Genomic DNA, 55,905 nt, shown 5'->3' with positions numbered 1-55,905 from the left:
GGGCGGCTTCGACTCCTACACCCTGCTCGAGCAGCGCCTCCCGCCGATGCCGGCTGACGTCTCCGTCGAGCGGGTCTCGCTGGTCTACGCCTTCATCCTCCGCGCGATCGCCGACCGGGCCCGAGCGCGCGAGCGGCCTACGGGCCGGGCGCAGCTCGACCTCGAGCCGTTCACCACCAACCTCGTCGCGATGGTGGTCGGCATGCTGAGCGCTCCCGTGCCCTGATCGGGCACCACATCGTGGGCGAGGTTAGGTAAGCCTCACCAATGCTCTAGGCTGCAGAGGCTCTCCCCGCCTGCTCACAGAAACGCCTGCGATGACCCGCCTCCGCACCACCGCGACCGCTGTCGCGACCGTCGTGTCCGTCCTGCTCATCGCCGCCTGCGGCCCCGTCGTCGACCCTGCCGCAGGGGGCACGGACGACGGCGCCGACTCCGTCGTCCCGACCCTCGCCGACGTCGAGCCGCTCGCCGACCCCCGCTCCTGGGACGGCGAGGTCTCGATCCGGCTGCCCGAGCCCGAGATCGTCCCGGTCGACGACGACCCACAGCCGCGACTGCCGGTCACCGTGACCGACGCTCAAGGCACGGAGGTCGAGGTCACCGACGTCAACCGCATCCTCGCGCTCGACATCTACGGCACGCTCGTCCACACCGTCTTCGAGCTCGGCCTGGGTGACAACGTCGTCGGGCGCGACGTCTCGGCGCAGTTCCCCGAGGCGGCCGACCTGCCGTTGGTCACCCAGAACGGTCACGAGCTCAACGCCGAGGCGATCCTGCAGCTCGACCCGACCGTCGTGCTCACCGACTCCTCGCTGGGGCCCTACGACGTGCTGCTCCAGCTGCGCGATGCCGGCATCCCGGTCGTGTTCACCGACTCCAGGCGCGGCCTCGACAACCTCGCCTCGCTCACCCAGGAGGTCGCCGACGCGCTCGGGGTCCCCGACGCCGGCACGACGCTCGGCCAGCGCCTCGAGCAGGAGGCCGCCGAGACCACGGCCCGGATCACCGACGTCGCCCCGCAGGACGTTCAGTCGCAGCTGCGCACGGTCTTCCTCTACGTGCGCGGCCAGGCCGGCATCTACTACATGTTCGGCGAGGGCTCCGGCGCCGACTCGCTCATCGAGGCCGCCGGCGGCTACGACGTCGCCGAGGAGATCGGCTGGGACGGCATGAAGCCGGTCACCGACGAGGCCCTCGTCGAGGCCGCCCCCGACGTCCTGCTGATGATGGACAAGGGGCTCGAGTCCGTCGGCGGCGTCGACGGCCTGCTCGAGCGGTTCCCGGCGCTGGCCAACACCCCCGCCGGCGAGCACCGCCGCGTCGTGGCCATGGACGACGACGTCGTGCTGAGCTTCGGCCCGCGCACCTCCGACGTGCTCAACGCACTCGCGGTCGCGTTCTACGCCCCCGACGCGCTGAGCACCCCGTGACGGCCGGACCGCTCGCGAAGGCCGGGCCGCCGCCGACCACCGCGACCTCCCCCGCCGATGACACCACCGACGACACCGCCGGACGGCGCCGCCGGCGACCCGCGCGCAACGCCGTCCTCCTCGCCGTGCTCGGCGTCGGGCTCGTGCTGGCGGCCCTGGCCGCGGCCGGGTCGGGACAGTCCCCCATCCCGTTCACCGAGGTGCTCGGCTCGGTGCTCCACCGGGCCGGCATCGACCTCCTCCCGCTGCCTGCCGGCGCCCGCGACGACACCACGCTGTGGACGGTGCGGTTCCCGCGCGTCGCGATGGCCCTCGTCGTCGGTGCCGCGCTCGGCGCCGCCGGGGCGCTGATGCAGGGCGTCTTCGGCAACCCGCTCGCCGAGCCGAGCGTCGTCGGCGTCTCGGCCGGCGCCGCCGTCGCGGCGGCTGCCTCCATCACCTTCTCGTGGACCTTCGCCGGCGAGTGGACCATCGCCGTGTGCGCCTTCGCCGGCGGCCTGGCCACCACCCTCGCCGTCTACGCGATGGCGCGGGCCGACGGGCGCACCGAGGTGGTCACGCTCGTGCTCACCGGCATCGCCGTCAACGCCGTGGCCGGCGCGGGCCTGGCGTTCCTGCTCTTCGTGGCCGACCAGCAGGCGCGCGAGCAGATCGTGTTCTGGCAGCTCGGCAGCCTCAACGGCAGCCGCTGGCAGTACGTCGCGGTCGTGCTGCCGTTCGCCGTCGTCGGCTGTCTCGTGGCCATGGTCTGCGCCCGACGGCTCGACCTGCTGGCCCTCGGTGAGCGGCAGGCCCGCCACCTCGGCGTCGACGTCGAGCGCCTGCGCATCGTGCTCATCGTCGTCACCGCCCTGCTCACCGCCGCCGCCGTCAGCTTCTGCGGCATCGTCGCGTTCGTCGGGCTCGTGGTCCCGCACGTGGTGCGGATGGTCACCGGCCCCGGCCACCGCGTCGTGCTGCCGGCCTCGATGATGGCGGGGGCACTGGTGCTGGTGGTCGCCGACACGACGGCCCGCTCGTTCGTGCGCGGGGCCGACCTGCCGATCGGGATGCTCACCTCGCTCGTCGGCGGGCCGTTCTTCTTCTGGCTGATCCGCCGCACGCGGCGCTCCTCCGGGGGTTGGGCATGACGGCGACCGCGGCGCTCCGGGCGCGCGGGGTGGTCGTCCGGTTCGGCGCTGCCACCGTCCTCGACGGCGTCGACGTCGACGTCCGCCACGGCGAGGTGCTCGCGCTGGTCGGGCCCAACGGCGCCGGCAAGTCGACGCTGCTCGCCGTCCTGTCCGGCGACCTCGAGCCCGTCGAGGGCACGGTCGAGGTGCTGGGCACGCCCCTGGCCGACTGGCGGCTGCGCGACCTCGCGCGCGAGCGCGCCGTGCTCACCCAGGAGCACCACGTCTCCTTCCCGTTCCCGGTCGCGGACGTCGTCCGCATGGGCCGCTCGCCCTGGCGCGGACGCGCCGAGGAGGGCCTCGACGACGAGGTGGTCGCCGCGGCGATGGCCACCACCGACGTCACCCACCTCGCGCCGCGCTCGTTCGGCGCCCTGTCCGGCGGGGAGAAGGGCCGGACGTCGTTCGCGCGCGTGCTCGCCCAGGCCACCGGCGTCCTGATGCTCGACGAGCCCACCGCGGCGCTCGACCTCGGCCACCAGGAGGCCGTGCTCGCCCGGGCCCGCCAGGCCGCGGACGACGGGGCCGCCGTCGTCGTCGTCCTGCACGACCTCAGCCTCGCGGCGGCCTGGTCCGACCGCGCCGTCCTGCTGCAGCGGGGGCGGGTGGCGGCCGAGGGCACGCCGGCGGAGGTGTTTCGCGGACCGCTGCTCAGCGAGGTCTACGACCACCCGGTCGAGGTGCTGCCGCATCCGGCCACCGGCGACCTGTTGGTGCTGGCCGACCGCCATGCCGGCCGGTCGACGACCCAGAAGGTGAACCCGTGAACAGCAGACTCGTCCTGGCCGCCGTCGCCGGCCTCCTGGCCCTCGGCACCGCCCCCGCGCACGCCGAGTCGCGCGTCGACGTCACCAACGACCGGGGCGGCTCCGAGGCCGACCTGCGGTACCAGACCAGGCTCACCGTCGAGGGCTCCGGCTTCCAGACCGTGCGCGGCGGCTTCGGAGGGGTGTACCTGATGTTCGGCTGGGTGCGCGACCCCGACGGCGGCTCGTGGCGGCCGTCGCGGGGCGGGCTCACCGGTGCCGACTACCAGTACATCCCCGACTCCGAGAGTGCCGCCGACAACCGGGGCTACCTCACCTACGTCGCGTTCCCGGGCAGCTCGACCGCGGGCGAGGCCGACGCCGTGCTCTCCGACGCGGGTGGCTTCAGGGTCGACCTCGCCGTGCCCGGCCCGGTCTTCCAGGCCGTCGACCGCGACGGCGACGTCGCCGAGGTCGACTGCCGCGAGGTGACCTGCGGCGTCATCACCATCGGCGCCCACGGCGTCAAGAACGCCCGCAACGAGACCTTCACGCCGGTCGCGTTCGGCGACGTCTACGACGTCGCGCCGGCGACGTCTGAGCCGACCGGGACGCCGTCCGCGGCGCCGACCGGGTCGTCGGGTCCTGCCACGCGGGCCCCGGCCGCCCAGGCCCCGGCCGCCCAGGCGCCGGCCGCCGAGGCACCGAAGGCCGCCGGCCCGGCCGCGGTGACCGTCGACCGCGCGACGGCGACCGCCGGACACGCCATGGTGTTCAACGCCCAGGGCTTCACACCCGGCGAGCAGGTCGTCGCCGTGCTCGACGACGGCATCGCCGCCCTGGGCCCGATGGCCGCCGGTGCGTCCGGCGAGATCGCCGGCGTGCTCCAGCTCCCGGTCGACCTCGGCGTCGGCACCCACGAGCTGCGCCTGACCGGCGCCGCGTCGGGCACCGAGGTCTCGCAGCGGTTCCCGGTCTCGGCCGCTGCCGTGCCGGTCGCCGTCGCCGACGACGGGGAGGCCGCTGATGGCGGTCGCGGCGCGACGGTGTTCCTGGTCGTCGCGGTCGTCGTCCTCCTGCTCGCGCTCGCCGGGTCCGTGCTCGCCCGGCTGCGCGGGCGTCGTCCGGTGGCCCCGACGACGGCGGTCGCGCCGTGAGCCCCCGCCGACACGGCCTCGCCGCCGCGCTCGCCGCGGGTGCGCTCGTGCTGCTCGCCGTCCCGACGACGCTGCTCGGCACCGCCTCGGCCCAGGACCTGCCCGACGACGAGGCGCCCAGCTCGTCGGACACGCCGTCCGACGAACCGTCGACCGAGCCACCGAGCCCGACCGTCACGGTCACCGAGACCGTGACCGCGGCGCCCACGCCCGAGGGCGCCTTCGAGGTCGACGACGCCCAGCTGCGCTGGGGCCTCAACGACGAGACCAACAACCGCGCCTTCGCGCCGGGCACGTTCAACTTCCTGTCGGCCGGCAAGGTCCCCAACCCGGGCCGGGGCGGCCAGACGGTGCGCAACGGCGTGTGGAGCGGGACGACCACCCGGGCCTGGTTCCCACAGAGCGGCGACGTGCGCATCGAGAAGCAGCACCCCGACGGCAGCCACGCCACCGCGACCTTCGCCGGCCTGTCGACCACCGTGGCCGGCACGCCGATGAGCGGCACCCACGGCCCGTTCTCCGGTCACCAGGTGGTCATCGACGGCGGCACCGGCGAGGTCGACAGCGAGCGGGGCACCGCCTCGATCTCATGGACGGGCTCGTTCTCGGTCCTCTACTACTCCGGCATGACCCTGTTCACGGTCACCGACCCGGTGCTCTCCGTGACGCCGTCCGGCGCCCGACTCACCGCCACCCTCGGTGGCTACGCGTCGTCGATGGCGGACCCGGCGGTCTGGACGGCGGTGCCCGCCCGCCGGGGCGTGCTGCTGGCCGACCTGCCCGAGGTCGACCTCGGCGCTGCGCTCGGGTTCTCGGCCCAGCCGCGCTACCGCGGCGTGCGCTACGCGGCCCCGGCGTCCGCCGTGCCGCAGGTGACGTCGTCCGCCGACTGGGGCGCCTGGCCGAGGCCGTTCCTCGACTTCATGGGCACCGTCGGCTCCAGCGCCTACTGGTACTCCAGCGGCGGCTCCGCCGACGCCAACAAGGTGCCGCACCCGGTCACCGTCAGCTACGCCGCCGGCCGGCCGATCACTCCCCCGGTCGACACCGACGGCGGTTCCAGCGGCGGCGGCTCGGGCGGCACGGACGACGGCGGGCCGAGCGCGTCGCCGAGCACCCCGGTCAACCCGACGCCCCCACCCGTCGTCACGCAGCCACCCGGCCCCGCGCTGCCGAGCCCGCCACCCGGCGCCCTGCCGCCGGTCGTCGCGCCGACCGCGCCCGCCGCCGAGGCTGCAGCCGTGGCAGCGCCCGCGCCCGGTCAGCCCGGCATCCCACCCACGACCTACGCCCTCACGCCGGCGCCCGCCGCGACGCGGGGCCCGGACGCCGAGCCCCACTGGCCGTGGTGGCTCGGGAGCGCGCTGCTGCTCGCGGCCGCCGCCCTCACCCTGCACGCCACCCGAACGAGAGGCCGACCATGACCACCCCCGCCCGACGGGCCACGACCGCGCTGACGTCACTCCTCGTGGCCGCTGCCGGTGTCGTCGCCACCGGCGCTGCCACCGCTCCCGCCCACGCCGCACCGGTCGAGATCACGGGGGCCTCGTTCACCTGGGGGCTCAGCGGGTACGCCCAGGTCGGCGCGCTCACCCCGTGGCGCTTCTTCGGCCCCACGGGCAACGCGACGATCCTGCGCGGCTCGGTCTCCGGCGGCGACCAGAACGAGTACGTCGTCGCTCCCGTGCCGTCCACCTCGATGCCGGCGACGTCGCCACGCAGGACCCCGAACGCCGTCAAGCTCACGGGCGGCACGGGCACCGCGGACCCCGACACCGGAGCTCTCTCGCTGTCGTGGAGCGGCTCGTACACGGTCAACGCCTACGCAGAATTCCTCGACGCTCCCGACGAGACCTACTCCGACCCGCGCCTCACCGTCGCCGCCGACGGCAGCGGGTCGCTCACGGCCGGATTCGTCATCGGGGCCGGGATCGACCGCGACGGAGACCCGACACCGGCCACCGACCTCGGCCGCATCACCGTGCTCGAGTTCGCCGCCGGCGCACGCTCGACGGCGGGCGACGACCGGTACACCCTGGTTCCCGCCTACCTCGGTGTGACCCTGCCCGGCGCCGACCAGGCGACCTGCACGACGGCCGGCGGCCGGACCGGATGGTGGGGCTCGTGGCCCACGGCCTTCGTCTCCGCCCTCCCCGACTCGATCCGGCCCCACTACTACTCCACCGGGTGCGGGGGCCGGCAGGACAACAAGCCGCCACTCCCCGTGGCTGTCGACCTGAGCCCGCCGGCGTCGTCCTCGACGACGGTCTCGGCGCCCGGCAGGAGGTTCGGCCAGCCCGCGACCGCCTCGGTCGTCGTGGCCTCCTCCTCCGCGACGTCCGGCACGGTGACCCTCGTCGGCCTCGGTGCCGCCCGGACGGCGTCCGTGGTCGGCGGGCGGGCCACCTTCGCCCTCGGCGAGCCCGCTGCCAAGGCCTACGACCTGACCGCGGCGTACAGCGGCAACGCGACCACGGCGTCGAGCCGGAGCACGGTCCGCCTCACCATCAGCAAGGCCGCCACCGCCGTCGCCACGAAGGTCACCCGGAAGCCGACGACGAAGAGGGTCGGCAAGCTCAAGACCACCGTCACCTCCGGCACCACCTCGCCCACGGGCAAGGTCACGATCGTGCTGTACCGGGGCACGAAGGCGTTCAAGACCATCAACGCCAGGCTGAAGAAACGCACCGCCACCGTCACGCTGCCGACGAAGGCGAAGGGCGGCTACCGGGCCGTCGTCACCTACGCCGGCAACGCCGACGTCGCCGGCTCGACGCGCACGGCGTCGTACCGGATCACCCGGTAGCGCCTGTGGCCCGTGACCCCCGGCAGCCGGCGGCTAGCATCGCCGGGTGCCGAGGATCAGCGCCGGCTCCGTCGAGGAGCACCGCGAGCAGGTGCACCAGCGCGTCTTCGACGCCCTGGCCGTGCTGCTCGCCCAGCGCAGCCTCGACGCGATCACCATGGCGCAGATCGCCGCCACAGCCGGTCTCGGGCGCACCGCGATCTACCACCACTTCCCCGACAAGGAGGCGGTCGTCGTGGCCTTCGCCTCCCACGAGACCAGCCGCTACCTCGACGGCCTCCGGGCCGGGCTGGCCGACGTCGTCGGCCCGGTCGAGCGCATGCGCGTCTACGTGCGCCACCAGCTCGGGGCCAGCAGCCAGTTCCACATGGGGCTCGGCGCCCAGCTCTACGGAGCCCTGTCGCGCGACTCGATGCTCGCCATCCGCGACCACGTCGTCGAGGTCGAGCAGGTGCTCCGCGACCTCCTCGCCGACGGCGTCGCCTCGGGTGACTTCGTCGTCGACGACGAGGCCTCGACCATGTCGCTCCTGCACGCCTGCCTCTCCCCCCGCACCCTCCCCACCGCCGACGTCGAGCGCTTCGTCCTGCGCGGCCTCGGGGTGCCGCAGCCCTGAACCGCGGCGAAAGTAAGGCGACCCTAACCAATACGTGATACGGTTTCTTGACACACCGTCAGCATCTTGTCGACACTCTGTCAGCAACCTCGGGACCCGCCGTCCACGACCTGGAGACGCCCTCATGACCATCACCGACACCGCCCTCGTCGAGAGCACGCTGAGCCTGTCGACCGCGATGCGCGAGGGCTCGCGGGCCGAGCACGAGGCGGCCGAGGGCTCGTCGTTCATGGCCGAGCTGCTCGAGGGCGCGCTGAACGAGCAGGCCTACGTCGACTACCTGCTGCGCTACCGCGCCGTCTACGCCGCGCTCGAGACCGCCGTCCGCCGGCACGCCGCCGACCCGATGGTCGCCGCCGTCCACGACCCCGTGCTCGAGCGCCTCGCAGCCATCGACGCCGACCTCGCCCATTGGGCGCCCGACGCCGACCCGACGCTCGTCGAGTCCGCCACGACCGCCGCCTACGTCGCCCGCATCGAGCACGCCGCCACCAAGGCCGCCCTCGGCTGGGGCGGCGCGCTCGTCGCGCACCACTACACGCGCTACCTCGGCGACCTGTCGGGCGGTCAGGCCATCGGTCGCGTCCTCGACCGCACCTTCGAGCTCGGCGGCAGCGGCATCGCCTTCTACGACTTCACCGCGATCGCCAAGCCCAAGCTCTACAAGGACGCCTACCGCGCCCGCCTCGACGCCCTCGTCCTCGACGCCGCCGACGTCGCCCGCGTCGTCGACGAGGTCAAGGTGGTCTTCGGCCTCAACCAGGCCGTCTTCGTCGAGCTCGGCGCCAACCTCCCGTCGTACCGGCGCTGACGCTCGGTTGAACCTGGAGCCTGCTCCAGGTTCAATGCACCCCATGACCGACGGGCTCACCATCGCCCAGGCCGCCGAACGCTTCGGCCTGACCACCGACACGCTGCGCTACTACGAGAAGGACGGGCTCATGCTCCGCCCGGTCGGGCGCGCGGCGAGCGGGCACCGGCGCTACTCCCCCGACGACCTGCGCTGGATCGAGCTGGTCACGCGCCTCCGGGCGACGGGCATGGCGATCCGCGACGTCCGGCGCTACACCGAGCTGGTGCGCGAAGGGATCGGCACCGAGGCCGCGCGGCTCGAGCTGATGCGCGAGCACCGGCGCAAGGTGCTGGCCCAGCTGGCCGAGGTGCAGGAGCACCTGGGGGCGATCGACCACAAGATCGGCATCTACACCGAGATCCTCGAGGGGCGGTCCGAGGGAGCGGCTTGACTTCGAGCGCGCTCCAAGGAGCACGCTGGTCGTCATGACACTTCAGACCCGCACCCTCGGCACGACGTCCCCGCTCGAGGTCTCCGCCCTCGGCCTCGGCTGCATGGGCATGTCGGAGTTCTACGGCACCCCGGTCGAGCAGGACGGCATCGACACCATCCACCGCGCCCTCGACCTCGGCGTCACCTTCCTCGACACCGCCGACATGTACGGCCCGTTCACCAACGAGCGCCTCGTCGGTCGGGCCATCGCCTCCAGCAGCCAGGGCCGCGACGGCGTCGTCCTGGCCACCAAGTTCGGCAACGTGCGCAGCGAGGACGGCGGGTTCCTCGGCATCAGCGGCGAGCCCGACTACGTGCGCTCGGCCTGCGACGCCTCGCTGCAGCGCCTCGGCGTCGACCACATCGACCTCTACTACCAGCACCGGGTCGACAAGACCGTGCCGATCGAGGAGACGGTGGGAGCGATGAAGGAGCTCGTCGACGCCGGCAAGGTGCGCCACCTCGGGCTCTCCGAGGCCGGGCCCGAGACGATCCGCCGGGCGCACGCCGTGCACCCGATCACCGCGCTGCAGACCGAGTACTCGCTGTTCACCCGCGACCTCGAGGCCGAGATCCTGCCGGTGCTGCGCGAGCTCGGCATCGGCCTGGTGCCCTACTCCCCGCTCGGTCGCGGCATCCTGACCGGCGCCATCACGGCCGGGTCGCTGGATGCCGCCGACTCCCGGGCCGCGGGGCGCTTCCCGCGCATGCAGGGCGAGGCCCTCGACGCCAACCTGCGCCTGGTCGAGAAGGTCACGGAGATCGCGGTCGAGAAGGGTGTGACGCCGGGCCAGCTCGCCCTGGCCTGGGTCCTCGCCCAGGGTGACGACGTGGCGCCCATCCCCGGCACCAAGCGGATCGCCTACCTCGAGGAGAACGTCGCCGCGAGCGGCGTCGGGCTCTCCGACGACGACCTGGCCCGCATCGCCGACGCCGTCCCGGCCGACGCGGTCGTCGGCGACCGCTACGGCGACATGAGCTCCATCGAAGCGTGACCTGCACCACCCTCCCGCCCGCCGGGGTGAGCCCCTCACCCCGGCGGGCGAGATGTCGTGGGCGGATGAGTGACGACCAGCCGCAGGACGCCTCGTCCGGGTCCGACCCGCGCAAGCGGTTCCGCGAGATGGAGATCAGCGAGGAGGAGCAGCGCGAGATCGCCGAGGAACGCGAGCGCCGCCTCGACCCGGCCAACCGGCCACCCAACTCCGAGGTCGACAACACCGACCGCCTGGCGCAGGACGACGGGGCGCAGGAGGAGCGGGTCGGGTCCTCCGACCCCCGCAAGCGGTTCCGGGAGATGGAGATCAGCGAGGAGGAGCAGCGCGAGATCGCCGAGGAACGCGAGCGCCGCCTCGACCCGGCCAACCGGCCTCCCAACTCCGAGGTCGACAACACCCACCGCACCTTCGACGGCGAGCGGTTCGTCGACTGAGGTCGAGCCGCGCAGGCCACGCCACACGGCGAGGTCGCTACGGTGCCTCCCATGAGCCCCGACGTCGACGTCCTCATCGAGCGTGCCCGCGCCTGGCTGGACGAGGACCCCGACACGACCACGCAGGTCGAGCTGCAGCGCGTCGTCACCGCCGTCGAGAACGGTGACACCGCCGCGGCCGCCGACCTGGCCGACCGGTTCCGCGGAACCCTCGAGTTCGGCACCGCCGGTCTGCGCGGTGCCCTCGGCGCCGGACCGCACCGGATGAACCGGATCGTGGTCACCCGGGCCGCGGCGGGGCTGGCCGCCTTCCTGCGCGAGCAGCACGGACCCGGTCACCAGTCCGTGGTCATCGGCTACGACGCCCGCCACAACTCCGACGTCTTCGCCCGCGACACCGCCGAGGTCATGACCGGCGCCGGCTTCACCGCCTGGCTGATGCCGCGTCCGCTGCCCACGCCCCTCCTGGCGTTCGCGATCCGCGAGCTCGGCAGCGCGGCCGGCGTCATGGTCACCGCGAGCCACAACCCGCCGCAGGACAACGGCTACAAGGTCTACCTCGGCGACGGCAGCCAGATCGTCCCGCCGGCCGATGCGGCCATCGCCGCGCACATCGACGCCGTCGGCCACCTCGCCGGCGTGCCGCGCGGCGGGCCGGGCACCGTGCTCGGCGAGGACATCGTCGACCACTACCTCGACACCGTCGCCGGGCTCGCCGGCGACGGGCCGCGCGACCTCGACATCGTCTACACGCCGCTGCACGGTGTCGGTGGCCCGTCGGTGCTGCAGGTGCTCGAGACGGCCGGCTTCGCGACGCCCCGCGTGGTGGAGCAGCAGGAGCAGCCCGACCCCGACTTCCCCACCGTCGCGTTCCCGAACCCCGAGGAGCCGGGCGCGATGGACCTCGCCCTCGAGCTCGCGGAGCAGACCGGCGCCGACCTCGTCGTGGCCAACGACCCCGACGCCGACCGATGCGCGGCCGCCGTGCCCGGACCCGACGGCCGGGGGTGGCGGATGCTGCGCGGCGACGAGGTCGGCGCGCTGCTCGCCCACCACCTGCTCGCCCGCGGAGCCCAGGGCGTCTACGCCGCCTCGATCGTGTCGTCGTCGCTGCTGGGTCGGATGGCCGAGGCCGCCGGGCAGCCGCACCAGGAGACCCTGACCGGGTTCAAGTGGATCGGCCGGGTCCCCGGCCTCGCGTTCGGCTACGAGGAGGCGCTCGGCTACTGCGTCGACCCCGAGCACGTGAAGGACAAGGACGGCGTCTCGGCGCTGCTGCTGCTGTGCGAGCTCGCCGCCGCGCTCAAGGCCGAGGGTCGCGGGCTCGTCGACGTCCTCGACGACCTCGCGCGCGAGCACGGGCTCCACGCCACCGACCAGGTCTCGGTGCGCGTCGACGACCTCGCCGTCATCGGTCGAGCGATGGCCACGCTGCGCGAGCAGCCACCGGCCTCGCTCGGCGGGCTCGCGGTGCTGGCGGTCGACGACCTCGGCGCCGGCTCCGACGCGCTGCCGCCCACCGACGGTCTGCGCTACCGCCTGGCCGACGGCGCCCGGGTCATCGTGCGCCCCAGCGGCACCGAGCCGAAGATCAAGTGCTACCTCGAGGTCGTCGTCCCGGTCGAGGACGGCGTCGACGACGGCGTCGAGGCCGCCCGCATCCAGGCCGCCACCCGCCTCGACGCCCTCGGCTCCGACATCCGCGCGGCCGCCGGCCTCTGACGACGGCGCCGGGTCAGAGCACGACGGCGACGACGACCAGCACCCCGGCGACGACGAGGGCCGCGATCTCGGGCCACGCACGCTCCCGGACGACGGGGCCGGGCTCGGCGCCGGTCTTCTGCGCGGTCTCGACCCGGTGCCGGATGCGCTCCTCGACGAACAGCCCGACGTCGGGCAGCTGCGGCGCGTCGGCCATCGCGCCCGGCAGCCGACGACCGTGCAGCTGGCGCCGGGATCGCCCGATGGACGGCGCGACGTAGCGGTCGTCGTCGACGAAGACCGCCAGCACCTGCCCGACCGCGACGGTGTCGATCGCGGCGAGGGGGACGTGCACGGTGTCGAGCATGTTGCGCAGCACCAGGTCGTCACCCTCGATGAGCACGACCGGGCGCAGCAGGCCCGCCCACATCAGGACGGCGACCAGCAGCCCGACCGCGCTCCAGACCCAGGCCCCCTCGATGTCCGCCGCGGGTGCGCCCACGGCGATGCCGAGGCCGAGCAGCAGCCCGAGGACGCCGAGCACCCGGCCGTTGGTCGGCGGGAAGCGCTCGTCCGAGTTGTCTCCGGCCACGAGCCGAACTCTATGCTGGGGTGATGCCCACGACCGTTCCGGACCTCTCCGACGTGACGCGGTCCGAGGCCTCGCTGCGTCGGTTCCTGCACGGCCTGCCCGGCGTCGACCAGGTCGGCGCCGACGCGCGGGCCGCGAGCCTCGGCACCCGCTCGATCAAGACGACCGCGAAGGCCCACGCCCTCGACCTCGCCATCCGCATGGTCGACCTGACGACGCTCGAGGGCGCCGACACGGCCGGCAAGGTGCGGGCGCTGGCCTCGAAGGCCAAGACCCCCGACCCCGCCGACCCGACCTGCCCGCAGGTCGCCGCCGTCTGCGTCTACCCCGACATGGTCGCCACGGCGAAGCAGACGCTCGGCACCTCGGGCATCAACGTCGCCGCCGTCGCCACCGCGTTCCCGAGCGGGCGCGCCTCACTCGACATCAAGCTCGCCGACACCCGCGACGCCGTCGAGGCCGGCGCCGACGAGATCGACATGGTCATCGACCGCGGCGCGTTCCTGTCGGGGCACTACCTGCAGGTCTTCGAGGAGATCATCGCCGTCCGCGAGGCCTGTGGCGAGGCACACCTGAAGGTGATCTTCGAGACCGGCGAGCTGCAGACCTACGACAACGTGCGCCGCGCCAGCTGGCTGGCGATGATGGCCGGCGGTCACTTCATCAAGACCTCCACCGGCAAGGTGCAGCCCGCGGCCACGCTGCCGGTCACGATGATCATGCTCGAGGCGGTGCGCGACTACCGCGAGGCCACCGGGCAGATGGTCGGCGTCAAGCCGGCCGGCGGCATCCGCACGGCCAAGGACGCCATCAAGTACCTCGTGATGGTCAACGAGGTCGCCGGTCCCGACTGGCTCGACCCCGACTGGTTCCGCTTCGGCGCCTCCACGCTGCTCAACGAGCTGCTCATGCAGCGCACCAAGATGACCACCGGCCGCTACTCCGGCCCCGACTACTTCACCCTCGACTGAGGACGCCGCTGATGAGCAACGTGTTCGAGTACGCCCCCGCCCCCGAGTCGCGCAGCATCGTCGACCTCAAGCCGTCCTACGGCCTGTTCGTCAACGGCGAGTTCGTCGACGGTCACGGGTCGTCGTTCAAGACGATCAGCCCGGCCACCGAGGAGGTGTTGGCCGAGGTCGCCGAGGCCAGCGACGTCGACGTCGACGCCGCCGTCAAGGCCGCCCGGCGCGCCTACAACCGCGTCTGGTCGCGCATGCCCGGCAGCGAGCGGGCCAAGTACCTCTACCGCATCGCCCGCATCATCCAGGAGCGCGGCCGCGAGCTCGCCGTCCTCGAGTCGCTCGACAACGGCAAGCCGATCAAGGAGTCGCGCGACGTCGACGTCCCCGTGGTCGCCGCGCACTTCTTCTACTACGCCGGCTGGGCCGACAAGCTCGAGCACGCCGGCTACGGGACGACGCCCCTCGGCGTGGCCGGTCAGGTCATCCCGTGGAACTTCCCGCTGCTCATGCTGGCCTGGAAGATCGCGCCGGCGCTGGCCTGCGGCAACACCGTCGTCCTGAAGCCGGCCGAGACCACGCCGCTCACGGCGCTGCTCTTCGCCGAGATCTGCCAGCAGGCCGACCTGCCGCCCGGCGTCGTCAACATCGTCACCGGTGCCGGCCCCACCGGCCAGGCGATCGTCAGCCACGCCGACGTCGACAAGGTCGCCTTCACCGGCTCGACCGCGGTCGGCAAGGCGATCGCCCGCGCCGTGGCGGGCACGCAGAAGCGGGTCACGCTCGAGCTCGGCGGCAAGGCGGCCAACATCGTCTTCGACGACGCCCCGATCGACCAGGCCGTCGAGGGCATCGTCAACGGCATCTTCTTCAACCAGGGCCACGTGTGCTGCGCCGGCTCGCGCCTGCTCGTGCAGGAGTCGATCGCCGACGAGCTGCTCGCCCGGCTCAAGCGCCGCATGGCCACGCTCCGCGTCGGCGACCCGCTCGACAAGAACACCGACGTCGGCGCCATCAACTCTCACCGACAGCTGGAACGGATCCGGGAGCTGGTCGACGTCGGCGACGCCGAGGGCGCCGAGCGGTGGTCGCCGCCGTGCGAGCTGCCCGAGCGCGGCTTCTGGTTCCCGCCCACGGTGTTCACCGGCGTCTCGCAGGCCCACCGCATCGCTCGTGAGGAGATCTTCGGCCCCGTCCTGTCGGTGCTGACCTTCCGCACGCCGTCCGAGGCGGTCGAGAAGGCCAACAACACCCCGTTCGGCCTCTCCGCCGGCGTCTGGACCGAGAAGGGCTCGCGCATCCTCGACGTCGCCGGCAAGCTGCGCGCCGGCGTCGTGTGGGCCAACACGTTCAACAAGTTCGACCCGACCAGCCCGTTCGGCGGCTACCAGGAGTCCGGCTACGGGCGCGAGGGCGGCCGACAGGGCCTCGCCGCGTACCTGCAGGGAGGCGAGGCGTGATGGCCAGGATCGACGTCCGCAAGACCTACAAGCTCTACATCGGCGGCGCGTTCCCGCGCTCGGAGTCCGGGTACTCCTACGTCGTCAACGACGCCAAGGGGAAGTTCGTGGCCAACGCTGCTCTCGCCTCGCGCAAGGACGCCCGCGACGCCGTCGTGGCCGCCCGCAAGGCCTTCGGCTCGTGGTCGGGCCGCACCGCCTACAACCGGGCGCAGATCCTCTACCGCATCGCCGAGGTGATGGAGGACCGCCGGCCGCAGTTCGTGGCCGCCGTCCAGCAGTCGGAGGGCCTGTCGTCGTCCCGGGCCGGTGAGGTCGTCGACGCCTCCATCGACCGCCTCGTCTGGTACGCCGGGTGGGCCGACAAGCTCACCCAGGTCGTCGGCAACGCCAACCCGGTCGCGGGCCCGTTCTTCAACCTGACCACGCCCGAGCCCACCGGCGTCGTCGCCGTGCTCGCGCCGCAGGACTCCTCGCTGCTCGGCCTCGTCTCGGTCGTCGCCCCGGTCGTCGTCACGGGCAACACGGTGGTCGTCGTCAGCTCCTACGAGCGGCCCTTGCCCGCCGTCACGCTCGCCGAGGTGCTCGCCACCTCCGACGTGCCCGGTGGAGTCGTCAACGTGCTCACCGGCGACGGCGCCACGATCGCCCCGTGGCTCGCCGCCCACATGGACGTCAACGCCATCGACCTCGTCGGTGTCGCCGGCGCCACCGACCTCGCGACCGACCTCGAGGTCGCAGCCGCCGACAACCTCAAGCGCGTGCGCCGCGCCCCCGCCGCCGAGCCCGACTGGGCCGACGAGCCCGGCATCGACACGATGACCGCCTTCGTCGAGCTCAAGACGGTCTGGCACCCCATGGGGTCCTGAGCGGGTGACCACGGCGCAGGTCATCGTGCTCGCCGGGCCCAGCGGGTCCGGCAAGTCCCGCCTCGCCGAACGGCTGGGCCTGCCGGTGCTCCGGCTCGACGACTTCTACAAGGACGTCGGCGACCCGACGCTCCCGCTCATCACCGACGGCGCCAACGCAGGCCTCGTCGACTGGGACCACCCAGACTCGTGGCTGTGCGACGACGCTCTCGCGGCGATCGAGCACCTGTGCCTGCACGGCCAGGGCGACGTGCCGGTCTACGACATCCCCACGAGCACCCGCACCGGCCGGCAGAACCTCGACCTCCACGGTGAGGCCTACTTCGTGGCCGAGGGCATCTTCGCCCAGGAGGTCGTGCCCCGGGCCCGCGAGGCCGGGCTGCTCGCCGACGCGCTGTGCGTCACGCAGCGCCCCGCGGTCACCTTCTGGCGTCGACTCACGCGCGACCTGCGCGAGCACCGCAAGCCGCCTCTGGTGCTCGTGCGCCGCGGGTTCGCGCTCATGCGGGCCCAGCGCGGCGTCGTCGCCCACGCCGTGTCGCTCGGCTGCCGGCCGATGACGCCGGTGAAGGCCGCCGCCGAGATCGCCCAGATGACCGGACACAGCATCCGGTGAACCCGCTCGCCGCCCGGCTGAAGCAGCCCGACCAGCGCTCGTGCGGCGCGGCGAGCGTCACCATGGCGGCAGCGCTGGCCGATCCCGCCTACGCCGACCGCGTCGCCGTCCAGGAGTCGTTCGGACGCGAGGTGCTCCGCCGCCATCGCGAGCTGACCTCGTTCCGTCCCGAGGCCGGGTGGCAGGTGCCGTGGCCGCGCTTCATCGGCACGCCGCCCTGGGCGGTCGCGCGGGCGCTGACCGCGATCACCGGACGCCGCCACCGCACCCGCCTCGTCCGTTTCCGGACGACGGTGCGTCCGGTCGAACGGCTCAGTGCCGTCTACGTGGGCAGCGCACTGCTCCCCCGCCACGTCGTGCTGGTCGTCGACCCGGGCGCCCCGGGCTCCGACGACGCGGTCCGGGTCTACGACCCGGCCCGCGGACGGGTCGTCGACCTCACCGACTTCCGACGGTGGACCACCCGGTGGTTCGCCGTCACGCCGTCCCGGCCATCAACGCCGCGTAGCCCGGCTTGATCACCCCGTCGATGATCGCGAGCCGCTCGCGGAACGGCAGGAAGGCGGACTTCATCGCGTTGATGGTGAACCACTGCAGGTCGGAGAACCCGTAGCCGAACGCCTCGACGAGCGCGGTCATCTCGTCGGTCATCGAGGTGCCGCTCATCAGCCGGTTGTCGGTGTTGACCGTGACCCGGAACCGCAGCCGCGTGAGCAGCCCGATGGGGTGCTCGGCGATGCTCGTGGCCGCGCCGGTCTGCACGTTGGACGCCGGGCACATCTCCAGCGGGATGCGCTTGTCGCGCACGTAGGAGGCGAGCCGGCCCAGCTCGACGTTGCCGTCGTCGGCGATCGTGATGTCGTCGATGATCCGGACGCCGTGACCGAGCCGATCGGCCCCGCACCACTGGATCGCCTGCCAGATCGACGGCAGCCCGAAGGCCTCGCCGGCGTGGATGGTGAAGTGCGAGTTCTCGCGCTGGAGGTACTCGAAGGCGTCGAGGTGACGGGTGGGCGGGAAGCCCGCCTCGGCACCGGCGATGTCGAAGCCGGCCACGCCGCGGTCGCGCCAGGCGATGGCGAGCTCGGCGATCTCCATCGACCGGGCCGCGTGGCGCATCGCCGTCAACAGCTGCCGGACGACGATCGTGCGGCCGGCCGCGGCGGCCGCGGCGACGCCGGCCTCGAACCCCTCCTGGACGGCGGCGACGACCTCGTCGAGGGTGAGCCCCTGCTCGACGTGCTGCTCGGGGGCGTAGCGGATCTCGGCGTAGACGACGCCGTCGGCGGCGAGGTCCTCGACGCACTCGCGTGCCACGCGAGCGATGGCCGGCCCGTTCTGCATGACGGCGACGGTGTGGTCGAAGGTCTCGAGGTAGCGCTCGAGCGAGCCGGAGTCGGCGGCCTCGGCGAACCAGGCGCCCAGCGCCTCGGCGCTCTCGCTGGTCGGCAGCTCGTGCCCGATCTCGGCCGCGAGCTCGAGGATCGTGGCCGGACGGAGCCCGCCGTCGAGGTGGTCGTGCAACAGGACCTTGGGCGCCGTGCGCACCTGCTCGCGTGTAGGTTCCATGCGGTTCATCCAACCACCCGTCCGGCAGGTTCCCGCACTCCACGGAGGTCCCCAGGCATGCGCACGTTCAGCACCCTCGACGAGGTCGCCGACGCCGTCGGTGACGAGCTCGGTGCCGGTGAGTGGCTCGAGGTCACCCAGGACCGGGTCGACCTGTTCGCCGACGCCACCGACGACCACCAGTGGATCCACGTCGACGTCGAACGCGCGAACGACGGCCCCTTCGGCGGCCCGATCGCCCACGGCTACCTGACGCTCTCGCTCATCCCCCACCTCGGCACGTCGGTCTTCACCTTCGAGACCCCGGGCGCCAAGCTCAACTACGGCCTCAACAAGGTCCGCTTCCCCACCCCGGTGAAGGTCGGCCAGCGCATCCGCGACCGCGTCACGCTGGTCGCCGTCGACGACCTCCCGGCCGGCAAGCAGGTCACCATGAAGCACGTCATCGAGATCGACGGCGTCGACAAGCCGGCCTGCGTGGCCGAGATGGTCGTCGTCCTGCTCCCCTGACCTCCGTCGACCGACGGTCGACGCTGGTCGAGGTGCGACGAGCCCGGCGAGGAGCCCCGAGACCCCTCCACCCAGGCTCGGGTGCCCGAGGCCAGAGATCTCGAGGCGAGGTCGCAGGCGACCTCGCACCTCGATCAGCGCGGGTCAGCTCGAGCCCGCGAGGTCCGACTCGGGCAGCAGGTCGTGCACGAGCGCCTCGGTCTCGGCGTCGAGGGGGACGCCGTGCCGGTCGAGCTCGGTGACCATCTCCTCCACCGCGGCGGCGGCACCCGCGCCCTCCTCGCGGCGGAACTCGGCGACCAGCAGGTCGCGCCACAGCACCTGCGACTCCGGCGCGAGCCGGAGGCCGGCTCGGCTGGCGGCTGCGGCACCCTCGGGGTCGTCGTCGAACGACAGGACGGCGAGCCGGTGAGCGGCGTCGACGACCATCATCGCGCTGAGGTCGTCGATCGAGGTGCGCGGCAGCCACGAGTAGCGATGGCCGGGGTGGCCCTCGAGCAGACGGCCGCGCACGAGACGGAGCGCGCGGGCGACGAGCTCGCGCTCGTCGGCGACCCCCGCCCCCCGGGACTCCTGCAGCAGCGTGCAGAATGCGTACCAGTCGACCCGCACGGCCTCGGCGAGGAAGAGCCGCCCCTCCTCGTCCTGCCCGAGCGCGTGGGCGCCGTCGACGGTGCCGAGCCAGGTGCGCACCCGCTCGATCGTCGCGTCGCGCACCTCGGGGGTGACGCCGCGCGGCCAGATCGAGGCCCCCAGCACGCTGGGGTGCACGGGCGCGTCCTGGAGGGCGAGGAAGGTGACGATCTCGGTGGCGATCTCGACACGGGCCGGGTCGATCGGGCCGGGCGCCCGGACGACGGCGGGGCCGAGCACGCCCACGGCGATCTCGGCGAGGCGCCACTCGGTGTCGGAGCCCGACCGCAGCGGGTCGGGCACCGCGGCGCGCGGGCCGTCGACCGTGACCGCCTCGGACCGGGCGCGCCCGAACAGGTCGGCCAGCGACTCGACGGTGGGATCGGTCAGGCGCACGGCGCGGACGTCGATGTCGAGCAGCGGGATGGTGAGCCGGCCCGTGTCGTCGACGTGCACGCGCCAGCGCGCTCCGGGCACGGGCATCGCCGAGACGATGCCGACCCCGCGGGTGCCACCGGCTCCCAGCGCCCCGACGGCGTCGCGGGCGGTGTCGTCGGGCAGCGAGCCGAGCAGCAGGTACTGCGGCTGCACACCCGGACGACGTCCGAGCCGGCCGCCGAGCACCTCCTGAGCCGGTCGACCCGGCGGCGATGCCGCCCACCCCGAGACCATGGCGCCGAGGTCGGCGACCGGGCGGAGGACGTCGCCCGCCACCGGGCCGAGGGCGGCGGGCAGGTCGTAGCCGTGCACGACCTGGGCGTCGGCCCAGGGCACGGTGGCCAGCTGCGCGGCGATCGCGGAGACGACCTGCCGGGCCACGTGGGCCGACCCGCTGAGCGCGAGGACGCCGCCGACGGCCTCGAGGTCGACGAGCACGTCGGCGCCGTCGTCGCCGCGGCCGAAGCAGACGAGGCCGGGATAGGGCGCGTGCCCCCGGTCGTCGGGCAGCTCGGCCTCGGCCGGCAGGCGCCACGTGCTGCCGCCGTCGAGCACGACCCACGGCGCCGGTGCCGTGTCGAGGGGCGGGGCGATGCGCAGGTCGAGGCGGGTGTCGTCGACGGTGGCGGCGTAGATCTGCGGCAGCGGCACCCGGTGAACGCGGCAGTGCGCGCTCAGCGAACGCAGGGCCCGGTCGATGCGGTCGACGCGGCCGGGGTCGGCCCCGGCCCGTAGCACGACCTCGGTCTCGCGGTGGGCGTGCTCGAGCCGGGTGCGCCGGCGTCGGCGCTCGGCGGCGACGGCGGCGGCGAGCATGGCGGCGAGCAGCCCGCCGCCCACGAACTCCTCGACGGCCCAGCCGTCGTCGGACGACGCCCGGTCGGCGGCCTGCTCGGTCGCATCGGACTCGTCGGCAGCGGGTGCCGGCTCGTCCCACGACGAGTCGGCGACCGAGGCCACCCCCGCCTCGGCGGCCACGCCGGTGGCGGTGACGGGGGTGTTGCGGCCCTGCTGGGGACCGGCCTTGTCGAGGTCGGCGCTCTGCTGGGTCGTGGCGATCGCGGCGACGGCACCCACCCGCGGGGCGTCGACGGCGTCGTCGGGCATGACCAACACCCAGCCGGGCTGGATGAGCCGGCCGATGACCAGCTCGCCGCCGTCGGGCTGGTCGCGTCCCTTGTTGAGGTCGTAGACCTCCTGCCAGCGGCGGCCGTCGCCGAGGTGGCGCTCGGCGATGTCCCAGAGGTTGTCGTGGTAGTGCCCGTCGGGCGGCTGGACGACGACGACCTTCTTGCCGACGACGTCGGTCATCGAGGGCGGCACGCCGGGCACGTGGTCGCCGGCCTGGTGGCGCGGGGCCTGCTCCACGTCGGCGGTGGCCTGCACGGACTCGGCGATGCTCTCGCGCACCTGCTGCGCGACGACGGCCGAGGTGGGGGCGGCCTCGGGCCGCGAGTCGCCCGGCTCGGGCGAGGTGGCCGAGGCCGCGGAGCCGGTGCCGACGGCACCGAGCAGGGTCGAGCCGATGAGCAGGGTGCCGACGAGCGCACGGGCCAGGCCCTGTGAAGGACCGGACAACGGGAGCGGGCGGGCCAGCTGGCCGCCCCGGAGCGCGGCCATCACCTCGACCACCGTGCAGATCGCGAACTGCAGCCACGCCAGCCACACCACCGCACGCAGGACGGCGAGGAGCGTGTCGGTGTCGATGGGCGAGGTCAGCTCGTCGCGACCGGGGAAGCCGTCGGGGAACGGCGGCGGGCCGGTGAAGACCCACATCAGCACCGGGACGCCGACGACCAGCACGAGCAGCGCGACGGCGGCGCCGAGCACCTTGGTCCAGGGCGTCGTCGGCGCCGCCGCGACGGGCGCCGCGAACCGCTCGGGACCGCGCGTCGCCGGCGGGGGCGGCGGCGAGGCAGGAGGGGGTGGGGGCGGAGCCTGGGTCACCTGGACACCTCACAGGTCGGGTCGGGGGACGTGGTCACTGGGACTGGGCCTCGGCCGTGGCGGTGGCGTTGACGGTGAAGTCGCCGACCCCGACGAGCGTGAGCAGCTGGGCGGCCACGGTGTCGCGCGCGCTGACGGTGACCGAGGTCCCGTCGATGGCGAACCCGGTGACGGTGTAGCCACGTTGGACGAGGAACGAGGTGGCCCGGGCCCGGGCCTGGCTCTCGTTGATGACGACCCGCCCACCGTTGCGCAGGGCGCCCTGGTCGATCGCCTGGGCGCCGGCCCGGGCGGCCTGCTCGACCTCGTCGGCAAGCTGCATGCGGGCGTTGAGGGCGTTGCCGCCGTCGACCACGAGTCCGGCCACGGCGAGCAGCGTGACGGTGATGCCGACGACGAAGGCCGAGATCGCGCCGCGCTCACCGCACCGGCGGCGCTCGCGCAGGCGGCGGACGATCGCGTTCACGAGTAGCTCCGGTAGGGGTCGAGGGGGATCGAGCTGGAGCCACCGACGCCGACGGTGCCCGGCACCCCGATCAGGCCGAGCCCCTCGAACGACACCGTGCAGTTGAGCTCCACGGTCACCTGACCCTCGGGGCGCCAGTCGAGCTGGACGTCGATGCCGCCCGGCCCGCAGGTGGTCTCGCTGTCGAGCGAGGCGTTGACGATGCTGCGTGCCGCTGCGTCTGCGGCCTGGCGCGAGGGTTCCAGCGAGGCCGCGCGGGCGGCGTCGCGCGCGGTGGCGTCGACGTCGCCACGCACCGCCACGTAGCGCCCGAGCATGACGATCAGCAGGACGAACAGGAACAGCACCGGGATGAGCAGCACGACCTCGACGGCCATCGAGCCGCGCTCGCCGCGTCGCCGCACACGGGCCACGGTCGCCCGGGACGGCGTGCTCACGGGGCTCCTTGGACGAAGCGCTCAATCGGGCCCTCGATGGTCTCGCTCACCCGCGGTACCCCGACGGGCGAGATCTCCTGGGCGCGCCCGCTCACCGTGACCCGCACGCGGGTGCCGCCGTCGAGCAGCTGGATCTGGATGTCGACGTCCTCGAGCACGCCGCCGCCGATGTTGCCGGCGTACTGCATGCCGACGGATCGGCCGCGGCCCTGGTCGCCCTCGCTGACCCGCACGGCGCGGGCGGTCTCGCGGGCGACCGCGCTTGCTGCCTGGTTGCCCAGGTAGACCAGCGAGAACTGCACCGCCAGGAAGATCACGAACATGAGGAGCGGCGTGTACATCACCAGCTCCACCGATGAGGCGCCCCGGTCGTCGCGGCGACGGGCCAGGGACGCGAGCATCAGTCGATCTTGATCGAGTCGGCCTTGCCCTTGACGACGGCCGTGATGGCGACGCCGATGCCGGTGGCCAGCGCGATCAGGACGGCGGTGATGATCACCCACTCGACGGCGGTGGCGCCGCGCTGCTCGTGGCGCAAGCGGGCCTGGAAACCGGTCAGCATCAGGTACACGTGGTGCAGCTCGGGCGGCATGTCGTTCTCCCCGGGGTCGTAGGTCTAGCGTGATCTTGGCCGTCGTGGCCGCGGTCTAAACCCAGTCGTCACGAACTGGTTCAGCCTAGGCCATGGCGGGCCGGCCTCAGATTCCCAGGACTCGTGCGATCGCCGGGAAGATGAGGAAGAGCAGGAAGCCGACGCACAGCAGGAGCTGGGCGACCAGCATCGACTGCGAGCGCGCGGCGGCCCGGCCCTCGGCGTCGGCGAGCTCCTTGCGGCGCAGCGAGTCGGCCCGCGCGGTCAGCGAGTCACGGACCTTGGCGCCGTCCTCGGCCACCAGCGCGAGCGCCGCGGCGAGGTCGCGCAGCTCGTCGATGTCGAGCTCGTCGCCGAGGGCGCCCAGCGCCTCCCACGGCGTGCTGCCCTGCAGCCGGGCGGCCTGCAGGGAGTCGCGGATGCGCACCATCGCCCAGCCGTCGGAGATCGAGCTGGCCGTCTGCAGGGCCTCAGGGACGCCGCGCCCGCCCGCGAGGTTCATCGCGACCAGGTCGAGGAACGAGCTGAGCACGTGCCGGAAGCCGCGGCGACGGTCGTCGGCCTTGCCGGCGACCTGGACGGCGGGCAGCAGCAGACCGAGGAGGCCACCGAGCACCATCAGCCACAGCGGGATCGTCGGCGTCAGGATGCCGAGCGCGGTGATCGGCCCGAGCGCGATGACCGGGGCGACGAAGCACACCAGCCCGCTGACGACGCACTGGGCCAGGAACGCCTCGCGCGACGTGCCCACGAGCGCGAGCTGGGCCTGCAGCTTGGGCGGCAACAGCACCCCGCGGTCGTCGAGGGTGTCGCCGACGCGGGCGCCGAGCCGGCGCATGCGGGTGGACTCGTCCTGGTGGCGACGGTCGGCCGTGAGCCCGGCCTCGCGTCGTCCGCGGGCGAGGCGGGAGTCGAACCGCGCCAGGGCCACGGGGCCGGACAGAGGCGCCTGCATGAGCAGCCGGACGGCGAGCAGGACGCCGGCCCCGCACACGCCGCCGGCCAGCAGCACGATGGTCAAGGTCATCGCAGCTCGCCCACGGTCTCGGTGCGGGCGCGCGTGCGCAGGAACCGCTCCGGCGCCTCGAACTTGGCCAGGCGCCGCAGCCAGAAGATGCCGGCGGCGAAGCAGGCCATGACGACGAGCAGCATGACCTGGCCCAGCGGGGTGCCGTAGGGCTCGACATAGCTGGGGTTGAAGATGCGCAGCCCGACCACGAAGGCGACGGTGACGCCCACGACGATCTGGACCGAGCGCTGGGTGCTGCGACGTCCGGCGTTGATGCGCTGGCGCATCTCGAGCTCGGCCCGGGCGGCCGCGGCCAGCGAGGTGAGCACGCCGCGGAGTCCAGGGCCGCGCAGCCGGGCGTTGAGGATCAGCGCGGCGACGATGAGGTCGGCGCTGCTGTCGTCGAGCTCGTCGGCGAAGCGCTGCAGCGCCTCGGGCAGCGGCACCCGCACCCGCAGGCGGTCGCTCAGCGTCTGCAGCTCGGTGGTGATGACGGCGCCGGCGGCGTGCACGGTCGACGGGATGGCCTGCTCGAGCCCGACCGCGCCGGCGACGGTGTCACGCAGGGACTCGGTCCAGGCCGCGAGCGCCTCGATGCGTGCCACGCCGAGTCGCGCCTCGCGCCCCCCGCCGAACAACCGGTCCCACAGCAGCACGAGCGCCAGGACGGCCGCCGCGGCGACCACCCACCGGGTGAGGACCAGGGTCGCGAGCGCGGCCACGACCGCCACCGGGGTGCGCTGACCCGCACCCTTGAGGTCGTCGAGCATCCGCGAGGGGGCCTCGGCCACCTCGCCTGGGGCGCGCGGGGTCAGCGCAGCGACCAGCAGCACGATGCCGCCGGCCGCCACTCCCCCGGCCAGGACGATCAGCACGATGTCGAAGGTGAGGGTCACGACACCGGCTCCAGCCAGGTGGCCGCGGCCCCCGGCACGTAGCCGACGGCCTCGAGCTCGGGCAGGCACGAGATCGCGGCGGCCGGAACGGCGACGCCGTCTGCCCCGCGGGCGTAGACCTCGCTGGAGAGCACCTGGCCGTCGACGCCGTTGACCTCGCGCACCGAGGTGACCATGCGGCGCAGCCGCCCGCCGTCGGCGAAGTCGTTGACCCGCTCGACGAACAGCACGAAGTCGATGGCACCGCCGATCAGCATCATCGTGGCCTCGGCCGGCAGTCGCTCGACGGACTGGATGGCGTAGGTGCAGATGCGGTTGAAGACCTCGGCCGAGGAGTTGGCGTGGATCGTCGACAGCGAGCCGTCGTTGCCCTGGCTCATGGCGTTGAGCATCGTGACGATCTCGTCGCCGAGCACCTCGCCGACGATGACGCGCGAGGGGTTCATGCGCAGCGAGCGCCGCACGAGGTCGGCCATGCCGATGGCACCGAGACCCTCGGCGTTGGGCAGGCGCTCCTCGAACGCGACGACGTTGGGGTGCAGATCGGCGAACTCGCCGAGGCCGAGCTCGAGCGCCCGTTCGACCGTGACCAGGCGCTCGTTGGGCTCGATCTCGTTGGCCAGGGCGCGCAGCATGGTCGTCTTGCCGGCGTTGGTGGCCCCGGCGATCATGATGTTCTTGCGGGCCCGCACCGCGGCCGAGAGCATCGCGGCGAGATCGGGCGACAGCGTGCCGTAGCCGACGAGGGTGTCGAGGCTGACCCGTGACAGGCGCGCGCGGCGGATCGACAGCGACGGCCGCTGGCACACGCCCATGACCGCCGACATGCGCGAGCCGTCGGGCAGGCGGATGTCGAGCTGGGGGTTGGCGGTGTCGAAGGAGCGCGAGGTCAGGCCGCTGTAGGCGCCCAGGATCTGCACCAGCTCGACCAGCTCGTCGTCGGACTCGGCGATCGGTGCGGCCATCTCCTCGCGGCCGTCGGCGTAGCCCACGAACACCCGGTCGAAGCCGTTGACGTCGATGTTCTCGACCTCGGGGTCGTCGAGCAGCGGCTGCAGCCGGCCGACGCCGAACAGCGCCGAGTGCACGCCCTCGGCGAGCTGGGCCTCCTCGTCCTGGCTCGGCGGGGTGCGTCCGGCCCGCACCTCGGCCCGGGCGTAGGAGTCGAGGACGCGGCTGACGACGGCACGGGCGAACTGGCGCTCGTCCTCGGCCGACATCGGCCGGAGCCCGTTGTCGGCGTCCTCGCGGCGCTGGCGGGCCAGCACCTCGGCGACCTCCTCGCGCAGCTGGCGCACGAGCTTCTGGTCCACGGTCAGCTCCTTCCGGCCAGGCCGGTCGGGCCGGGCTGTCGGGTCGGGGTGGCGGCGAGCCGCTCGACGGGCTCGATGGCCGAGCGGGCGAGCACGCTGCGCGCCACGGAACCGACACGCGCAGACGAGAGCAGCCGCGCACCCTTGTCGTCGCGGGCCAGCGCCCCGACGACGCGGGCCGGCAGCCCCTCGTGGTCGAGCAGCCGCTGCAGGTCGGGCACGGCGGCGGTGTCCTTGTAGGCGGTGACGGCGAGCACGCACAGCTGCGGGGCGCCGGCCTGGCCGACGCGCAGCGGCGCCTGCAACGAGCGCAGCAGGGTGCGCAGGTGGGCGCTGCCCTCGAGGTCCGGCCGGACGACGGCACACACGACGTCGGCCTGCGAGACCAGGCCCATCACCGGCGAGCTCGTGGTGATGCGTCCGGCGTCGACCAGGACGTCGCCCGGGTGGTCCGTGAGCACCTGCGGCAGGTGGACCCACGCTCCGCCGATGCCGGCCAGCTGCTCGGGCGACGGGACGCCGCACAGCACCGGGAAGCCGAAGGCGGTCTCCTGCAGGTGGTCGGCCAGGGTGGTCTCGCCGGCGCCGCGGCGCAGCGCGGCACCGATCGAGAGGAGGCCGCGGTCGGGGTCGAGGGGCCCACCGGCCTCGTCGCGCACGCGGTAGAGCACGTCGCCGCCGGCCGGGTCGACGTCGACGACCGCGACCGGGCGCGGCCACTGGACGGCGAGGGCCAGGGCCGCCATGGTCGTGCCGGGCGAGCCCTTGGCCGAGACGAGTGCGAGGGTCGTCACGGCGTCTCGTCGTCGGAGCCGGTGCTCACACCGGGCACGGGCTCGGTGTTGCCGACGACCAGCTCGTAGTCCTCGGGCACGCCGCGGCGCAGGAGCGCCACGCCGGCGCGGTCGTTCGTGGCGGCGTCGATGACGACCAGGGACGCCTCCTGCGGCACCTCCAGGACCAGGGACCCGGTCGCGGTGGGGTCGTTGAGGTTGGAGCTGCTCTCGATGGCCAGCACCACCGCCTGGGTCAGCTCGGCCGGCACCTGCTCGCCGCCGCTGGTGCGCACCACCTGCACGAGGTCGCCGATCTGCAGCTGCGACTCCCCCGGTGTGAGGTCGGCGGTCAGGGGCACCGAGACGACCGCCCGGTCCTCGTCGACCGGCTGGTCGCGGGTCAGCATGTCGACGTCGAGGAGCGTGCCACCGCGGATGGGCACGCGGGCGTAGACGCCGCCCGGGCGGATCTGTCCGTCGGCGACGTCGTCGGTGACCAGGCGCAGGTCGTCGGCGGAGACCTGGACCTCCTTGAGGTCGGCCATGGTGAGCGGCTGGCCGGCGGCGATGTTGACGTCGTCGCGCACGGCGTAGGCGGTCTCGCGCGAGTCGAGCCGGACGGCGAGCAGCCCGGCGACCAGGGCGCCGCCGACGATCAGGGCCACGGCCAGGGCGGCCAGGGCGGGACGCCGCTGGCGAGGTGGCCCGACCTTGTCGGGCTGCTTGGCCGTCTTCTGGCGTCGCGCGACCCGCTCGCGCTGCCGGTCGGCCGGGGTGGGCTGTACGTCGGTCAAGAGGTTCGTCCCGCCTGCTCAGGTGCTCGGTTCCGTAGCCCACGGTGTCCACCCGGGCCGACGGGCAAACATGATAGGAGCCCGCTCGGTCGTCAGCCCACGCGGTCGATGACCAGCTCGGACGACGCCCCGCCGGGCCCGTCGATGTCGAAGCCGTCCTGGAGCGAGACGAGCGCCCGTTCGAAGCGCTCGGGGGTGTCGGTGAGCAGCGTGAGCAGCGGCTCGCCCTCGCGGACGACGTCGCCCGGCCGCGCGTGCCAGCGGACGCCGGCGCCGGCCTGCACGGGGTCCTCCTTGCGGGCGCGGCCCGCGCCGAGACGCCAGGCGGCGAGGCCGACGGCCATCGCGTCGAGCCGGGTGAGCACCCCCGACGAGGGCGCCGTGACGACGTGCGACTCCTTCGCCACCGGCAGCTCGGCGTCGGGGTCGCCGTCCTGGGCGCGGATCATCGCCTTCCAGGTGTCCATGGCCGAGCCGTCGGCGAGCTTGTCGGCGGGGTCGACGTCGTCGCGGCCGGCTCCGGCGAGCATCTCGCGGGCCAGCGCGAGGGTGAGCTCGACGACGTCGGCGGGTCCGCCACCGGCGAGCACCTCGACCGACTCGGCGACCTCGATCGCGTTGCCGGCGGTGAGGCCGAGCGGGGTCGACATGTCGGTGAGCAGCGCGGTGGTGCGGACGCCGGCGTCGGTGCCGAGCGCGACCATCACCTCGGCGAGCTCGCGGGCGCGCTCGGCGTCCTTCATGAAGGCGCCGGTGCCGACCTTGACGTCGAGCACGAGCGTGCCGGTGCCCTCGGCGATCTTCTTGCTCATGATCGAGGAGGCGATGAGCGGGATGGCCTCGACGGTGCCTGTGACGTCGCGCAGCGCGTAGAGCTTCTTGTCGGCCGGCGCGAGGCCGTCGCCGGCGGCGCAGATGACCGCGCCGACCGACTCGAGCTGGGAGAGCATCTCGGCGTTGCTCAGCGCCGCACGCCACCCGGGGATCGACTCGAGCTTGTCGAGCGTGCCGCCCGTGTGGCCGAGACCTCGGCCCGACAGCTGCGGGACGGCGACACCGCACGCGGCGACGAGCGGGGCGAGCGGCAGGGTGATCTTGTCGCCCACGCCACCGGTGGAGTGCTTGTCGGCCGTGGGCCGCGACAGGGAGGAGAAGTTCATGCGCTCGCCCGAGGCGATCATCGCCGCCGTCCAGCGGGCGATCTCGCGGCGCTCCATGCCGTTGAGCAGGATCGCCATCGCCAGGGCCGACATCTGCTCGTCGGCGACCTCGCCGCGGGTGTAGGCGCCGACCACCCAGTCGATCTGGGAGTCGGTCAGCTCGCCCCTATCGCGCTTGGCCAGGATCACCTCGACGGCGTCGTGCTGAGTCATGGCCGCGACCCTACCCAGCCCGACGGCCCGGTCGACGACTAGCCGAGGTCGTCGGGGCCGAACGCCTGCGGCAGCACGGCGTCCATGCGCAGGACGCCGGTCGGGGTCTGCACGAGCAGCCCGGGGCCGCCGTTCTCCCACAGCAGCTGCCGGCACCGACCGCACGGCATGATGACGTCGCCGTCGCCGTTGACGCACACGAAGTGGGTCAGGCGTCCGCCGCCGGTGGCGTGCAGCGACGACACCAGCCCGCACTCGGCGCACAGCGTGACGCCGTAGGCCGCGTTCTCGACGTTGCAGCCGACGACGACGCGGCCGTCGTCGACCAGCGCGGCGGCGCCGACGTGGAAGCGGCTGTAGGGCGCGTAGGCCCGGGTCGCGATGTCGTCGGCCGCCGCCTTCAGCGTCGACCAGGTCTCGTCGGTCATCACTTCTCGTAGGGGACGCCGTCGGCGGCGGGCGCCCGCACGCGGCCGACCACGCCGGCCACCAGCACGATGGTGACGACGTAGGGCAGCATCTCGAGGAAGTCGCCCGGGATGGTGACGGGCGAGCCGATGATCGAGAGCAGCGTCTTGATCGAGGTCGCGAACGAGAACAGGATGGCGGCCATCGTGGCCCCGAACGGCGTCCAGCGGCCGAAGATCACCGCGGCGAGCGCGATGTAGCCCTTGCCGGCCGTCATCTGGGCGCCGAACTCGCCGAGCGAGCCGATGGTGAGGAAGGCACCCGCCAGGCCGCCGACGGCACCGGCGATCAGGCAGTTGCGGAATCGCAGCCGGTTGACCTCGACCCCGACGGTGTCGGCGGCGCGCGGGTGCTCGCCCACGGCTCGGGTGCGCAGGCCCCAGCGCGAGTGGTAGAGCATCACGTGGGTGACGACCACGACCACGATCGCGAGGTAGAACATCAGGTTCTGGGCGAAGAACAGCGGACCGAGCACCGGGATCTTCGAGAGCACCGGCAGCTCGATGGCCTGGAAGACCGGCGGGTTGTTGAACTTCTCGGCGTCGCGCTGCATGACCGAGGAGTAGAGGTAGGTCGTGAGGCCGATGACGAACAGGTTGAGCACGACGCCCAGCACGACCTGGTCGACCTGGTAACGGATCGAGAAGACCGCCAGGAGGGCGCCGACCAGGGCGCCGGCGATCAGGCCGCCGAGCAGGCCCATGACGAGGCTGCCCGCCACGGTGGCGATCATGGCCGAGAAGAAGGCCGCTCCCAGCATCTGGCCCTCGATGGCCAGGTTGATGACGCCGGAGCGCTCGGAGATCACGCCGGCCATCGCACCGAGCACCAGCGGCACGGCGAGGAACAGGGTGTTCGACAGCAGGCCGGTGATGTCGACCGTCGTGCCGTCCTTCACGCTGCCGGCCCACACGATGAAGCCGAGGATGCCGCCGACGACGGCCGCGGCGATCGCCAACCGCTCGAGCCACACGGGCGCGGGGCGCGCGGCGAGCACGCCGCCGAGGACGGCCGGCAGCAGCCCGAACAGGACGGCGGCCAGCAGCACCGGCATCTGGATGACCGGCACGCTGACGGCGTCGTCGGGGTCGCTCAGCTTGAGCCCGACGGAGTCGGCGTCGCCGGCACCGAGCACGAGCAGGGCGAGGACCGCGACGCCCACGACGGCGCACGTGATGCCGGTGCCGCGCTTGGGTCGGGCGACGACCTCGGGGACGACCTCGAGATCGACCAGCTCTTCTGCGTCGCGGCTCATGCCAGGCCCTTCCCGCCGGTGGTCTGCCCGAGGCCGGACGACGTCCGGACCCGGTAGAGGCCCTGGATCAGGGCCGGTGCCGCGATGAACAGCACGGTGAGGGCCTGCACCACGACGACGATGTCGACCGGGGTGCCGGTCATCGCCGACATGCGCTGACCGCCGGAGCGCAACGCGCCGAAGAGGAGCCCCGCGGCGATGACGCCCAGGGGTTTGCCCCGGCCGAGGAGCGCGGCGGTGATGCCGTCGAAGCCGGCGCCGTTGTCGATCGTGCTGGTGATGTAGGAGCTGGTGCCGAGCACCTGGGCGGCCCCGGCCAGGCCGGCGAGCATGCCGGCGCCGGTCATGGCGGCGATGTACGCCCAGCCGGCGGAGATGCCGGCGGTGCGGGCGGCGTCGGGGTTCTCGCCGACGGCGCGCAGGCGGAACCCGAGGGTGCTGCGCTCGAGCACCCACCAGACGACGAGCGCGGCGGCGAGGGCGATGAGCACGCCCCAGCTGGCGCGCAGACCCTCGGTGAGGAAGCCGAACAGGTGGGGCAGGCGGGCGTCGTCGGCGACCGTGAGCGACTTGCGCTCGGTGTAGGGCGGCGCCTGGAAGCCCTCGGTGCTGAGCAGGAAGCCGAGGAACCTCAGCGCGATGAAGTTGAGCATGATCGTGACGATCACCTCGTGGGCGCCGGTGGTCGCCTTGAGGATGCCGGCGACCGCGCCGTAGAGGGCGCCACCGAGCGCACCGCCGACGACGGCCAGCGCCACGTGGATGCCCGGGGGCAGGTTGTAGTGGAAGCCGATGAAGCCGGCGAGCGCGGCGCCCATGATCATCTGGCCCTGGGCGCCGATGTTGAACATGCCGGTGCGGAAGGCCAGCGCCACGGCCAGGCCGGTCAGGATGACCGGGGTCGCGTAGACGAGGGTCTCGGAGATCGGGGTGAGGGCACCGCGGGTGGTCTCGGCCTGCGTGGGGTCGTAGAACGCGCCGCGGAAGAGCCAGAGGTAGGCCTCGCTGACCGCCCGCCACGCCTCGCCGAGCATGTCCTGCGGTCGCGCGAACACGTAGGACGACGCGTCGCGGACGTCTTGGTCGGTGGCCGCGATGAGCACGCCGCCGATGAGGATCGCGGTGAAGACCGACAGCACGGCGGTGAGGATCGAGCGCCCCATCTCGACCCAGCGCGACGGGCCGCTCGTCGTCACCGTCTGCGGGTCGGGCTCGGGAGCCTTCGGCTCGGGCGTCTTCTCCGACGACGTCGTCACGACGCCTCCTCCTTGGTCTCCGGGACGGCGACGGCCGACGGCAGCGCCTCGGGCGCGGCCCCGAGCATCGCGAGGCCCAGCTCGTCGGCGCTCACGCCCGAGGCGAACTCGCCGGCGATGCGGCCGCGGTACATGACGAGGATGCGGTCGCACAGGCCGAGCACCTCGTCGAGCTCGGACGAGACCAGGACGACGCCGGTGCCGCCGTCGCGGGCCTCGACGACCCGGCGGTGCACGAACTCGATCGAGCCGACGTCGAGGCCGCGGGTGGGCTGGGCGAGCACCAGGACGTCGAGCGGGCGCGACATCTCGCGCGCCAGCACCACCTTCTGCTGGTTGCCACCGCTGAGGGCCCCGGCCGGGGTGTGGATCGAGCGGGTGCGGATGTCGAACTCGGCGACCCGCTCGGTGGCGTTGGCGCCGATGGCGCCGAAGTCGAGCGACGGGCCGCGGCGGTAGGGCTTCTTGTCGAACACGTCGAGCACGAGGTTCTCGGCGACGGAGAACCCGGCGATGATGCCGTCGTGCTGGCGATCCTCGGGGGCGTAGCCGAGGCCGCGGTCGAGCACGCCGGCGACACCGAGCTTGGTGACGTCCTCGCCGGTCATCGTGATGGTGCCACTGGTGGGGGTGCGCAGGCCGACGAGCAGCTCGGTGAGCTCGGTCTGACCGTTGCCCTGGACGCCGGCGATGCCGACGACCTCACCGCGGCGGACGTCGAGGCTCACGCCGTCGACCAGCACCGTGCCGTCGGTGTCGAGCAGCGTGACGTCGTCGGTGGACATGACGACCTCGCCGGGCTCGGCCACGGCGCGGTCGACCTCGAGCTTGACCGGCCGGCCGACCATGAGCGCGGCGAGCTCCTCCTCGGAGGCGTCGGGCGTCGTCTCGCCGACCACCTTGCCGCGCCGGATGACGGTGACCCGGTCGGCGATCGCCCGGACCTCCTTGAGCTTGTGGGTGATGATCACGATCGCGGTGCCAGCCTCCTTGAGGCCGCGCATCACCTCGATCAGCGACTCGATCTCCTGGGGCGTGAGCACCGCGGTGGGCTCGTCGAGCACCAGCACCTTGGCGTCGCGCGCGAGGGCCTTGAGGATCTCGACCCGCTGCCGGACGCCGACCGGGAGGGTCTCGACCAGGGCGTCGGGCTTGACCTCGAGCCCGAACCGCTGGGAGACCTCCTCGACGGTGCGTCGAGCGGCCTTGCGGTCGAGCAGCCGGCGCCGGGTCTGCTCGTGACCGAGCATCAGGTTCTCGGCGACGGTGAAGACCGGCACCAGCATGAAGTGCTGGTGCACCATGCCGATGCCCGCGGCCATCGCGTCGTTGGGGCCGCTGAAGCTCACCGGCTCGCCGTCGACGAGGATCTGGCCGCCGTCGGGCTGGTAGAGGCCGTAGAGCACGTTCATCAGCGTGCTCTTGCCGGCGCCGTTCTCGCCCAGGAGGGCGTGCACCTCACCGGGCTCGATGGTCAGGTGGATGTCGTCGTTGGCGACGAAGTCACCGAACTTCTTGGTGATGCCGCGCAGCTCGAGATGCAAAGGGAACTCCCCGCTAGGACGTGCCAGACACCGGGCAGGCGCCGGACGGAGAACCGTTCCGGCGCCTGCCAGGTTAGGTGAGAGCCAGGGTGAGCGTCAGCCGCCGTTGACGGTGATCGCGATGTCACCCGAGATGATCTGCTCCCGGATGTCGTCGAGCTCGGACTTGGTCTCGTCGGTGATGACGGAGTCGAAGTCGTTGAAGTCGTCGATGCCGACGCCGTCGTTCTCGAGGGTGCCCTCGTAGGTGCCGGTCGGGACGTCGCCGTCGGCCGACTTGAGCAGGTAGTCCTTGACGTTGGCCGGGATGGCCTTCAGCGCGGACGTGGGGATGTACTGGCAGTCGTCGGGGTAGTAGTCGCAGCCCGGGAAGTCGACCCAGATGACCTTGACCGCGCCGCCCTCGTCCTGGGCGACGTCGAACGCGCCGCCACCGGCGCCACCGGCGACCGGGAAGATGACGTCGGCGCCCTGCTGGACCAGCGCCTGCGTGGTGCTGGCACCCGCGGCGGTGTCGGTGAAGGAGTTGGCGAAGGCGCCGTCCTTGCCGTTCCAACCGAGGACCTCGATCGGCGAGCCCTTCTGCTCGCCGTAGTACTCGGCACCCTGCTGGAAGCCGTCCATGTAAGCGGTCACGGGGGTGCCGACGTTGATGCCGCCCCAGGTGCCGACCTTGCCGGTCTCGGACAGCGACGCGGCCACGTAGCCCGCGAGGAAGCCGCCCTGCTCGGACTTGAAGGTGATGCCGTAGACGTTGTCGGCACCGGACGGCGCGTCGACGATGGCGAACTGGGCGTCGGGGTTCTCCGAGGCCGCGGTGGCGGTGGCGTCGGAGAGCAGGCCGCCGACCGAGATGATGGCGTCGCAGCCCTTGCTCACGCTGTTGGCGAGGTTGGGCGCGTAGTCGGCGTCACCCTGCGAGGCGAGGTAGGAGATCTCGATGTCGGGGTTCTCCTCGGCCGCCTCCTCCATGCCCTGGTAGGCGGACTGGTTGAAGGACTTGTCGTCGACACCGCCGACGTCGAGCACCATGCACGCCTCGAACTTCTCGCCGCCGCTCGACTCCTCGTTCTCGTCGGGGGCGTCGCCACAGGCGCTCACCGCCAGCCCGAGCACGCTCACGACGACCGCTGAGCGGACGAACTTCTTCATGTGTGACCCTCCTGCACCTTGCTCGCCGGGCGCGAGCGAATTCGTGCGGGACTCTAGCCGTCAGGGTCGGGGGACGTCACCGAACCCGGCCCCGGGACGCAAACCGTTACCCAGCGGTTACTCCCGAGGGCCCGGGGTCATCGGACCGACTCAGTCGACCTCGGTCACGATCGTGTTGTTCTCGATCACCGGCACCACGGTCTGCGACGTCGAGGAGATGGTGTCGAGCGCGATCGGGCCGGCCGGCTCGGGCACGCCGGACCAGCTCGTCTGCCAGGTCGAGATGAGGTCGACCGGCATGCCGGCCGAGCGGCGGGTGAACGTGAGCGCGCACGGGTTGGCCGTCGAGGCCGACAGCGCGGTGGTCATCTGCTGCTGGGTGCACGCCACCGTGCCGGCCGGCGAGCTCAGCGTCCAGCGCGGCTGGGCGGCGACGACGGTCGCCGAGACCGGGCCGACGGCGGCGGTGATGTCGAAGGTGTCGGCGTAGCCGGTGCCGGCGGAGAAGTAGGTGGGCAGGTTGACGAAGGTGGCGCCCCCGGTGCCCTGGATCTGCGGGTTGTGGTCGACGGTGGGGTCGGGGATGGTCATCGCCTCGCGAGCGGCGTCGCGCAGGGTCTCGACGTCGACCGGCGGCGGGGGCGGGTTCTGGCCCGGCGGGAGCAGCAGCGAGAGCAGGTTCATGGTGAAGCCGCCACCACCGGTCTGGCCGCGGCCGTAGTCGCTGGCGATGGGGTCGTCGAGCGGGTTGATCCCGTCGCGGCAGTTCATCATGTACCACGACCAGTCGGCCTTGGCCGGGTCGGCGGCCGCTTCCTCGATCTCCTTGAGCGTGCCCCACGAGGCCATGGCCTGGATGCCGCTGAAGTGACCGCCGTCGACCACGTCGTGGTACTTGTCGAGGAACTCCTGCGGGCTGGCGAAGCGCTCGTACCAGCAGTCGGGCGGCACCGTGGCGGCCGCCTTCGGTGACCCGGCGGGCGGGGCGGCGGTGCCTGAGAAGGTGACGCTGACCGTGCACGAGCTGCCGGAGCAGCTGGCGCCGCTGCCTCCGCCGACGCCGGCCGTGGCGGGTCCGGCGAGGGCCAGGACGGCGCCGCCGCCCAGGAGCAGCCCGGCTGCGACGCGGGCGAGCATGCGGGTCCGTCGGGTCATGAGCAGGTTCCTCCGGTGGTGAGATCGATGTCCGAGACCCGCCAGGCGTCGTCGGAGCGGACGAGCGTGGCGGTGGTGTCGTAGTAGGGGACGAGGGGCTCGACGGGATCGCCCGCGGCGTCGCGGTCGACGGTGCCGTTCTCCATGCAGCTGACCAGCTGCGCGCTGTCGCCGTCGACCTCGACGCTCGAGACGTCGATGATGAGGTCGCCCTCGGTGCGCCACTTCTTCGAGGCGAGCATGGCGACGTAGTCGATGACCTCGGTGGCGGCGCTGCCGGTGGCCACCGTGCCGAGGTCGGGGCTGACCTCGGCCGCGCCGTAGGAGGCCGAACGGACGGCCCAGTAGGCGACCCAGGCGTCGGCCACGGCCTGCTGGTCGGGGGTCTCGGCGACGATGTCGCGGGCGTAGACGTCGTTGCCGGTCGAGTCGGCCTCGCCGGGGTCGCCCGCGGCGGTCGGGGCCTCGGACGGCGTCGGGGTCTCGCTCGGCGTGGACGACGCCGGGTCGCCACCGATCGTGGGCGCCGGCCCGTCGGGCTCCGTGGCGCCGCCGCAGGCGGAGAGGACGCACGCGGTCAGGAGCACGACGGCTCCGGTCCTGTTCCTCAGCACGACTTCTCCTCGTCCCCGGCCGACGGGTTGGGCGACGCCTGCGTCCCTACCCGAAAGGTCAACGAGCCAAACCCTGCCAGGTCACCCCGCATTTTCCCGAACCCGGCGGCCGGCCCAGAACGGCTCAGGAACCGCCGGAGCCCTGCCCGACGGCCCGGACGGCCGCCTCGGCCAGCATCCGGGCCCCGATGCCGACGGCGCGCTCGTCGACGCGCAGGTTGCCCTGGTGCAGGTCGTAGGTGGGGCCGCCCGGGGTGCGGGTGCCGAGCCGGAACATCGAGCCCGGGACCTGGTCGACGTACCAGCCGAAGTCCTCTCCCCCGAGGCTCTGCGGCACGCTCACCTGGCCCGAGCCGCCCAGGACGGCGCGGGCGGCCGCCGCGAGGATGGCGTTGGAGCCGGGGTCGTTGACGACCGGCGGCACGCCCTGGAGGTAGTCGACGGTCGCGGTGACCCCGTAGGGCCGCACGATGTCGTGCACCGCCTCGCGGATGATCGGCTCGCACCCGGCCCACGCGACGGCGTCGAGGATGCGCACGGTGCCGCCGACCATGCCGCGGTCGGGGATGACGTTCGGCGCCGAGCCGGCCCGCACGACGCCCCACACCACGCTCACGCCGGCGCGGGGGTCCATGCGACGGCTCAGCACGGCGGGCAGCTCGCTGGTCACCTTGGCCAGGGCGAAGGTCAGGTCGCCGGTCAGGTGCGGGCGCGAGGTGTGGCCGCCCGTGCCCTCGAGGTGCACCTCGATCTTGTCGGCGGCACTGGTGAGGGGACCGGAGCGCAGCCCCACCCGTCCGACGTCGACGGCGGGGTCGCAGTGCAGGGCGAAGATGCGCCGGACGTCGTCGAGGTGGCCGTCGGCGACGAGCTGCTTGGCCCCGCCCGGCATGACCTCCTCGGCCGGCTGGAAGAGCAGGCGCACGCGGCCGTCGAGCTCGCCACGCTCGTGCAGCTCACCGAGGGCGAGCCCGGCCCCGACGAGGCAGCTGGTGTGCACGTCGTGGCCGCAGGCGTGGGCGACGCCGGGCACCGTGCTGGTGAACGGCTCGCCCGAGACGTCCTGCACCGGCAGGGCGTCGATGTCGGCCCGGACGGCGACCACGTCGCCCTCGGCGGCGCCGATCTCGGCCACGACGCCGGTCGGCGTCGGGTAGGTGACCCGCCAGCCGGCCGCCTCGAGCCGGTGACCGACCAGCTCGGTGGTGCGGGCCTCCTGCCACGACAGCTCGGGGTGGGCGTGCAGGTCGCGCCGCAGGTCGACGAGCTCGGCGTCGTACTTGGCGACGACGTCGGCGATCAGGGCAGAGGGGTCCAGCACCCGATCGAGGTTACTCGTCGTCGTAGGCGGCGAGCAGGCGGTCGGCGGCGACCGTGGCCGGCAGGTCGCCGGCCAACACCTCGGCGCGGACGTCGTCGCGGATGGCGCGGACGCCGGGCGAGTGCCGCAGGCGCTGGTCGAGCTCGTCGCGCACCAGCGCCCAGGTGAAGTCGAGCTGCTGCTCGGCCCGCTTGCGGGCCAGCCCGTCGGCGCCGAGGTGGTCGCGGTGGGCGTGCACGCGGTCCCAGACGTCGTCGACGCGCAGGTCGTGCAGGGCCGAGCAGGTGACGACGGGCGGCGCCCACTCGCCGGGCCCGCGCACGAGGCGCAGCGCGCCGGCCAGCTCGCGGGCGGCGGCCCTGGCCTCGACCTCGTGGTCGCCGTCGGCCTTGTTGACCGCGACGACGTCGGCGATCTCGAGGATGCCCTTCTTGATGCCCTGCAGCTGGTCGCCGGTGCGGGCGAGGGTGAGGAACACGAAGGTGTCGACCATGCCGGCGACGGTGACCTCGCTCTGCCCGACGCCGACCGTCTCGACGAGCACGACGTCGTAGCCGGCGGCCTCGAGCACCGCCATGGCCTGCACCGTGGCGCGCGCGACCCCGCCGAGCGTGCCGGCGCTCGGGCTGGGTCGGATGTAGGCGGCCGGGTCGGCCGACAGCCGCGCCATGCGCGTCTTGTCGCCGAGCACCGAGCCGCCGGTGCGCACCGACGACGGGTCGACGGCGAGCACGCCGACGCGATGACCGGACGCCGTCAGCCGTGAGCCGAGCGCCTCGATGAACGTCGACTTGCCGACGCCGGGCACGCCGCTGATGCCGACGCGGACGGCGGGGCTGGTGACCCCGGCACCACCGCGGTCGTCGGTCCGGTCGCTGCCGTCGAGGCGCAGCATCAGCTCACGCGCGAGCGCCCGCCGCTCTGGCTTGCCCGACTCGACCAGCGTGATCGCCTGGGCGACCTGGGCCCGTCGTCCCTCCCGGATGCCGGCGACCAGCGCGTCGACGTCGGGGGTCACGAGGTCTCGAGGCTCGTCGCTGGCGCTCCTCGCACCTCGACCAGCGTGGACGGCGGTCGAGGTGCGAGCGCAGCGAGCCTCGAGACCCCGTCCATCAGTGACCCAGCTGGTCGCGCAGCTTGGCGAGCAGGTCGAGGGCCGACTCGGCGATGACGGTGCCGGGCAGGAACACCGCGGCGGCCCCCATCTCCTGCAGCGTCGGGACGTCGTCGGGCGGGATGACGCCGCCGATGACCGTCATGATGTCGCCGCGCCCCTGCTCCTCCAGCGCCTGCTTCAGCGCCGGGAGCAGCGCGAGGTGGCCGGCCGCGAGCGAGCTGACGCCGACGATGTGCACGTCGGCGTCGACCGCCTGCTGGGCGACCTCCTCGGGCGTGGAGAACAGCGGCCCGACGTCGACGTCGAAGCCCATGTCGGCGAACGCTGAGACGATCACCTTCTGGCCGCGGTCGTGGCCGTCCTGACCCATCTTCGCGACCAGGATGCGCGGACGGCGTCCTTCGGCCTCCTCGAACTCGGCGGTGGCGGCCAGCACCTGCTGGAGCAGCGTTCCGCCGCCGGCCCCCTCGGCGTTCAGGGACTCGTCGCGGTACACGCCGGAGATCGTACGGATCACCGCCTGGTGGCGGCCGTAGACCTTCTCGAGCGCGTCGGAGATCTCGCCGACGGTCGCCTTGGCGCGGGCGGCGTCGACGGCGAGCGCGAGCAGGTTGCCGTCGAGCGAGCCTTTGGCCGCGCCCCGCTCGGCGCTGTTCGTGAGTGCCTCGAGGGCGCTCCGCACGTCGTCGTCGTCGCGCTCGGCGCGCAGCCGCTCGAGCTTGGCGACCTGCTGGCGGTAGACGTCGTCGTTGTCGACCTTGAGCACGTCGAGCTTGTCCTCGGCGGCGAGGCGGAACGTGTTGACGCCGATGACGCGCTGCTGGCCCGAGTCGATGCGGGCCTGCGTGCGGGCGGCGGCCTCCTCGATGCGTATCTTGGGGATGCCCTGCTCGATGGCCTTCGCCATGCCGCCGGCCTGCTCGGCCTCCTGGATGTGCGCCCAGGCGCGCTCGGCGAGGTCGTGGGTGAGGCGCTCGACGTAGTAGGAGCCGGCCCACGGGTCGATGGTCCCGGTGGTGCCGCTCTCCTGCTGCAGCAGGAGCTGGGTGTTGCGCGCGATGCGGGCCGAGAAGTCGGTGGGCAGGGCGATGGCCTCGTCGAGGGCGTTGGTGTGCAGGCTCTGCGTGTGCCCCTGGGTGGCCGCCATGGCCTCGATCGCGGTGCGGCCCACGTTGTTGAAGACGTCCTGCGCGGTGAGCGACCAGCCGGAGGTCTGCGAGTGGGTGCGCAGCGACAGCGACTTGGGGTTCTGCGGGTCGAACTGGCGCACCAGCCGCGACCAGAGCGCGCGGGCCGCGCGCATCTTGGCGATCTCCATGAACGTGTTCATGCCGATGGCCCAGAAGAAGCTCAGCCGTGGGGCGAACTGGTCGATCGTCATGCCGGTCTCGAGCCCGGCGCGGATGTACTCGACGCCGTCGGCCAGCGTGTAGGCGAGCTCGAGGTCGTTGGTCGCCCCGGCCTCCTGGATGTGGTAGCCGGAGATGGAGATCGAGTTGAAGCGCGGCATCCTCGCCGAGGTGTAGCTGAAGATGTCGGAGATGATCCGCATCGACGGCGCCGGCGGGTAGATGTAGGTGTTGCGGACCATGAACTCCTTGAGGATGTCGTTCTGGATGGTCCCCGCGAGCTGTTCCGGCTTGACCCCCTGCTCCTCGGCCGCGGCGATGTAGAGCGCGAGCACCGGCAGCACGGCGCCGTTCATGGTCATCGACACCGACATCTCGTCGAGCGGGATGCCGTCGAAGAGCGTGCGGGTGTCGTAGATCGAGTCGATCGCCACGCCGGCCATGCCGACGTCGCCGCGCACCCGCGGGTGGTCGGAGTCGTAGCCGCGGTGGGTGGCCAGGTCGAAGGCGACCGAGAGGCCCTTCTGCCCGGCCGCGAGGTTGCGGCGGTAGAAGGCGTTGGACTCCTCGGCGGTCGAGAAGCCGGCGTACTGGCGCACCGTCCACGGCTGGGTCGTGTACATCGTCGGGTACGGCCCGCGCAGGAACGGGCTGAGCCCGGGCCAGGTGTCGAGCGCGTCGAGGCCCTCGAGGTGCTCGGGGCCGTAGACGGGCAGGACGTCGATGCCCTCGGGGCTCGCCCACGGCTCGACGTCGGTCCTCGGCGTCTCGGGGCTCGCTGGACCCGCTCCCCTGGCGCCGAGGTCGAGACCCGAGAAGGACTGCGGAACGCCGCTCATCGGAGGGCCTCTCTCGTGCGGGTCAGGAACGCGAGCGCGTCGACGCCTGTCGCACACGCGTCGTCGGTGTAGTCGGTGGCCTTGCCGGCGACGACGACACGCGTCGCGCCCGCCTCGCGCAGGGCGGCGGCCGCGGCCTCGCCCCACTCGGTGTAGGCCTTGTCGGCGCCGGCCAGGCACACGACAGCCTGCCCGTCGAAAGCCGCCACGAGGTCGTCGACGCCGGACGTCGGGCCTGCGACGTCGACCGCGACCCCGCCGGCGGCGAGGAGGTTGGTGGCGAACGTGGCGCGCGCGGTGTGCTGGGCGACCGGGCCGAGGGTGGCCAGGAAGACGTGCGCCGCGGGCGGGGTGTCGCGCATCGCCTCGAAGCTCGCGCCGTAGGAGCGCACGCCCAGGCCGGCGCCGGTGCGCTCGGGCAACGTCTCGGCCAGGTTCGGGAACTCGCTGAGCCCCGTCAGCGGGCGCCGGCGCGTGGCGACCTGCTGCTCGCGCGCCGCGACGACGTCGGCGACGGCGGCCTCCCAGGCCGCGCCGTCGCCGCCGTCCTCGAGCTCGCCGAGGACGGCCCAGGCGGCAACGGCGAGGTCGTCGGTGAGCCGTTCGACGGCGTAGGAACCGCCGGCCGGGTCGGTGACGCGAGCGACGTGCGACTCGCTGATCAGCAGGTGCGAGGTGTTGCGGGCGATGCGGCGCCCGAGGACGTCGGGACGGCCGAGCGCGGCGTCGAAGGGCAGCACGGTCACCGAGTCGGCCCCGCCGACGCCGGCCGCGAACGCCGCGACCGTGGTGCGGAGCATGTTCACCCACGGGTCGTAGCGCGTCATCATCGGCCGGCTGGTGACGGCGTGCAGGCGCATCTCGACCGGCTCGCCGCCCGACAGCTCCTGCATGCGCGCCCACAGGCGACGGGCCGCACGCAGCTTGGCGATGCTCGTGAACTGCTCGTCGGTGACGGCCAGCCGGAACTCGAGCCGACCGGCCGCGTCGGCGACGGAGAGCCCGGCCGCGGTGGCCGTCCGGAGGTAGGACGCCGCCCGGGCCATCGCCCAGCCGAGCTCCTGGGCGTCGGAGGCGCCCCGGTCGTGGACCGTGGTCGCGTCGACGACGTGGGTGAGAACCCCGGTGGCGTCGTGCGGTGCCGCGTCGGCGGGCAGGCCGAGCTGCGTGGCCGGGTGCAGCTCGCGGTCGCCGGCCCAGGCCAGGAACGCCTGCGCCGTGGCGAGCGGGTCGCCCACCGGCTGCAGGACGACGGGCGCGAGGTCGAGCAGGACGCCGTCGAGCACGGTCGCGAAGTCGGTCTCGGGCCCGCACTCGAGCCAGATCGAGGTGACGCCGCCCTCGAGGTCAACGAGGACCTCCTCGTTGAGTCCCTGCGGGCCGCGCGCGTCGCCGTCGCCGTCGCCGTCGCCGAAGAAGGACCGGATGTCCCACTCGCCCGCACGCGTCGGCCGCCCCGTGGTCTGCAGGTCGTCGAGCAGGTCGGGCGTGCCCAGCGGCGGGAGTGCGATCCCGTCGAGCGTGGTGCGCGTGAGCTCGGCCCACACCCGGTCGTCGGGGTCGTCGTCGCCCATCCGGCGGGCCTTGCGGAGCACCTTCGCGGCCTCGCGCTCCCAATCCGCGCGGGTGTGCCGGTCCTCCGGCTGAGCCAGGTCGAGCGAGCCCTGCTCCGGCTCGAGCCCGGGCTCGTCCAGGCCGCCCTCGACGGCAGCCTCGTCGGTCGTCATGGTCGGCACCCTAGGAGTCTCGTTGAGACGGGGGCCACAGAGTGTGACCTGTCTGGCTCAGGGCGTCGCCGCGTGCTGCCCGCGGGTGCGCGGCAGGCTCACCCGAACCGTCGTGCCCTCGCCGGGGGTGCTGTCGACGTCGATCGTGCCGGCGTGGGCGACGACGATCGAGCGGGCGACGCCGAGGCCGAGCCCGACGCCGGGGATGACCCGGTCGCGCGCCTCGCGCGTGCGGAAGAACGGGGTGAAGACCCGGTCGAGGTCGTCGGGGCCGATGCCGATGCCGGTGTCGGCCACCGACAGCACGACGTCGGGCCCGTGCTCGTGCAGCCCGAGGACGACGTTCCCGCCGTGCCCGGTGTACTTCACGGCATTGGTCAGCAGGTTGTCGAGCACTTGGCGGACCCGGACGGCGTCGACGTGGGCGACCACCGGGTGGTCGCCGACGTCGAGGTGGAGGTCGACGCCGCACAGGTGCGCCGCCGGGCGCTCGGCCTCCGCCACCTCGCGCGCCATGGCGGCGAGGTCGACGGGCGCCAGGGTGATCGTGGGTCCGTCGCGGCGCTGGTCGACGGAGGTGAGCAGGTCGGCGACGAGGTGGTGCAGCCGCGTGGTGCTGCGCTGCACGACGGCGAGGCTGGCCAGGACGTCGCCGGCGACGTCGTCGCGGTCGAGGAGCATCTCGACGTGGCCCACCACCGCCGTCAGCGGGGTGCGCAGCTCGTGGGACACCGTGGCCAGGAAGTCCTCGCGCGCCTGCATCGCCAGCATCAGGTCGGTGATGTCGCTGCACGACAGGGCGGCGCCGGCGAACGAGCCGTCGGCCGCGGTCACCGAGCGTGCCGAGACCGACAGCGCGCGGCGCACTGCCGGGTCGTCGCCGATCCAGACGATGACGTCGTCGAACTCCTCGCCCCGGGCGGCCCGGACCGTCGGCACGTCGTCGTGGTCGAGGGCGGTGGTGCCGTCGGCGGCGTAGGTCGTGCCGAGGCGACCGGGCAGCTGGTGGTCGCCGCCGGGCGAGGCGATCGCGACGAACTCGTGGTAGCGCTTGTTGCCGTCCTGGTAGCGGCCCTCGCTGTCGATGAGCAGGAGGGCGACGTCGGCGCTGTCGAGGATGGCCCGCGAGCGGCGGCGCTGCTTGTCGAGCAGGTCGACCGCCTCGGCCAGGCGCTGCTGCTGCACGCGGGCGTGGGTGACGTCGAGGATCTGGCCGATGAGGTAGCGCGGCCCGCCGGCGTCGGCGACCACCGCCACCGACAGGTCGCCCCACAGCACCGAGCCGTCGGAGCGGACGCACCGCTTGGTGATCCGGTAGCTGTCGCGCTCGCCGGCCAGGGTGGCGTCGTAGAGCATGAGGTGGCGGGCGAGGTCGTCAGGGTGCGTGAGCTCCTTGAAGTCGGAGCCGACCAGCTCGTCCTCGGTGCGGTCGAGCATCGCGCACAGGGCGCGGTTGGCCGAGAGGAGCACGCCGTCGGGGCTGACCAGCGTCATCCCGACCGGCGAGTGCTCGACCGTGAGGGCCCACAGACCCTCGGTTCCCGCTGGCAGCCTCATCGCAGCCTCATCGCAACCTCATCGCAACCTCGTCGCGCCTCGTCGCAGCCTCGTCGCCCGGCGTCCCCATGCGTGTCCGACCTCGGGTTACCGCATTGTCAGCGATCGGGGGCCTCGACGGAAGACCCGAGCGGGCTGTCCCGCACCCCGCGCGCGGCGGTGGGCCGGTGGCCCCTGGCCCGGTGATGTTCACCGGCGCGCCACGTGGGGCTGGTGGGGCCGTCGAGTTCGGTCATCACCCTCGGGGCATGAGGATCGCCCTGGTCACCGAGACCTTCTACCCCGCGGTCGACGGGACGACGACGACCCTCAAGGCCGTCGCCGACCGTCTCGTCGACCTCGGGCACACCGTGCGGATCATCGCGCCCGGTCCCGGCCTGACGACGTACCGGACGTCGACGGTGGTGCGCCTGCGCCCGCTCGAGCCGACCGGACCGCAGGTGCGCACGGCGCTCGAGCAGTTCTCCCCCGACCTCGTGCACGTCGCCTCCCCGGGCACCCTCGGCCGCAAGGCGCTCAAGCACACCCAGCGGATGGGCCTGCCGTCCCTCGTCGTCGAGCAGTCGGCAGTGCTCGACCAGAGCGCCGACTACTGGCGCTCGCGCGTGGCCGACCGGGCCGACCGGGTGCTCGTCACCTCCCCGTGGATGGTCGACCGGCTCGGCGAGTTCGGCGCCGACGTCGGTCTGTGGCGTCCCGGCGTGGACACCGCGGCGTTCACGCCGGCGCTGCGCGACCAGTGGCTGCACGACTCGTGGTCGCGAGCGCGCAGCGCCGCGGGCCCCCAGGTCGTCGTCGGCTACGTCGGCGGGCTGCACAAGCGCCACGGCGTCCGGCGGCTCGCCGAGCTCGCCGCGCTGCCGCACGTGCGTCCGGTGATCATCGGCGCCGGGGCCCAGCGCGACTGGCTCGAGTCGCGCCTGCCCGGCGCCCGGCTGACCGGGGCGCTCTCGACCGGCGACCTGACGATCGCCGTCCCGACCCTCGACGTGCTCGTGCACCCCGGTGAGCACGAGACGTGCTGCAGCGCGCTGCGCGAGGCCTCGGCCGCCGCCGTGCCCGTGGTCGCCCCCCGGGCCGGCGGCGCGCCGGACGTCGTCCGGCACCTGGAGTCGGGGCTGCTCTACGACCCGGCCGACCCGCGCGCGTTCCGTCGCGCGGTCGAGTCGGTCGTCGCCGACCGGCACCGCCGGCTCCTCGGCGCCCGCGGACGCGAGCTCGCCTCCGCCCGCACCTGGACCGACGCCGTCGACGAGCTCGTCGTCCACTACGACCTCCTGACGGGATCGACGGCGCGCCGGTAGTCCCCGCCGCCAGGACCAGTCGCGACTAAGGTCGTCCTAACCGGACCTAAGTCACATGTCTCTCGTCACATGGGACCCGGTACCGGTCGTAGAGTGATCTGTCGTGGCAACGACTACGGGACCAGCACTGGTCAGAGGATCGCGGTCGACGCGGTCGACGATCGCCCTGAAGCTGACGATGGCCGTGAGCGGCCTGCTCTTCATCGCGTTCGTCCTCGGGCACATGTACGGCAACCTCAAGGCGTTCTCGGGCGAGGAGTCGTTCAACGGCTACGCCGAGCACCTGCGCGAGCTGGGCGAGCCGCTGCTCCCCTACTCGGGGCTGCTGTGGATCATCCGGGTCGGGCTGATCGCGGCGCTCGTCGTCCACGTCGCCAGCGCCGTCGCGCTCACCCGCCGGGCCGGCAAGGCGCGCTCGACCGCCTACACGGTCAAGAAGAACCGCAACTCCTCGCTCTCCTCGCGCACGATGCGCTGGGGCGGCGCGACGATCCTGGTCTTCCTGGTCTGGCACCTGCTCAACTTCACGATCGTCAAGATCAACCCGAGCAACGGCGAGACCGGCAGCCACAACCCCTACCAGCTCATGGTCGAGACGTTCGACCTGTGGTGGATGACGATCATCTACCTGGTCGCGATGGCCGCTCTCGCGATGCACCTGCACCACGGCACCTGGAGCTCGCTGCAGACGCTCGGCCTCACCAGCACCCCGGCCGCCCGCGCGCGGGCCAAGGCCGCAGGCTGGATCCTCGCGGTCGTGATCGCCGGCGGCTTCTCGCTGGTGCCCCTGTCCGTCCTGCTCGGCATCATCGAGAAGTAAGGAGAGCCCCATGGCCGGCTCCACCCTCCACGACGGGACCTCGCCGCTCAACGGCCCGTCGACCCAGACCTCCGACGACGCCCACGGCTACTACACGCTCGGTGAGCCGCTCGTCGACCCGGTCGCCCCCGACGGTCCGATCGCCGACCGCTGGACGACGCGCCGCTTCGAGAACCGCCTCGTCAACCCGGCCAACCGCCGCAAGCTGACGGTGATCATCGTCGGCACCGGCCTGGCCGGCGGCGCGGCCGCCGCCACGCTCGGCGAGGCCGGCTACAACGTCAAGTCGTTCTGCTACCAGGACTCCCCGCGCCGCGCGCACTCGATCGCGGCCCAGGGCGGCATCAACGCGGCCAAGAACTACAAGGAGGACGGCGACTCGACGTTCCGTCTCTTCTACGACACCGTCAAGGGCGGCGACTACCGCTCGCGCGAGTCGAACGTCTACCGCCTCGCCGAGGTCTCGGCCAACATCATCGACCAGTGCGTCGCGCAGGGCGTGCCCTTCGCCCGCGACTACGGCGGCCTGCTCGACAACCGCTCGTTCGGCGGCGTCCAGGTCTCGCGCACGTTCTACGCCCGCGGCCAGACCGGCCAGCAGCTGCTGATCGGCGCCTACCAGGCGATGGAGCGCCAGGTGGCGGCCGGCACCGTCGAGCAGTTCACGCGCCACGAGATGCTCGAGCTGGTCATGGTCGACGGCAAGGCCCGCGGCATCATCGCCCGCGACCTGGTCTCGGGCGCGATCGAGACTCACCTGGCCGACGCCGTCGTCCTGGCCTCGGGCGGCTACGGCAACGTCTTCTTCCTCTCCACCAACGCCATGAACTCCAACGTGACCGCCGCGTGGCGTGCGCACCGCAAGGGCGCCTACATGGCCAACCCCTGCTACACGCAGATCCACCCCACCTGCATCCCGGTCTCGGGCGAGCACCAGTCGAAGCTCACGCTGATGTCGGAGTCGCTGCGCAACGACGGTCGCATCTGGGTGCCGAAGAAGGCCGAGGACTGCGACAAGGACCCCCGCGACATCCCCGAGGAGGACCGCGACTACTACCTCGAGCGGATCTACCCCTCCTTCGGCAACCTGGTGCCGCGCGACATCGCGTCCCGCCAGGCCAAGAACATGTGCGACGAGGGCCGCGGCGTCGGCCCGATGGTCGGCGACTTCCGGCGCGGCGTCTACCTCGACTTCGCCGATGCGATCAAGCGGTACGGCAAGGCCGGCGTCGAGGAGAAGTACGACAACCTCTTCGACATGTACGAGCGCATCACGGGCGAGAACCCCTACGAGGTCCCGATGCGCATCTACCCGGCCGTGCACTACGTCATGGGCGGGCTGTGGGTCGACTACCACCTGCAGTCGAACGTGCCCGGCCTGTTCGTCACGGGCGAGGCCAACTTCTCCGACCACGGCGCCAACCGTCTCGGCGCCTCGGCCCTGATGCAGGGCCTGGCCGACGGCTACTTCGTGCTGCCCAACACCATCCGTGAGTTCCTGGCCGACGGGCCGTTCCCGGCCATCGACGAGTCGCACCCCGAGGTCGTCGCGGCGCGCGAGTCGGTCGAGCAGCGGGTGCAGCGACTGCTCTCCATCGGCGGCACCCGCTCGGCCGACAGCTTCCACCGCGAGCTCGGCCACATCATGTGGGAGTACTGCGGCATGGAGCGCTCCGAGGACGGCCTGCGCAAGGCCATCGACATGATCCGCGAGCTCAAGGCCGCGTTCTGGTCCGACCTCAAGCTGCTCGGCACCGGCGACACCCTCAACCAGTCTCTCGAGCGGGCCGGTCGGGTCGCCGACTTCATCGAGCTCGGCGAGCTGATGTGCATCGACGCGCTCAACCGTCGCGAGTCGTGCGGCGGTCACTTCCGGGCCGAGTCGCAGACCGACGACGGCGAGGCGCTGCGCCACGACGAGGAGTTCTCCTACGTCGCGGCGTGGGAGTGGGGCGGCGACGAGGGCCAGCCGGTGCTGCACAAGGAAGACCTGATCTACACCGCCATCGAGATGAAGCAGCGGAGCTACAAGTAATGAAGATGACGCTCAAGATCTGGCGCCAGGCCGGTCCGGCCGAGGCCGGAGCCATGCACACCTACGAGCTCGACGGCGTCTCGGAGGACATGAGCTTCCTCGAGATGCTCGACGTCCTCAACGAGCAGCTGAACCAGAAGGGCGAGGAGCCGGTCGCGTTCGACTCCGACTGCCGTGAGGGCATCTGCGGCTCGTGCGACCTGATGATCGACGGCCAGGCGCACGGCCCCGAGGTCACCACGACCTGCCAGCTGCACATGCGCTCGTTCCGCGACGGCGACACGATCACGATCGAGCCGTGGCGGGCCGACCCGTTCCCGGTGCTCAAGGACCTCGTCGTCGACCGCTCGCCGTTCGACCGGATCATCCAGTCCGGCGGCTTCATCTCCGCCAACACCGGCTCGGCCCCCGAGGCCAACTCGGTGCCGGCTCCGCGCGACAAGGCCATGCGTGCCTTCAACGTGGCCACCTGCATCGGGTGCGGCGCGTGCGTCGCGGCGTGCCCCAACGGCTCGGCCTCGCTGTTCCTCGGTGCCAAGATCACCCACCTCGGTGAGCTGCCGCAGGGCCAGCCCGAGCGGTGGTCGCGCGTCACCGCGATGGTCGCCCAGCACGACCACGAGGGCTTCGGCGGCTGCACCAACATCGGCGAGTGCGCGAGCGCCTGCCCGAAGGAGATCCCGCTCGACGTGATCTCGCAGCTCAATAAGGACTACCGCACCGCGCTCAAGAACGGTCACTGAGCCCGGTCGCACCCTCGCCCGCCGCGTCGGCCATCCAGGCCGCGCGGCGGGCGAACGCGTCTCGGAGCTCGGCCGGCTCCTCCACCCGCATCGGCCACGGATGGTCCGAGAGCCGGAGGACCGTGGCGTCGAGGTTGCGGGTGGTCAACCGCACCCGGGTCTCGTCGGGCGCGACCTCCTCGGCGACGCCGACGTAGCGCGGGATCGCGGCCTCGACGTCGGCCACCGGCGCCCCGATCACGACGCTCACGGACCATTCCTGCCAGCTCGTCGCGAGCGAGGTCTCCACCACCTGCGCGACGTCGAGACCGGACGGCGCCCGGAAGGTCGCGTCGAGCAGCTCGACCTCGAAGATCCGGTCGAGCCGGAAGGTGCGCCGGGCGCGGCGCAGGTGGCACCAGCCGTGCAGGTACAGGTGCCCGCGCACGACGGCGAGGCCGTAGGGGTTGACGTCGCGCACCGTGGCCGAGCCCGTGCCGTGCCGCAACCGGCACATGCGCTCCCCCACCACCCCGGCCGCGAGCACGGCCAGCAGGCCGGGATCGGGCGCCGCGCCGCTCGCCAGCCGGTCGGCCCGCGACGGCGACGCGACGGCGTCGAGGACGTCGTCGACGCGCTCGGCGACCTCGCGGGGCAGCGCCCGGCGCAGCTTGCCGAGGGCGGCCCCGGTGGGCCCGTCGGCCAGGCGGAGGACCGAGAGGGTGAGCGTGAGCGCGACGGCCTCGTCGGTCGAGAGCATCAGCGGCGGCATCCGGAAGCCGGCCTCGAGGTGGTAGCCGCCGACGCGGCCCCGGCGCGCGGCGACCGGGATGCCGAGCTCCTGCAGCGTCGTCACGTAGCGCCGCACCGTGCGCTCGCCGACGCCGAGCTCGGCGGCCAGCTGGTCGGCCCGCAGTCCGGGGCGCTCCTGCACCCGCTCGAGCAGCGCGAGCACCCGGCCGGCCGGGCTCGGTCTATCGAGCGCCCATCCGGTCGGGAACTGTCCGCTCATGGTCGTAGCGTAGGACGCATGAGCAACCAGCAGACCGCACTCGTCGTCATCGACGTCCAGCAGGGCAACACCGCCGAGGCCTGGGATCGCGACGGCGTCGTCGGCCGGGTGCGCGGCCTCATCGACCGCGCCCGGGCCGACGACGTGCCCGTCGTGTGGATCCAGCACGAGGCCGGTCCGTTCGTGCCCGGGTCCGACCCATGGCAGATCCTCGAGGAGGTGCGCCCGGGTGACGGCGACACCGTGATCGGCAAGCAGTACCTCGACGCGTTCGTCGACACCGGGCTCAAGGCCCACCTCGACGGGCTCGGCGCCACCCGGCTCGTGCTGTGCGGCGCCGCCACCGACGCCTGCATCCGCAGCACCGCCGTCCGCTCGCAGATCGAAGGCTACGACGTCGTCCTGGTCGCCGACGGGCACACCACCGACGAGGGCCCGTGGCCGCTCCCGCTGCCCGACGGCACGACCGTGCCCGTCGGTGCCCGCGAGATGGTCGCCTACACCAACTTCACGGTCGCCGACACCGAGTACCCCGGCGTGACCACCGAGGTGGTGCCGGCGGCCGACGTCACCTGGTGACGGGCTCGTCGACGGGCGCGTCCCTGGTCGCCTTCCAGGCCTGCCACCCGAGCCGGCCGAGCACGACGGCGATGGCGACGTTGACGACGATCAGCACCGTGTGGGCCACCCAGTAGCCGGTGGGTCGCTGCTCGCCGTCCTGCGCGGCCTCGACCAGGTTCTTGGCGAAGTTGCCGAACGTGACGACGTTCCACACCGCCACGCCGACCAGCAGGACGGCGTGCTTGCGCTCGAACCTCATGGTGGATCAGTCCTTCCGGGAGAACAGGCGACGCAGCCCGCTCGGTCGTTCTCGGGCCCGTTGCTCCTCGGCGAGGGCGGTGAGCTGCGACAGGTCGGGGGTGGCCGGACCCTGCACGGGGTCGGACGGCCGGGCCTGGCGCTCCGCGATGGCCTCGGGCGACATGAACGCGAACGAGGCGGCGTAGAGCACCAGCCGGGAGAAGTAGTTGATCCAGACCAGCAGGATCAACGCGATGCCGAAGGCCTGGAAGGCCGGCTGGCCCTTGGTCGAGCCGAGCAGCACGCCGGAGAGCTGCTTGAGGATCTCGAAGCCGACGGCCCCCAGCACCGCGCCCTGCCACAGCGAGCGCTGCGGGACCTCCGGCTCGGCGAGCAGCTTGAACAACGCGAAGAACAGCACGGCGTTGGCCGCTAGGCCGAGCAGGATCGCGAGGAGCTTGACCAGCCACGACAGCTCGGAGCCCAGGCCCACGAGGTCGAGGACGTCGGCGGAGAACCCGGAGACGAACCCGGCCACGGCGACCGCGACCACCAGGACGAACCCGACCACCAGCAGGGCCGACAGGTCACGCAGCTTGCCCTTGACGAAGGAGGGCTGCTCGCGGGGTGGGGTCTCGAAGGCGGTGACCAGTGCGTCGCGCAGCGCCGAGACCCACCCGAGACCGGCGTAGAGCACGCCGAGCACACCGATGACGCCGGCGAGGCCGGAGAACGACTGCACGTCGCTGAGCGAGATCTGCCCGTCGCCGTTGCCGATGATGCCGGGCAGCACCGAGTCGATGGCGGTGGTGACGTTGTCCTCGGCGTCGGGGTAGACGCTCGAGATGAGGCCCGCGGCGAAGAAGGCGAGCGCGAGGATGGGGAAGAACGACAAGAAGGCGAAGTAGGTGACCGCGCCGGCCTGCTGCCCGCCCCTGACCTTGCCGTAGTGCTCGTTCATCAGCAGCACGCGGTCGAGCGCGGGGCGCTCCGCGCGGGCCTCGGCGAGTCGTTCCTTGAGCGATGCCATGAGCACGTCCGTCCTAGGTGGTGGCGGCCTGCAGTGCGAAGTCGCAGGAGGCACGCCACCCGAGGTCGGCGTCGTGCACGTAGAGGTGGAAGTTGGCCACGGTGAAGCGGCACTCGAAGTCGGCGAGCTCGGTGAAGGCCTGGTCGAGGCGGTCGTCGGTGAGGTGGTGGGCCACGGTCACGTGCGGGTGGTACGGGAAGTCGAGCGGCACGTCGAGCGGCCCGCGGCGCACGACGTCGGCCAGCTGCTCGCACTGCGAGATGCCCTCGACCAGGCTCACGAACACCACCGGCGAGACGGGCCGGAAGGTGCCGGTGCCGCGCAGGTGCACCTCGAACGGGCCGACCCGGTCGGCCGCGGCCTCGAGGTGCTTCTCGATCACCCCGAGGTCGTCGTCGACGTCGGTGGGCGGCACGAGCGTGATGTGCGTCGGGATGGTGAGCGCCATCGTGTCGCCGACCGCGGTGCGGTAGTCCTGGAGCTGCGTGGCCCAGGGCTCCGGGATCGCGACGGCCACTCCGATCGTCGGCATTCTCCGACCCTATCGAGTGGTCGGGGCGACGAAGCCCACCCGCTGGTAGACGTCGCGCAGCGTCGCCTCGGCCACCTCACGGGCCTGGTCGGCCCCCTGGCGCAGGACGTCGGTGAGGTGGGCCTGGTCGTCGAGCAGCTCGAGGGTCTTGTCGCGGAACGGCGTCACGAACGACACGACGGCGTCGGCGAGGTCGCCCTTGAGGACGCCGTACTGCTGGCCGGCGTACTGCTGCTCGAGGTCGGCGACGCCGGTGCCGGTGAGCGCGGAGAAGATGGTGAGCAGGTTGCTCACGCCCGGCTTGGCCTCGGGGTCGAAGCGGATCTCGGTCTCGGAGTCGGTGACGGCGGAGCGGATCTTCTTCGCGCTCACCGACGGCTGGTCGAGCATCTCGATGATGCCGGCCGGCGACGACGCCGACTTCGACATCTTCGAGGTCGGGTCCTGGAGGTCGGCGATCTTCGCGGTCGCCTTGAGGATGTAGGGCTCCGGCAGCCGGAACGTCTTCTTGTAGCGGTGGTTGAACCGCTGGGCGAGGTCGCGGGTCAGCTCGAGGTGCTGGCGCTGGTCCTCCCCCACCGGCACGTAGTGCGGCCGGTAGAGCAGGATGTCGGCCGCCTGCAGGATCGGGTAGGTGAAGAGACCGACGGACGCCGCCCCCTCGCCCCCCTTGGCCGACTTGTCCTTGAACTGGGTCATCCGGCGCGCCTCGCCGAAGCCGGTGAGGCACTGCAGCACCCAGGAGAGCTGGGCGTGGGCCGGCACGTGGCTCTGCACGAACACGGCGGAGCGGGCCGGGTCGATGCCCATCGCCAGCAGCTGCGCGGCCGCACGCAACGTGCGCTCGCGCAGCACCTTCGGGTCCTGCTCGACGGTGATCGCGTGCTGGTCGACCACCATGTAGAACGGCTGGTGGTCGCGCTGCAGGTCGACCCACTGGCGCAGGGCACCGAGGTAGTTGCCGAGGTGGAACGAGTCGGCGGTCGGCTGGATGCCGGAGAGCACGCGCGGGCGCGCCCCGCCGGAGGCCATGGACGGCACGCTGACCTCGGGCTCGGTCGTCGCAGACATGGGCGCCATTGTTGCCGATGCCCTCCCCGGCGGCTCGGGCAGGATGCGCCACCATGGGTCCCGTGCCCGCCCAGCTGACCTTCCCGCAGTACCTCGCCGCGATCCACGAGGCGATGCAGCACCTCGCCCGCGATGCGGCGCGCGCCGGGCTCGACGTCCCCGTGCCGCCGTGCCCCGACTGGACCGTGCGCCGCCTGATCGGCCACCAGGGCGCCGTCCACCGCTGGGCGACCGGCTCGTTCGACGGCCTCGACCTCGAGTGGACGCCGATCGAGAAGGCCGGCCGCAGCAGCGACGACCCGGTCGAGTGGCTGCGCGACGGCGCCATCGCGCTGGTCAAGCGGCTCGTCGAGGCACCCGACGACGCCCCGGCCCCGACGTTCCTGCACGACGCCCCCACGCCGCGGCTGTTCTGGGCGCGCCGGCAGTGCCACGAGACGACCGTCCACGCCGTCGACGTGCTGGCCGCGGCCCTCGGGCGCCTCCCCCGGGCCGAGGAGACCTGGATCGGCCACGACGTCGCCCTCGACGGCGTCGACGAGCTGCTGCTCGGCTTCGTGCCGCGCTCGCGCTCGCCGTTGCGCTCGCCCACCCCGGTCACGCTCGTCGTCCGCCCCACCGACGCCGATGTCGCCTACACGGTGCAGGTCACCGACCAACCGCCGGTGGTGGCACGACACGACGGCGGCGACGGCGACCTGGTCGTCGAGGGCACCGCCGTCCAGCTCTACCTGTGGCTGTGGCACCGCACCGACGAGCTCGACGCCGTCGACCCGGCCGCCACCGAGCTGTGGCGCGGCATGGTCGTCACCTGACCTCCCCCGACCCGTCCTCCCCGACCCCCGATACCGGGGTGCGGCGAGCGTCGCCGGGGTGACAGGGTCGCCGCATGGAGCCACCAGTCCTGACCGACGGCATCGTCACCCTGCGTGCGCTCGGCGACCAGGACGTCGCCGGGGTGCTCGAGCAGTGCCTCGACCCGCAGTCGATCCGCTGGACCCAGGTGCCGGTGCCCTTCGGTCTGGGCGACGCGATCGAGTTCGTGCACGAGATCGCGCCCGGCGCCTGGGCCGACGGGTCGCAGTGGATCCTGGCCGTCGAGGGCCCCGACGGCTACGTCGGCAACGTCGCGCTGCGCGACGAACGGCACGGTCGCGCCGAGATCGCCTACGGCGCCCACCCGGCGGCGCGCGGGCGCGGCCTCATGGAGGCCGGCCTGCGGCTGCTGCTCGAGTGGGGCTTCGCCACGCAGGGCATCGAGACCGTCGTCTGGCGCGCCGACGTCGGCAACTGGGCCTCGCGCAAGCTCGCCTGGCGGCTCGGGTTCCACCTCGACGGCGTGCTGCGCGGCTCGCAGTTCTCCCGCGGACGCCTCGTCGACGCCTGGGTCGGCACGCTCCTCGCCGGCGACGAGCGGACGCCGTCCGGGCGCTGGCTGTCGGCGCCGGAGCTGACCGGCGAGGAGCCCGATCACGAGGTGCGTCTGCGTGCCCTGCGCGACGACGACGTGCCGCGCATCGTCGAGGCCTGCTCCGACGAGCGCACCCGGCGCTGGCTCGGGCGCACCCCCTCGCCCTACGGGCCCGGGGAGGCCCGGGCGTTCCTCGAGCGCATCACCGGCGAC

General features: G+C 72.9%; 56 protein-coding genes (2 of these 56 cut by a window edge). 26 read left to right on the top strand and 30 right to left on the bottom strand.

Annotated features, from left to right (window positions below):
* From ABFT23_RS20545 to ABFT23_RS20485, 13 genes are all read left to right on the top strand, one after another.
* Window positions 1-226 carry the final stretch of a TetR/AcrR family transcriptional regulator gene (locus ABFT23_RS20545; protein WP_347898602.1) on the top strand. It extends 422 nt beyond the left edge of the window, so 226 of the gene's 648 nt are visible here — the last part of the coding sequence; the start codon falls outside the window, past its left edge; it ends in the stop codon at window positions 224-226.
* Between the two features lie 91 nt (window positions 227-317).
* Window positions 318-1,433 (top strand): heme/hemin ABC transporter substrate-binding protein, encoded by a 1,116-nt coding sequence (locus ABFT23_RS20540; RefSeq protein WP_347898600.1) that lies wholly within the window; start codon window positions 318-320, stop codon window positions 1,431-1,433.
* Window positions 1,430-2,563, top strand: coding sequence for a FecCD family ABC transporter permease (locus ABFT23_RS20535; RefSeq protein WP_347898598.1), 1,134 nt, complete (start codon window positions 1,430-1,432; stop codon window positions 2,561-2,563). The genes ABFT23_RS20540 and ABFT23_RS20535 overlap by 4 nt, the downstream gene beginning before the upstream one ends.
* A complete protein-coding gene (locus ABFT23_RS20530) occupies window positions 2,560-3,372 on the top strand; it encodes a heme ABC transporter ATP-binding protein (RefSeq protein WP_347898596.1) in 813 nt (270 codons plus the stop codon). Before ABFT23_RS20535 ends, ABFT23_RS20530 begins: the two co-directional genes overlap by 4 nt.
* A complete protein-coding gene (locus ABFT23_RS20525) occupies window positions 3,369-4,508 on the top strand; it encodes a hypothetical protein (protein ID WP_347898594.1) in 1,140 nt (379 codons plus the stop codon). The genes ABFT23_RS20530 and ABFT23_RS20525 overlap by 4 nt, the downstream gene beginning before the upstream one ends.
* Window positions 4,505-5,932: a hypothetical protein gene (locus tag ABFT23_RS20520; protein ID WP_347898593.1), complete on the top strand. Its 1,428-nt coding sequence runs from the start codon at window positions 4,505-4,507 to the stop codon at window positions 5,930-5,932. The genes ABFT23_RS20525 and ABFT23_RS20520 overlap by 4 nt, the downstream gene beginning before the upstream one ends.
* A complete protein-coding gene (locus ABFT23_RS20515) occupies window positions 5,929-7,314 on the top strand; it encodes a hypothetical protein (protein ID WP_347898591.1) in 1,386 nt (461 codons plus the stop codon). The genes ABFT23_RS20520 and ABFT23_RS20515 overlap by 4 nt, the downstream gene beginning before the upstream one ends.
* 46 nt (window positions 7,315-7,360) lie before the next feature.
* Window positions 7,361-7,930, top strand: a complete 570-nt coding sequence (locus ABFT23_RS20510) for a TetR/AcrR family transcriptional regulator (RefSeq protein WP_347898589.1) — start codon at window positions 7,361-7,363, stop codon at window positions 7,928-7,930.
* Between the two features lie 124 nt (window positions 7,931-8,054).
* Window positions 8,055-8,741 (top strand): biliverdin-producing heme oxygenase, encoded by a 687-nt coding sequence (locus ABFT23_RS20505; RefSeq protein WP_347898587.1) that lies wholly within the window; start codon window positions 8,055-8,057, stop codon window positions 8,739-8,741.
* 43 nt (window positions 8,742-8,784) lie between these two features.
* Window positions 8,785-9,174 carry a MerR family transcriptional regulator gene (locus ABFT23_RS20500; RefSeq protein ID WP_347898585.1) on the top strand — a complete coding sequence of 130 codons (390 nt, stop codon included), beginning with the start codon at window positions 8,785-8,787 and terminating at the stop codon, window positions 9,172-9,174.
* A gap of 34 nt (window positions 9,175-9,208) precedes the next feature.
* A complete protein-coding gene (locus tag ABFT23_RS20495) occupies window positions 9,209-10,210 on the top strand; it encodes an aldo/keto reductase (RefSeq protein ID WP_347898584.1) in 1,002 nt (333 codons plus the stop codon).
* A gap of 65 nt (window positions 10,211-10,275) precedes the next feature.
* Window positions 10,276-10,647 carry a hypothetical protein gene (locus tag ABFT23_RS20490; protein WP_347898582.1) on the top strand — a complete coding sequence of 124 codons (372 nt, stop codon included), beginning with the start codon at window positions 10,276-10,278 and terminating at the stop codon, window positions 10,645-10,647.
* Between the two features lie 51 nt (window positions 10,648-10,698).
* Complete coding sequence (locus ABFT23_RS20485) at window positions 10,699-12,369, top strand: phospho-sugar mutase (RefSeq protein WP_347898580.1); 1,671 nt, start codon at window positions 10,699-10,701, stop codon at window positions 12,367-12,369.
* Window positions 12,370-12,382: 13 nt separating this feature from the next.
* Here ABFT23_RS20485 and ABFT23_RS20480 read toward each other — a convergent pair whose 3' ends face one another.
* A complete protein-coding gene (locus ABFT23_RS20480) occupies window positions 12,383-12,940 on the bottom strand; it encodes a hypothetical protein (RefSeq protein ID WP_347898579.1) in 558 nt (185 codons plus the stop codon).
* 23 nt (window positions 12,941-12,963) lie between these two features.
* Between ABFT23_RS20480 and deoC the strand changes: the two genes are divergently transcribed.
* From deoC to ABFT23_RS20455, 5 genes are read left to right on the top strand one after another with little or no spacing between them, the layout of a single operon-like run.
* Complete coding sequence (gene deoC, locus ABFT23_RS20475) at window positions 12,964-13,911, top strand: deoxyribose-phosphate aldolase (protein WP_347898577.1); 948 nt, start codon at window positions 12,964-12,966, stop codon at window positions 13,909-13,911.
* An 11-nt stretch (window positions 13,912-13,922) separates the two neighbouring features.
* Window positions 13,923-15,362, top strand: coding sequence for an aldehyde dehydrogenase family protein (locus ABFT23_RS20470; protein ID WP_347898576.1), 1,440 nt, complete (start codon window positions 13,923-13,925; stop codon window positions 15,360-15,362).
* Window positions 15,362-16,231, top strand: coding sequence for an aldehyde dehydrogenase family protein (locus ABFT23_RS20465; RefSeq protein ID WP_347898574.1), 870 nt, complete (start codon window positions 15,362-15,364; stop codon window positions 16,229-16,231). The genes ABFT23_RS20470 and ABFT23_RS20465 overlap by 1 nt, the downstream gene beginning before the upstream one ends.
* A 4-nt stretch (window positions 16,232-16,235) precedes the next feature.
* Window positions 16,236-16,847 carry an ATP-binding protein gene (locus tag ABFT23_RS20460; protein ID WP_347898572.1) on the top strand — a complete coding sequence of 204 codons (612 nt, stop codon included), beginning with the start codon at window positions 16,236-16,238 and terminating at the stop codon, window positions 16,845-16,847.
* On the top strand, window positions 16,844-17,365 hold the full coding sequence (locus ABFT23_RS20455; protein WP_347898571.1) for a hypothetical protein: 522 nt from the start codon (window positions 16,844-16,846) through the stop codon (window positions 17,363-17,365). The genes ABFT23_RS20460 and ABFT23_RS20455 overlap by 4 nt, the downstream gene beginning before the upstream one ends.
* Here the strand turns inward: ABFT23_RS20455 and ABFT23_RS20450 are convergent.
* Window positions 17,325-18,416, bottom strand: a complete 1,092-nt coding sequence (locus ABFT23_RS20450) for an adenosine deaminase (RefSeq protein ID WP_347898569.1) — start codon at window positions 18,414-18,416, stop codon at window positions 17,325-17,327. The genes ABFT23_RS20455 and ABFT23_RS20450 overlap by 41 nt on opposite strands.
* 57 nt (window positions 18,417-18,473) lie before the next feature.
* Here ABFT23_RS20450 and ABFT23_RS20445 point away from each other — a divergent pair, with 57 nt between their 5' ends.
* A complete protein-coding gene (locus ABFT23_RS20445; protein ID WP_347898567.1) occupies window positions 18,474-18,926 on the top strand; it encodes a MaoC family dehydratase in 453 nt (150 codons plus the stop codon).
* A 144-nt stretch (window positions 18,927-19,070) separates the two neighbouring features.
* On the opposite strand, the gene ABFT23_RS20440 is transcribed toward ABFT23_RS20445, so the two are convergent.
* From ABFT23_RS20440 to ABFT23_RS20330, 23 genes are all read right to left on the bottom strand, one after another.
* The gene (locus ABFT23_RS20440; RefSeq protein WP_347898565.1) at window positions 19,071-21,944 is read right to left on the bottom strand and encodes a bacterial transcriptional activator domain-containing protein; all 2,874 of its coding nucleotides are present in this window, start codon (window positions 21,942-21,944) and stop codon (window positions 19,071-19,073) included.
* 34 nt (window positions 21,945-21,978) lie between these two features.
* Window positions 21,979-22,410, bottom strand: a complete 432-nt coding sequence (locus ABFT23_RS20435) for a pilus assembly protein TadG-related protein (protein ID WP_347898563.1) — start codon at window positions 22,408-22,410, stop codon at window positions 21,979-21,981.
* Window positions 22,407-22,847: a TadE/TadG family type IV pilus assembly protein gene (locus tag ABFT23_RS20430; protein ID WP_347898561.1), complete on the bottom strand. Its 441-nt coding sequence runs from the start codon at window positions 22,845-22,847 to the stop codon at window positions 22,407-22,409. Before ABFT23_RS20430 ends, ABFT23_RS20435 begins: the two co-directional genes overlap by 4 nt.
* Window positions 22,844-23,248, bottom strand: a complete 405-nt coding sequence (locus ABFT23_RS20425) for a TadE/TadG family type IV pilus assembly protein (RefSeq protein ID WP_347898559.1) — start codon at window positions 23,246-23,248, stop codon at window positions 22,844-22,846. Before ABFT23_RS20425 ends, ABFT23_RS20430 begins: the two co-directional genes overlap by 4 nt.
* Window positions 23,248-23,439, bottom strand: coding sequence for a TadE/TadG family type IV pilus assembly protein (locus tag ABFT23_RS20420; protein ID WP_347898558.1), 192 nt, complete (start codon window positions 23,437-23,439; stop codon window positions 23,248-23,250). The genes ABFT23_RS20425 and ABFT23_RS20420 overlap by 1 nt, the downstream gene beginning before the upstream one ends.
* A gap of 106 nt (window positions 23,440-23,545) precedes the next feature.
* Entirely contained in the window at window positions 23,546-24,466 is a 921-nt protein-coding gene (locus tag ABFT23_RS20415; RefSeq protein ID WP_347898556.1) for a type II secretion system F family protein, read from the bottom strand.
* Window positions 24,463-25,344 (bottom strand): type II secretion system F family protein, encoded by an 882-nt coding sequence (locus ABFT23_RS20410; RefSeq protein WP_347898555.1) that lies wholly within the window; start codon window positions 25,342-25,344, stop codon window positions 24,463-24,465. The genes ABFT23_RS20415 and ABFT23_RS20410 overlap by 4 nt, the downstream gene beginning before the upstream one ends.
* A complete protein-coding gene (locus ABFT23_RS20405; protein WP_347898553.1) occupies window positions 25,341-26,657 on the bottom strand; it encodes a CpaF family protein in 1,317 nt (438 codons plus the stop codon). Before ABFT23_RS20405 ends, ABFT23_RS20410 begins: the two co-directional genes overlap by 4 nt.
* Window positions 26,658-26,659: 2 nt before the next feature.
* Window positions 26,660-27,451 (bottom strand): hypothetical protein, encoded by a 792-nt coding sequence (locus ABFT23_RS20400; RefSeq protein ID WP_347898552.1) that lies wholly within the window; start codon window positions 27,449-27,451, stop codon window positions 26,660-26,662.
* Window positions 27,448-28,227 carry a hypothetical protein gene (locus ABFT23_RS20395; protein WP_347898550.1) on the bottom strand — a complete coding sequence of 260 codons (780 nt, stop codon included), beginning with the start codon at window positions 28,225-28,227 and terminating at the stop codon, window positions 27,448-27,450. The genes ABFT23_RS20400 and ABFT23_RS20395 overlap by 4 nt, the downstream gene beginning before the upstream one ends.
* Window positions 28,228-28,319: 92 nt before the next feature.
* On the bottom strand, window positions 28,320-29,600 hold the full coding sequence (locus tag ABFT23_RS20390; RefSeq protein WP_347898548.1) for a thymidine phosphorylase: 1,281 nt from the start codon (window positions 29,598-29,600) through the stop codon (window positions 28,320-28,322).
* Between the two features lie 38 nt (window positions 29,601-29,638).
* Entirely contained in the window at window positions 29,639-30,028 is a 390-nt protein-coding gene (locus ABFT23_RS20385) for a cytidine deaminase (protein ID WP_347898546.1), read from the bottom strand.
* Window positions 30,028-31,323 carry an ABC transporter permease gene (locus tag ABFT23_RS20380; RefSeq protein WP_347898544.1) on the bottom strand — a complete coding sequence of 432 codons (1,296 nt, stop codon included), beginning with the start codon at window positions 31,321-31,323 and terminating at the stop codon, window positions 30,028-30,030. The genes ABFT23_RS20385 and ABFT23_RS20380 overlap by 1 nt, the downstream gene beginning before the upstream one ends.
* Window positions 31,320-32,579 (bottom strand): ABC transporter permease, encoded by a 1,260-nt coding sequence (locus tag ABFT23_RS20375; protein ID WP_347898542.1) that lies wholly within the window; start codon window positions 32,577-32,579, stop codon window positions 31,320-31,322. Before ABFT23_RS20375 ends, ABFT23_RS20380 begins: the two co-directional genes overlap by 4 nt.
* Window positions 32,576-34,123 carry an ABC transporter ATP-binding protein gene (locus ABFT23_RS20370; protein ID WP_347898540.1) on the bottom strand — a complete coding sequence of 516 codons (1,548 nt, stop codon included), beginning with the start codon at window positions 34,121-34,123 and terminating at the stop codon, window positions 32,576-32,578. Before ABFT23_RS20370 ends, ABFT23_RS20375 begins: the two co-directional genes overlap by 4 nt.
* A 96-nt stretch (window positions 34,124-34,219) precedes the next feature.
* Window positions 34,220-35,275: a BMP family lipoprotein gene (locus ABFT23_RS20365; protein ID WP_347898538.1), complete on the bottom strand. Its 1,056-nt coding sequence runs from the start codon at window positions 35,273-35,275 to the stop codon at window positions 34,220-34,222.
* A 150-nt stretch (window positions 35,276-35,425) separates the two neighbouring features.
* Window positions 35,426-36,430 carry a hypothetical protein gene (locus tag ABFT23_RS20360; RefSeq protein WP_347898536.1) on the bottom strand — a complete coding sequence of 335 codons (1,005 nt, stop codon included), beginning with the start codon at window positions 36,428-36,430 and terminating at the stop codon, window positions 35,426-35,428.
* Window positions 36,427-37,044: a hypothetical protein gene (locus ABFT23_RS20355; protein ID WP_347898534.1), complete on the bottom strand. Its 618-nt coding sequence runs from the start codon at window positions 37,042-37,044 to the stop codon at window positions 36,427-36,429. The genes ABFT23_RS20360 and ABFT23_RS20355 overlap by 4 nt, the downstream gene beginning before the upstream one ends.
* Window positions 37,045-37,168: 124 nt before the next feature.
* A complete protein-coding gene (locus ABFT23_RS20350; protein ID WP_347898532.1) occupies window positions 37,169-38,365 on the bottom strand; it encodes an amidohydrolase in 1,197 nt (398 codons plus the stop codon).
* Between the two features lie 10 nt (window positions 38,366-38,375).
* Window positions 38,376-39,383 carry a methylmalonyl Co-A mutase-associated GTPase MeaB gene (gene meaB, locus ABFT23_RS20345; protein WP_347898530.1) on the bottom strand — a complete coding sequence of 336 codons (1,008 nt, stop codon included), beginning with the start codon at window positions 39,381-39,383 and terminating at the stop codon, window positions 38,376-38,378.
* A 94-nt stretch (window positions 39,384-39,477) separates the two neighbouring features.
* Complete coding sequence (scpA, locus tag ABFT23_RS20340; protein WP_347898529.1) at window positions 39,478-41,670, bottom strand: methylmalonyl-CoA mutase; 2,193 nt, start codon at window positions 41,668-41,670, stop codon at window positions 39,478-39,480.
* Window positions 41,667-43,397 (bottom strand): methylmalonyl-CoA mutase family protein, encoded by a 1,731-nt coding sequence (locus ABFT23_RS20335; RefSeq protein WP_347898527.1) that lies wholly within the window; start codon window positions 43,395-43,397, stop codon window positions 41,667-41,669. The genes scpA and ABFT23_RS20335 overlap by 4 nt, the downstream gene beginning before the upstream one ends.
* A 57-nt stretch (window positions 43,398-43,454) precedes the next feature.
* Window positions 43,455-44,954 carry a sensor histidine kinase gene (locus ABFT23_RS20330; RefSeq protein WP_347898525.1) on the bottom strand — a complete coding sequence of 500 codons (1,500 nt, stop codon included), beginning with the start codon at window positions 44,952-44,954 and terminating at the stop codon, window positions 43,455-43,457.
* Window positions 44,955-45,202: 248 nt separating this feature from the next.
* Between ABFT23_RS20330 and ABFT23_RS20325 the strand changes: the two genes are divergently transcribed.
* The 4 genes from ABFT23_RS20325 to ABFT23_RS20310 all read left to right on the top strand — a co-directional run bounded on the left by ABFT23_RS20325 (window position 45,203) and on the right by ABFT23_RS20310 (window position 49,856).
* The gene (locus ABFT23_RS20325) at window positions 45,203-46,258 is read left to right on the top strand and encodes a glycosyltransferase (RefSeq protein ID WP_347898523.1); all 1,056 of its coding nucleotides are present in this window, start codon (window positions 45,203-45,205) and stop codon (window positions 46,256-46,258) included.
* A gap of 178 nt (window positions 46,259-46,436) precedes the next feature.
* A complete protein-coding gene (locus tag ABFT23_RS20320) occupies window positions 46,437-47,078 on the top strand; it encodes a succinate dehydrogenase cytochrome b subunit (RefSeq protein WP_457623823.1) in 642 nt (213 codons plus the stop codon).
* A gap of 10 nt (window positions 47,079-47,088) precedes the next feature.
* Window positions 47,089-49,113, top strand: coding sequence for a fumarate reductase/succinate dehydrogenase flavoprotein subunit (locus tag ABFT23_RS20315; RefSeq protein ID WP_347898519.1), 2,025 nt, complete (start codon window positions 47,089-47,091; stop codon window positions 49,111-49,113).
* A complete protein-coding gene (locus ABFT23_RS20310) occupies window positions 49,113-49,856 on the top strand; it encodes a succinate dehydrogenase/fumarate reductase iron-sulfur subunit (RefSeq protein ID WP_347898517.1) in 744 nt (247 codons plus the stop codon). Before ABFT23_RS20315 ends, ABFT23_RS20310 begins: the two co-directional genes overlap by 1 nt.
* Here the strand turns inward: ABFT23_RS20310 and ABFT23_RS20305 are convergent.
* Window positions 49,840-50,847 (bottom strand): helix-turn-helix transcriptional regulator, encoded by a 1,008-nt coding sequence (locus ABFT23_RS20305; protein ID WP_347898515.1) that lies wholly within the window; start codon window positions 50,845-50,847, stop codon window positions 49,840-49,842. The two genes, ABFT23_RS20310 and ABFT23_RS20305, sit on opposite strands and share 17 nt — an antisense overlap.
* Window positions 50,848-50,865: 18 nt before the next feature.
* Between ABFT23_RS20305 and ABFT23_RS20300 the strand changes: the two genes are divergently transcribed.
* The gene (locus ABFT23_RS20300) at window positions 50,866-51,426 is read left to right on the top strand and encodes an isochorismatase family protein (RefSeq protein ID WP_347898513.1); all 561 of its coding nucleotides are present in this window, start codon (window positions 50,866-50,868) and stop codon (window positions 51,424-51,426) included.
* Here ABFT23_RS20300 and ABFT23_RS20295 read toward each other — a convergent pair.
* The 4 genes from ABFT23_RS20295 to trpS are packed head-to-tail and all read right to left on the bottom strand — an operon-like array spanning window position 51,416 to window position 54,281.
* The gene (locus ABFT23_RS20295) at window positions 51,416-51,667 is read right to left on the bottom strand and encodes an SCO4848 family membrane protein (protein WP_347898512.1); all 252 of its coding nucleotides are present in this window, start codon (window positions 51,665-51,667) and stop codon (window positions 51,416-51,418) included. The two genes, ABFT23_RS20300 and ABFT23_RS20295, sit on opposite strands and share 11 nt — an antisense overlap.
* 6 nt (window positions 51,668-51,673) lie before the next feature.
* Entirely contained in the window at window positions 51,674-52,678 is a 1,005-nt protein-coding gene (locus ABFT23_RS20290; protein ID WP_347898510.1) for a YihY/virulence factor BrkB family protein, read from the bottom strand.
* A gap of 13 nt (window positions 52,679-52,691) precedes the next feature.
* Window positions 52,692-53,210, bottom strand: a complete 519-nt coding sequence (locus ABFT23_RS20285; protein WP_347898508.1) for a 2'-5' RNA ligase family protein — start codon at window positions 53,208-53,210, stop codon at window positions 52,692-52,694.
* A 9-nt stretch (window positions 53,211-53,219) separates the two neighbouring features.
* Window positions 53,220-54,281: a tryptophan--tRNA ligase gene (gene trpS / locus ABFT23_RS20280; RefSeq protein ID WP_347898506.1), complete on the bottom strand. Its 1,062-nt coding sequence runs from the start codon at window positions 54,279-54,281 to the stop codon at window positions 53,220-53,222.
* A 53-nt stretch (window positions 54,282-54,334) separates the two neighbouring features.
* Between trpS and ABFT23_RS20275 the strand changes: the two genes are divergently transcribed.
* Together ABFT23_RS20275 and ABFT23_RS20270 are read left to right on the top strand one after the other, a co-directional pair.
* Window positions 54,335-55,096 carry a maleylpyruvate isomerase family mycothiol-dependent enzyme gene (locus ABFT23_RS20275; protein WP_347898504.1) on the top strand — a complete coding sequence of 254 codons (762 nt, stop codon included), beginning with the start codon at window positions 54,335-54,337 and terminating at the stop codon, window positions 55,094-55,096.
* Between the two features lie 74 nt (window positions 55,097-55,170).
* On the top strand, window positions 55,171-55,905 hold the 5' portion of the coding sequence (locus tag ABFT23_RS20270) for a GNAT family N-acetyltransferase (protein ID WP_347898503.1). Its footprint extends 372 nt past the window's final position; only the first 735 of its 1,107 coding nucleotides appear in the window; it begins with the start codon at window positions 55,171-55,173; the stop codon falls past the right edge of the window.

It is taken from the genome of Nocardioides secundeburneus (assembly GCF_039939255.1).
Taxonomy (GTDB): Bacteria; Actinomycetota; Actinomycetes; order Propionibacteriales; family Nocardioidaceae; genus Nocardioides.
Note: the sequence above shows the minus strand (reverse complement) of the source record. Positions and strands in the feature narration are given on the sequence as shown.

What these genes read in the sequence shown, in the direction of transcription:
- ABFT23_RS20540 (WP_347898600.1), top strand. Translation starts at nt 318, where the DNA reads ATGACCCGCCTCCGCACCACCGCGACCGCTGTCGCGACCGTCGTGTCC.
- ABFT23_RS20530 (WP_347898596.1), top strand. Translation starts at nt 2,560, where the DNA reads ATGACGGCGACCGCGGCGCTCCGGGCGCGCGGGGTGGTCGTCCGGTTC.
- ABFT23_RS20515 (WP_347898591.1), top strand. Translation starts at nt 5,929, where the DNA reads ATGACCACCCCCGCCCGACGGGCCACGACCGCGCTGACGTCACTCCTC.
- ABFT23_RS20505 (WP_347898587.1), top strand. Translation starts at nt 8,055, where the DNA reads ATGACCATCACCGACACCGCCCTCGTCGAGAGCACGCTGAGCCTGTCG.
- ABFT23_RS20500 (WP_347898585.1), top strand. Translation starts at nt 8,785, where the DNA reads ATGACCGACGGGCTCACCATCGCCCAGGCCGCCGAACGCTTCGGCCTG.
- ABFT23_RS20495 (WP_347898584.1), top strand. Translation starts at nt 9,209, where the DNA reads ATGACACTTCAGACCCGCACCCTCGGCACGACGTCCCCGCTCGAGGTC.
- ABFT23_RS20490 (WP_347898582.1), top strand. Translation starts at nt 10,276, where the DNA reads ATGAGTGACGACCAGCCGCAGGACGCCTCGTCCGGGTCCGACCCGCGC.
- ABFT23_RS20485 (WP_347898580.1), top strand. Translation starts at nt 10,699, where the DNA reads ATGAGCCCCGACGTCGACGTCCTCATCGAGCGTGCCCGCGCCTGGCTG.
- deoC (WP_347898577.1), top strand. Translation starts at nt 12,964, where the DNA reads ATGCCCACGACCGTTCCGGACCTCTCCGACGTGACGCGGTCCGAGGCC.
- ABFT23_RS20470 (WP_347898576.1), top strand. Translation starts at nt 13,923, where the DNA reads ATGAGCAACGTGTTCGAGTACGCCCCCGCCCCCGAGTCGCGCAGCATC.
- ABFT23_RS20465 (WP_347898574.1), top strand. Translation starts at nt 15,362, where the DNA reads ATGGCCAGGATCGACGTCCGCAAGACCTACAAGCTCTACATCGGCGGC.
- ABFT23_RS20450 (WP_347898569.1), bottom strand. Translation starts at nt 18,416, where the DNA reads ATGGAACCTACACGCGAGCAGGTGCGCACGGCGCCCAAGGTCCTGTTG.
- ABFT23_RS20445 (WP_347898567.1), top strand. Translation starts at nt 18,474, where the DNA reads ATGCGCACGTTCAGCACCCTCGACGAGGTCGCCGACGCCGTCGGTGAC.
- ABFT23_RS20425 (WP_347898559.1), bottom strand. Translation starts at nt 23,248, where the DNA reads ATGCTCGCGTCCCTGGCCCGTCGCCGCGACGACCGGGGCGCCTCATCG.
- ABFT23_RS20420 (WP_347898558.1), bottom strand. Translation starts at nt 23,439, where the DNA reads ATGCCGCCCGAGCTGCACCACGTGTACCTGATGCTGACCGGTTTCCAG.
- ABFT23_RS20415 (WP_347898556.1), bottom strand. Translation starts at nt 24,466, where the DNA reads ATGACCTTGACCATCGTGCTGCTGGCCGGCGGCGTGTGCGGGGCCGGC.
- ABFT23_RS20390 (WP_347898548.1), bottom strand. Translation starts at nt 29,600, where the DNA reads ATGACTCAGCACGACGCCGTCGAGGTGATCCTGGCCAAGCGCGATAGG.
- ABFT23_RS20385 (WP_347898546.1), bottom strand. Translation starts at nt 30,028, where the DNA reads ATGACCGACGAGACCTGGTCGACGCTGAAGGCGGCGGCCGACGACATC.
- ABFT23_RS20380 (WP_347898544.1), bottom strand. Translation starts at nt 31,323, where the DNA reads ATGAGCCGCGACGCAGAAGAGCTGGTCGATCTCGAGGTCGTCCCCGAG.
- ABFT23_RS20365 (WP_347898538.1), bottom strand. Translation starts at nt 35,275, where the DNA reads ATGAAGAAGTTCGTCCGCTCAGCGGTCGTCGTGAGCGTGCTCGGGCTG.
- ABFT23_RS20360 (WP_347898536.1), bottom strand. Translation starts at nt 36,430, where the DNA reads ATGACCCGACGGACCCGCATGCTCGCCCGCGTCGCAGCCGGGCTGCTC.
- scpA (WP_347898529.1), bottom strand. Translation starts at nt 41,670, where the DNA reads ATGAGCGGCGTTCCGCAGTCCTTCTCGGGTCTCGACCTCGGCGCCAGG.
- ABFT23_RS20335 (WP_347898527.1), bottom strand. Translation starts at nt 43,397, where the DNA reads ATGACGACCGACGAGGCTGCCGTCGAGGGCGGCCTGGACGAGCCCGGG.
- ABFT23_RS20330 (WP_347898525.1), bottom strand. Translation starts at nt 44,954, where the DNA reads ATGAGGCTGCCAGCGGGAACCGAGGGTCTGTGGGCCCTCACGGTCGAG.
- ABFT23_RS20325 (WP_347898523.1), top strand. Translation starts at nt 45,203, where the DNA reads ATGAGGATCGCCCTGGTCACCGAGACCTTCTACCCCGCGGTCGACGGG.
- ABFT23_RS20320 (WP_457623823.1), top strand. Translation starts at nt 46,437, where the DNA reads ATGGCCGTGAGCGGCCTGCTCTTCATCGCGTTCGTCCTCGGGCACATG.
- ABFT23_RS20315 (WP_347898519.1), top strand. Translation starts at nt 47,089, where the DNA reads ATGGCCGGCTCCACCCTCCACGACGGGACCTCGCCGCTCAACGGCCCG.
- ABFT23_RS20310 (WP_347898517.1), top strand. Translation starts at nt 49,113, where the DNA reads ATGAAGATGACGCTCAAGATCTGGCGCCAGGCCGGTCCGGCCGAGGCC.
- ABFT23_RS20305 (WP_347898515.1), bottom strand. Translation starts at nt 50,847, where the DNA reads ATGAGCGGACAGTTCCCGACCGGATGGGCGCTCGATAGACCGAGCCCG.
- ABFT23_RS20300 (WP_347898513.1), top strand. Translation starts at nt 50,866, where the DNA reads ATGAGCAACCAGCAGACCGCACTCGTCGTCATCGACGTCCAGCAGGGC.
- ABFT23_RS20295 (WP_347898512.1), bottom strand. Translation starts at nt 51,667, where the DNA reads ATGAGGTTCGAGCGCAAGCACGCCGTCCTGCTGGTCGGCGTGGCGGTG.
- ABFT23_RS20290 (WP_347898510.1), bottom strand. Translation starts at nt 52,678, where the DNA reads ATGGCATCGCTCAAGGAACGACTCGCCGAGGCCCGCGCGGAGCGCCCC.
- ABFT23_RS20285 (WP_347898508.1), bottom strand. Translation starts at nt 53,210, where the DNA reads ATGCCGACGATCGGAGTGGCCGTCGCGATCCCGGAGCCCTGGGCCACG.
- trpS (WP_347898506.1), bottom strand. Translation starts at nt 54,281, where the DNA reads ATGTCTGCGACGACCGAGCCCGAGGTCAGCGTGCCGTCCATGGCCTCC.
- ABFT23_RS20275 (WP_347898504.1), top strand. Translation starts at nt 54,335, where the DNA reads ATGGGTCCCGTGCCCGCCCAGCTGACCTTCCCGCAGTACCTCGCCGCG.